The sequence below is a fragment of the Streptomyces sp. NPDC056296 genome (assembly GCF_042268605.1).
In the GTDB taxonomy this organism is placed as follows: Bacteria; Actinomycetota; Actinomycetes; order Streptomycetales; family Streptomycetaceae; genus Streptomyces.
The window spans coordinates 2,497-59,329 of record NZ_JBHJRX010000052.1 but is presented as its reverse complement, the minus strand read 5'-3'; the positions used below and the strand labels follow the sequence as shown (position 1 = coordinate 59,329).

General features: G+C 72.0%; 49 protein-coding genes and 1 pseudogene (1 of these 50 cut by a window edge). 22 read left to right on the top strand and 28 right to left on the bottom strand.

Going from position 1 to position 56,833, the window contains the following annotated elements; genetic code table 11:
• A protein-coding gene (locus ACFCZF_RS31455) for a helix-turn-helix domain-containing protein (protein ID WP_376674508.1) crosses the window boundary here: on the bottom strand, positions 1–394 show its start. 449 nt of this gene lie to the left of the window's left edge; 394 of the gene's 843 nt are visible here — the first part of the coding sequence; the start codon lies at positions 392–394; its stop codon lies off the left edge, out of view.
• A gap of 95 nt (positions 395–489) precedes the next feature.
• On the opposite strand from ACFCZF_RS31455, the gene ACFCZF_RS31450 reads away from it, so the two are divergent.
• The gene (locus ACFCZF_RS31450; protein WP_376674507.1) at positions 490–930 is read left to right on the top strand and encodes an ATP-binding protein; all 441 of its coding nucleotides are present in this window, start codon (positions 490–492) and stop codon (positions 928–930) included.
• Positions 931–1,085: 155 nt separating this feature from the next.
• On the opposite strand, the gene ACFCZF_RS31445 is transcribed toward ACFCZF_RS31450, so the two are convergent.
• A complete protein-coding gene (locus ACFCZF_RS31445) occupies positions 1,086–1,469 on the bottom strand; it encodes a hypothetical protein (protein WP_376674506.1) in 384 nt (127 codons plus the stop codon).
• A 195-nt stretch (positions 1,470–1,664) separates the two neighbouring features.
• Here ACFCZF_RS31445 and ACFCZF_RS31440 point away from each other — a divergent pair, with 195 nt between their 5' ends.
• Positions 1,665–2,432 (top strand): methyltransferase domain-containing protein, encoded by a 768-nt coding sequence (locus ACFCZF_RS31440; protein WP_376674515.1) that lies wholly within the window; start codon positions 1,665–1,667, stop codon positions 2,430–2,432.
• Positions 2,433–2,510: 78 nt separating this feature from the next.
• Here the strand turns inward: ACFCZF_RS31440 and ACFCZF_RS31435 are convergent.
• A pseudogene (locus tag ACFCZF_RS31435) lies at positions 2,511–4,129 on the bottom strand (MDR family MFS transporter).
• A gap of 148 nt (positions 4,130–4,277) precedes the next feature.
• Here ACFCZF_RS31435 and ACFCZF_RS31430 point away from each other — a divergent pair.
• On the top strand, positions 4,278–4,877 hold the full coding sequence (locus tag ACFCZF_RS31430) for a TetR/AcrR family transcriptional regulator (protein WP_375917935.1): 600 nt from the start codon (positions 4,278–4,280) through the stop codon (positions 4,875–4,877).
• 9 nt (positions 4,878–4,886) lie between these two features.
• On the opposite strand, the gene ACFCZF_RS31425 is transcribed toward ACFCZF_RS31430, so the two are convergent.
• A complete protein-coding gene (locus ACFCZF_RS31425; protein WP_345633481.1) occupies positions 4,887–5,564 on the bottom strand; it encodes a M23 family metallopeptidase in 678 nt (225 codons plus the stop codon).
• Between the two features lie 398 nt (positions 5,565–5,962).
• Between ACFCZF_RS31425 and ACFCZF_RS31420 the strand changes: the two genes are divergently transcribed.
• The 4 genes from ACFCZF_RS31420 to ACFCZF_RS31405 all read left to right on the top strand — a co-directional run bounded on the left by ACFCZF_RS31420 (position 5,963) and on the right by ACFCZF_RS31405 (position 15,069).
• The gene (locus ACFCZF_RS31420; protein WP_376674505.1) at positions 5,963–8,557 is read left to right on the top strand and encodes an NACHT domain-containing protein; all 2,595 of its coding nucleotides are present in this window, start codon (positions 5,963–5,965) and stop codon (positions 8,555–8,557) included.
• A 9-nt stretch (positions 8,558–8,566) separates the two neighbouring features.
• Complete coding sequence (locus tag ACFCZF_RS31415) at positions 8,567–11,140, top strand: NACHT domain-containing protein (protein WP_376674504.1); 2,574 nt, start codon at positions 8,567–8,569, stop codon at positions 11,138–11,140.
• Between the two features lie 184 nt (positions 11,141–11,324).
• Positions 11,325–11,990 carry an HAD family acid phosphatase gene (locus ACFCZF_RS31410; protein WP_376674503.1) on the top strand — a complete coding sequence of 222 codons (666 nt, stop codon included), beginning with the start codon at positions 11,325–11,327 and terminating at the stop codon, positions 11,988–11,990.
• 43 nt (positions 11,991–12,033) lie between these two features.
• Positions 12,034–15,069: an NACHT domain-containing protein gene (locus ACFCZF_RS31405; protein ID WP_376674502.1), complete on the top strand. Its 3,036-nt coding sequence runs from the start codon at positions 12,034–12,036 to the stop codon at positions 15,067–15,069.
• A gap of 84 nt (positions 15,070–15,153) precedes the next feature.
• Here ACFCZF_RS31405 and ACFCZF_RS31400 read toward each other — a convergent pair whose 3' ends face one another.
• On the bottom strand, positions 15,154–17,679 hold the full coding sequence (locus ACFCZF_RS31400) for an ATP-dependent Clp protease ATP-binding subunit (RefSeq protein ID WP_375920566.1): 2,526 nt from the start codon (positions 17,677–17,679) through the stop codon (positions 15,154–15,156).
• Between the two features lie 532 nt (positions 17,680–18,211).
• Between ACFCZF_RS31400 and ACFCZF_RS31395 the strand changes: the two genes are divergently transcribed.
• Entirely contained in the window at positions 18,212–18,841 is a 630-nt protein-coding gene (locus ACFCZF_RS31395) for an SCO3374 family protein (protein ID WP_376674501.1), read from the top strand.
• On the opposite strand, the gene ACFCZF_RS31390 is transcribed toward ACFCZF_RS31395, so the two are convergent.
• The 10 genes from ACFCZF_RS31390 to ACFCZF_RS31345 all read right to left on the bottom strand — a co-directional run bounded on the left by ACFCZF_RS31390 (position 18,842) and on the right by ACFCZF_RS31345 (position 27,257).
• Positions 18,842–19,177, bottom strand: coding sequence for an Lsr2 family protein (locus ACFCZF_RS31390; protein ID WP_376674500.1), 336 nt, complete (start codon positions 19,175–19,177; stop codon positions 18,842–18,844). It lies immediately after the preceding gene.
• 276 nt (positions 19,178–19,453) lie between these two features.
• Positions 19,454–19,963, bottom strand: a complete 510-nt coding sequence (locus ACFCZF_RS31385) for an amino-acid N-acetyltransferase (protein ID WP_121748368.1) — start codon at positions 19,961–19,963, stop codon at positions 19,454–19,456.
• A 9-nt stretch (positions 19,964–19,972) separates the two neighbouring features.
• Positions 19,973–20,383: a BlaI/MecI/CopY family transcriptional regulator gene (locus ACFCZF_RS31380; RefSeq protein ID WP_375920559.1), complete on the bottom strand. Its 411-nt coding sequence runs from the start codon at positions 20,381–20,383 to the stop codon at positions 19,973–19,975.
• 170 nt (positions 20,384–20,553) lie between these two features.
• A complete protein-coding gene (locus ACFCZF_RS31375; protein WP_055418607.1) occupies positions 20,554–20,733 on the bottom strand; it encodes a hypothetical protein in 180 nt (59 codons plus the stop codon).
• A gap of 23 nt (positions 20,734–20,756) precedes the next feature.
• Positions 20,757–21,344 carry a hypothetical protein gene (locus ACFCZF_RS31370; RefSeq protein WP_376674514.1) on the bottom strand — a complete coding sequence of 196 codons (588 nt, stop codon included), beginning with the start codon at positions 21,342–21,344 and terminating at the stop codon, positions 20,757–20,759.
• A gap of 367 nt (positions 21,345–21,711) precedes the next feature.
• Entirely contained in the window at positions 21,712–22,509 is a 798-nt protein-coding gene (locus tag ACFCZF_RS31365; protein WP_375920553.1) for a type III pantothenate kinase, read from the bottom strand.
• 5 nt (positions 22,510–22,514) lie between these two features.
• A complete protein-coding gene (nadC, locus tag ACFCZF_RS31360) occupies positions 22,515–23,495 on the bottom strand; it encodes a carboxylating nicotinate-nucleotide diphosphorylase (RefSeq protein ID WP_375920579.1) in 981 nt (326 codons plus the stop codon).
• Positions 23,496–23,500: 5 nt separating this feature from the next.
• Positions 23,501–25,234, bottom strand: a complete 1,734-nt coding sequence (locus ACFCZF_RS31355; RefSeq protein ID WP_376674499.1) for an L-aspartate oxidase — start codon at positions 25,232–25,234, stop codon at positions 23,501–23,503.
• Positions 25,231–26,241 (bottom strand): pantoate--beta-alanine ligase, encoded by a 1,011-nt coding sequence (gene panC, locus ACFCZF_RS31350; RefSeq protein ID WP_376674498.1) that lies wholly within the window; start codon positions 26,239–26,241, stop codon positions 25,231–25,233. Before panC ends, ACFCZF_RS31355 begins: the two co-directional genes overlap by 4 nt.
• The gene (locus tag ACFCZF_RS31345) at positions 26,238–27,257 is read right to left on the bottom strand and encodes a Rossmann-like and DUF2520 domain-containing protein (protein ID WP_376674497.1); all 1,020 of its coding nucleotides are present in this window, start codon (positions 27,255–27,257) and stop codon (positions 26,238–26,240) included. Before ACFCZF_RS31345 ends, panC begins: the two co-directional genes overlap by 4 nt.
• 283 nt (positions 27,258–27,540) lie before the next feature.
• On the opposite strand from ACFCZF_RS31345, the gene ACFCZF_RS31340 reads away from it, so the two are divergent.
• On the top strand, positions 27,541–28,743 hold the full coding sequence (locus ACFCZF_RS31340) for a threonine aldolase family protein (RefSeq protein ID WP_376674496.1): 1,203 nt from the start codon (positions 27,541–27,543) through the stop codon (positions 28,741–28,743).
• A 24-nt stretch (positions 28,744–28,767) separates the two neighbouring features.
• On the opposite strand, the gene ACFCZF_RS31335 is transcribed toward ACFCZF_RS31340, so the two are convergent.
• On the bottom strand, positions 28,768–28,983 hold the full coding sequence (locus ACFCZF_RS31335; RefSeq protein WP_376674495.1) for a hypothetical protein: 216 nt from the start codon (positions 28,981–28,983) through the stop codon (positions 28,768–28,770).
• A 161-nt stretch (positions 28,984–29,144) separates the two neighbouring features.
• On the opposite strand from ACFCZF_RS31335, the gene ACFCZF_RS31330 reads away from it, so the two are divergent.
• A complete protein-coding gene (locus ACFCZF_RS31330; RefSeq protein WP_376674494.1) occupies positions 29,145–30,251 on the top strand; it encodes a DUF5937 family protein in 1,107 nt (368 codons plus the stop codon).
• 206 nt (positions 30,252–30,457) lie between these two features.
• On the opposite strand, the gene ACFCZF_RS31325 is transcribed toward ACFCZF_RS31330, so the two are convergent.
• Positions 30,458–31,132, bottom strand: coding sequence for a response regulator (locus ACFCZF_RS31325; protein ID WP_376674493.1), 675 nt, complete (start codon positions 31,130–31,132; stop codon positions 30,458–30,460).
• Between the two features lie 53 nt (positions 31,133–31,185).
• On the bottom strand, positions 31,186–32,388 hold the full coding sequence (locus tag ACFCZF_RS31320) for a sensor histidine kinase (protein ID WP_376674492.1): 1,203 nt from the start codon (positions 32,386–32,388) through the stop codon (positions 31,186–31,188).
• Between the two features lie 304 nt (positions 32,389–32,692).
• Between ACFCZF_RS31320 and ACFCZF_RS31315 the strand changes: the two genes are divergently transcribed.
• Positions 32,693–33,853: an SAM-dependent methyltransferase gene (locus tag ACFCZF_RS31315; RefSeq protein ID WP_376674491.1), complete on the top strand. Its 1,161-nt coding sequence runs from the start codon at positions 32,693–32,695 to the stop codon at positions 33,851–33,853.
• On the opposite strand, the gene ACFCZF_RS31310 is transcribed toward ACFCZF_RS31315, so the two are convergent.
• Positions 33,818–34,969, bottom strand: coding sequence for an NADH-quinone oxidoreductase subunit D (locus ACFCZF_RS31310; protein ID WP_375920528.1), 1,152 nt, complete (start codon positions 34,967–34,969; stop codon positions 33,818–33,820). The two genes, ACFCZF_RS31315 and ACFCZF_RS31310, sit on opposite strands and share 36 nt — an antisense overlap.
• A gap of 31 nt (positions 34,970–35,000) precedes the next feature.
• Here ACFCZF_RS31310 and ACFCZF_RS31305 point away from each other — a divergent pair, with 31 nt between their 5' ends.
• Together ACFCZF_RS31305 and ACFCZF_RS31300 are read left to right on the top strand one after the other, a co-directional pair.
• Positions 35,001–35,531, top strand: a complete 531-nt coding sequence (locus ACFCZF_RS31305; RefSeq protein ID WP_376674490.1) for a PH domain-containing protein — start codon at positions 35,001–35,003, stop codon at positions 35,529–35,531.
• Positions 35,532–36,049: 518 nt separating this feature from the next.
• The gene (locus ACFCZF_RS31300; RefSeq protein ID WP_376674513.1) at positions 36,050–37,360 is read left to right on the top strand and encodes a PH domain-containing protein; all 1,311 of its coding nucleotides are present in this window, start codon (positions 36,050–36,052) and stop codon (positions 37,358–37,360) included.
• A 36-nt stretch (positions 37,361–37,396) separates the two neighbouring features.
• Here the strand turns inward: ACFCZF_RS31300 and ACFCZF_RS31295 are convergent, their stop codons facing one another.
• Both ACFCZF_RS31295 and ACFCZF_RS31290 read right to left on the bottom strand, forming a co-directional pair.
• Positions 37,397–38,710: a hypothetical protein gene (locus tag ACFCZF_RS31295; protein WP_376674489.1), complete on the bottom strand. Its 1,314-nt coding sequence runs from the start codon at positions 38,708–38,710 to the stop codon at positions 37,397–37,399.
• Positions 38,711–38,887: 177 nt separating this feature from the next.
• Positions 38,888–40,012 carry an alpha/beta hydrolase gene (locus ACFCZF_RS31290; RefSeq protein WP_376674488.1) on the bottom strand — a complete coding sequence of 375 codons (1,125 nt, stop codon included), beginning with the start codon at positions 40,010–40,012 and terminating at the stop codon, positions 38,888–38,890.
• Positions 40,013–40,230: 218 nt separating this feature from the next.
• Here ACFCZF_RS31290 and ACFCZF_RS31285 point away from each other — a divergent pair, with 218 nt between their 5' ends.
• From ACFCZF_RS31285 to ACFCZF_RS31260, 6 genes are all read left to right on the top strand, one after another.
• Entirely contained in the window at positions 40,231–42,042 is a 1,812-nt protein-coding gene (locus ACFCZF_RS31285; RefSeq protein ID WP_376674487.1) for a phosphatidylglycerol lysyltransferase domain-containing protein, read from the top strand.
• A 63-nt stretch (positions 42,043–42,105) separates the two neighbouring features.
• Complete coding sequence (gene folP, locus ACFCZF_RS31280; protein WP_376674486.1) at positions 42,106–42,996, top strand: dihydropteroate synthase; 891 nt, start codon at positions 42,106–42,108, stop codon at positions 42,994–42,996.
• Positions 42,993–43,496, top strand: a complete 504-nt coding sequence (locus ACFCZF_RS31275; protein WP_376674485.1) for a nuclear transport factor 2 family protein — start codon at positions 42,993–42,995, stop codon at positions 43,494–43,496. The genes folP and ACFCZF_RS31275 overlap by 4 nt, the downstream gene beginning before the upstream one ends.
• A 236-nt stretch (positions 43,497–43,732) precedes the next feature.
• A complete protein-coding gene (gene folB, locus ACFCZF_RS31270) occupies positions 43,733–44,092 on the top strand; it encodes a dihydroneopterin aldolase (RefSeq protein WP_376674484.1) in 360 nt (119 codons plus the stop codon).
• Positions 44,089–44,700, top strand: coding sequence for a 2-amino-4-hydroxy-6-hydroxymethyldihydropteridine diphosphokinase (folK, locus tag ACFCZF_RS31265; RefSeq protein WP_375920508.1), 612 nt, complete (start codon positions 44,089–44,091; stop codon positions 44,698–44,700). Before folB ends, folK begins: the two co-directional genes overlap by 4 nt.
• Before the next feature lie 60 nt (positions 44,701–44,760).
• Positions 44,761–45,249 (top strand): DUF3180 domain-containing protein, encoded by a 489-nt coding sequence (locus ACFCZF_RS31260; RefSeq protein ID WP_376674483.1) that lies wholly within the window; start codon positions 44,761–44,763, stop codon positions 45,247–45,249.
• 14 nt (positions 45,250–45,263) lie between these two features.
• On the opposite strand, the gene folE is transcribed toward ACFCZF_RS31260, so the two are convergent.
• The 6 genes from folE to dacB all read right to left on the bottom strand — a co-directional run bounded on the left by folE (position 45,264) and on the right by dacB (position 53,012).
• Complete coding sequence (gene folE, locus ACFCZF_RS31255) at positions 45,264–45,869, bottom strand: GTP cyclohydrolase I FolE (protein WP_310871992.1); 606 nt, start codon at positions 45,867–45,869, stop codon at positions 45,264–45,266.
• Positions 45,870–45,991: 122 nt separating this feature from the next.
• Positions 45,992–48,031, bottom strand: a complete 2,040-nt coding sequence (gene ftsH / locus ACFCZF_RS31250) for an ATP-dependent zinc metalloprotease FtsH (protein WP_376674512.1) — start codon at positions 48,029–48,031, stop codon at positions 45,992–45,994.
• Between the two features lie 193 nt (positions 48,032–48,224).
• On the bottom strand, positions 48,225–48,764 hold the full coding sequence (gene hpt / locus ACFCZF_RS31245) for a hypoxanthine phosphoribosyltransferase (RefSeq protein WP_226027733.1): 540 nt from the start codon (positions 48,762–48,764) through the stop codon (positions 48,225–48,227).
• A 95-nt stretch (positions 48,765–48,859) separates the two neighbouring features.
• Positions 48,860–49,918 carry a tRNA lysidine(34) synthetase TilS gene (gene tilS / locus ACFCZF_RS31240; protein WP_376674482.1) on the bottom strand — a complete coding sequence of 353 codons (1,059 nt, stop codon included), beginning with the start codon at positions 49,916–49,918 and terminating at the stop codon, positions 48,860–48,862.
• Positions 49,919–50,110: 192 nt separating this feature from the next.
• Entirely contained in the window at positions 50,111–51,238 is a 1,128-nt protein-coding gene (locus ACFCZF_RS31235) for a zinc-dependent metalloprotease (protein ID WP_376674481.1), read from the bottom strand.
• 178 nt (positions 51,239–51,416) lie between these two features.
• Positions 51,417–53,012, bottom strand: coding sequence for a D-alanyl-D-alanine carboxypeptidase/D-alanyl-D-alanine-endopeptidase (gene dacB / locus ACFCZF_RS31230; RefSeq protein ID WP_376674480.1), 1,596 nt, complete (start codon positions 53,010–53,012; stop codon positions 51,417–51,419).
• 79 nt (positions 53,013–53,091) lie between these two features.
• On the opposite strand from dacB, the gene ACFCZF_RS31225 reads away from it, so the two are divergent.
• Both ACFCZF_RS31225 and ACFCZF_RS31220 read left to right on the top strand, forming a co-directional pair.
• On the top strand, positions 53,092–53,583 hold the full coding sequence (locus ACFCZF_RS31225) for an inorganic diphosphatase (RefSeq protein WP_003975424.1): 492 nt from the start codon (positions 53,092–53,094) through the stop codon (positions 53,581–53,583).
• A gap of 123 nt (positions 53,584–53,706) precedes the next feature.
• The gene (locus ACFCZF_RS31220) at positions 53,707–55,416 is read left to right on the top strand and encodes a threonine/serine exporter ThrE family protein (RefSeq protein WP_376674479.1); all 1,710 of its coding nucleotides are present in this window, start codon (positions 53,707–53,709) and stop codon (positions 55,414–55,416) included.
• Positions 55,417–55,442: 26 nt separating this feature from the next.
• On the opposite strand, the gene ACFCZF_RS31215 is transcribed toward ACFCZF_RS31220, so the two are convergent.
• Positions 55,443–56,327 (bottom strand): DedA family protein, encoded by an 885-nt coding sequence (locus ACFCZF_RS31215; protein ID WP_376674478.1) that lies wholly within the window; start codon positions 56,325–56,327, stop codon positions 55,443–55,445.
• A gap of 136 nt (positions 56,328–56,463) precedes the next feature.
• Between ACFCZF_RS31215 and ACFCZF_RS31210 the strand changes: the two genes are divergently transcribed.
• The gene (locus tag ACFCZF_RS31210; protein ID WP_376674477.1) at positions 56,464–56,829 is read left to right on the top strand and encodes a YbjQ family protein; all 366 of its coding nucleotides are present in this window, start codon (positions 56,464–56,466) and stop codon (positions 56,827–56,829) included.
• Positions 56,830–56,833 lie beyond the last annotated feature (4 nt).

The window sequence follows — 56,833 nt, the reverse complement described above, 5'->3', positions numbered from 1 at the left end:
GTTCCGGCTTACCTGTGGCCAGTACCGCCCGCGCGTATTCCTCGGTCTGCAACAGCCCATAAACCAACTGCGCCTGATACGTCGAGATGTACGCCGCCTTCGCCTCCATCTCCGCGTACGGCTGAAACCACGTGGGGAGTTGGCTCCGCAGGACCAGCCCGACCAGCCGGGAGAACAAACCGTCCGTACCCAGCGCGGCGTCCACCCGCTCGGAGAAGTCCCGTGTCGGGACCTTCTTCGTGGTCTCGATCTGGCCGACCAGTGAGCCGGTGCAGAAGATGATGTCGCCGAGCTGGCCCTGCTTGAGGCCGTGCGCCTCGCGCTGGCGGCGCAGTTCCCAGCCGTAGTAGTCGAGCGGGGACGCGGTCGGGTCGAGGGACTGGATGTTGGCCACTGCGGCACCTCACTCCGGGACTGCGGACGGCAACACCTCACGGCGTTCGTTTCTGTGCGTAGTCGAGCGTACGCACCGCGTCGCAGGGTTGTGGCGTGAATCACGTAACCGGTCCGCAGGCGGCGGACGTTGAGAGCCAGTACCACGCCGAGTTCGCCATGGGCGCGCACTCGGCCCGGCACCTGCGCCGCGTCCTGCGGCTCTACCTCGTCCGCTCCGGCCTGTCCGACGTGGCCGACGCCGCCGAGCTGGCGCTCACGGAGCTGGTCGCCAACGTCGTGCGGCACGTGCCCGGCCGTCGCTGCCGCGTGTGCTTCCTGCTCCTGCCCGGCGCGGTGCGGGTGGAGGTCGCCGACGACTGCCCGGAGCTGCCGGTTGCGGCGGTTGCGGCGGTTGCCGACACGCTGGGCGACGGCGGGCGCGGACTCGTGATCGTCGCGGCGGTGGCCGACCGGTGGGGTGTCGCACCGTATGCCGACGGGCGGGGCAAGACGGTGTGGTTCGAGTGCGTCAGCGGAGCGGCTTCGTCGGCGTAGCGTCCGCGACCGAGCCCTCAGCCCGCCGCGTGGCGTGCGGCGACGAGGCGTACCTCCTGGGCGGCACCCGCCGGTTCCAGCAGCATGTTCCCGGCCTCGCGTCCCTCCTGGTGGACGCGCAGGCGCGGGCCGTCGACGAGGACGCGCAGCTCCGGTCAGGGGTGGCGCCACAGCAGTGCGGAACGCTCCCACAGTTGCAGTCCGTGGCTGGTCACCAGGAGCTGGTACTGCGGACTCTCGTGCGCCGATGGCGGCGTGTGCTCGCGATAGGGAGGCCGGACCGTGTAGGTGCCGAGGACCTTCTCGCCCGGTTCCAGTGCCTCGCCGCGCACGGCGCGCCGCCGGCCGATCCGCACCCCGGCCCAGCCCGCGAGTCCGGCCGTCAGCACGGCCGGGCCTGCCACCGCCCACCAGGGCAACGAGGCTTCCACGCCCGCCAAGACGACCGCGACGACCGGAAGGACCGCGACCCCGGCGGCGCCGGTCAGCTCCGCCCGTCGGATGGGCCTTCCGCTGTCTCTTCCGCTGTTGCCGTCCATGCCACGCCCCCGGTTTCCGCTCGCCCTCCCGGCGTCTTCGCAGCCACCACCCTGCGGCTGTGGCCGGGACGTTCGCCGGGCCGGCTGGGGCTTCATCTGTCACCTGCCAATGATTTCCGAGCAGTCCGGCAACCAGCCCACGCCCTGGCCGAAACCGGTTGTACCCGGGAGGGCGATGCGCTTGGGTCCATGATCGTGACTGCCTTGAGTGATCTCATACGCCCCGACCGCTATCCGCGCTCCTCCCGCTACGACCCCGCCTGGCTGCTCGACCTCGACATGGGTCCCAACCCCCTGTGGCTGTTGGAGGACCTCGCCCGGGATCTCGACCTGCGACCGGGGATGCGGATTCTCGACCTCGGTTCCGGCAAGGGCGCCACGTCTGTGTTCCTGGCCCGTGAGTACGGCGCCGAGGTCGTCGCGGCCGACTGGTGGATCGCCCCGGAGAAGGCCACGGCCGTCTTCGCCGGCGCGGGAGTCGGCGACCGGGTGACGGCCGTGCGGGTGGAGGCGCACGCGCTGCCGTTCGAGGAGGAGAGCTTCGACGCCGTCGTAAGCGTCGACGCGTTCGAGTACTTCGGTACGGCGGACAGTTACCTGCCGTATCTCGTACGGTTCCTGCGTCCCGGCGGGCAGTTGGGCATGGCGACGCCCGCCCTGACGCGGGAGGTGCGCGAGCTGGGGGCGATCCCGCCGCACATCAAGGACGTGGTCGGCTGGGAGGCGATGGCCTGGCACACCGCCGATTGGTGGCGCTTCCAGTGGGGGGTCACCGAGCTGGTGGACGTCACCTCCGCGCGGTTGCAGCAGGACGCCTGGCGGAACTGGCTGCTGTGGGCGCGGGCGGGGGCCGGGTACCGGGCGGACAGCCGGAACGCGGACGACCGGGCCGTCATCGACATGCTCACCACCGACGGCGGGGAGTTCCTCTCCTTCGCCCTGGTCACCGCGCGCCGGAACTGACCGGACCGACGACAAAGGGCCTCCGGGTGGCCGGAACCACCCGGAGGCCCTTGTGGCAGGCAGGCAGGCAGGCAGGCGTCACACCGCCTCGGTCACCGGCGCCTTCGCCGCGGTCGTGTCGCCGTCGCCGTCGGCCGGGGCGTCGGCCGCCTTCGGGCCCGCCCCCTTCAGCGGCACCTCCTTGACGAAGACCGCCGCGACCAGGGCGACCACCGCCACCACGGCGCCGAGCAGGAACGCGCCGTGGGTACCGGAGGACACCGCCTCCTGGTACGCCACGCGTGCCGCCTCCGGCAGCTTGGCCAGGCTCGCCGCGTCCAGCTGCGCCGACTGCTCGGTGACCTTGGAGCCCAGTGCCCCGGCCTTCTCCGCCATGACGTCCTGGACCCGGTGGTTGAACAGCGCGCCCATGATCGCCACGCCGAAGGAGGAGCCGAGGGTGCGGAAGAGGGTGGCGGAGGAGGACGCGACGCCCATGTCCTTCATCTCCACGCTGTTCTGCGCCACCAGCATGGTGATCTGCATCAGGCAGCCCATGCCGAGGCCGACGACTGCCATGTACACCCCGGAGGTGAAACGGCTGGTGTCGGTGTCCATGAGCGAGAGCAGGTACAGGCCGAGGGTCATCAGGGCGCCGCCCACCACCGGGAAGATCTTGTAGCGCCCGGTGCCCGTGGTGACCCGCCCGGAGACGATCGACGTGACGAGCATCGCGCCCAGCATCGGCAGGAGCAGCAGCCCGGAGTTGGTGGCGGACGCGCCCTGCACCGCCTGCTGGTACAGCGGCAGGAAGAGGGTGGCGCCGAACATGACGAAGCCGACGATGAAGCCGATGAGGGACATCAGCGTGAAGTTCCGGCTGCGGAAGATGTGCAGCGGCATGATCGGCTCGGCGGCCCGGGTCTGCCAGAACACGAACCCGACCAGCGCGGCGACGCCGATGCCGATCAGCTCCATGATGCGCGCGGAGGTCCAGGCGTACTCGGTGCCGCCCCAGGTGGTGACGAGCACGACGGCGGTGATGCCGACGGTCAGCAGCGCGGCGCCCAGGTAGTCGATGCGGGCCTCGCTGCGCTTCTTCGGCAGGTGCAGTACGGCGCTGACGGCGATCAGCGCGACCGCGCCGAGCGGGAGGTTGATGTAGAAGGACCAGCGCCAGCCCCAGTGGTCGGTGATGGTGCCGCCGACCAGCGGTCCGCCGATCATCGCCAGCGCCATGACGCCGGCCATCATGCCCTGGTACTTGCCGCGCTCCCGCGGCGGTATGAGGTCGCCGATGATGGCCATGACGCCGACCATCAGACCGCCGGCGCCGAGGCCCTGGACGGCGCGGAAGCCGATGAGCTGGCCCATGTCCTGGGCCATGCCGCTGAGCGCCGAGCCGATCAGGAAGATCACGATCGACGTCATGAACGAGCCCTTGCGCCCGTACATGTCACCGATCTTGCCCCAGAGGGGGGTGGAGGCCGCGGTCGCGAGGGTGTAGGCGGTGACCACCCAGGAGAGGTGTTCCAGGCCGCCCAGCTCACCCACGATCGTCGGCATCGCGGTGCCGATGATCATGTTGGCATCGCGAGCATCATCGCGATCATGAGCGCGAGCAGGACCACCCGCACGCTCTTCGGCTGCTTGGCACCGCCGCCGTCGCCGGATCGCACCCCCGACGCCTCCGCTCGTACTCCCGGTGTGTCCGCCATCACTTCCCACTCCCCCAGCTACCGCTGCTCCACCGACCTACTTACTTGCCGCCCGGCAAGTTGACTACACTCGGGAAGCTAGACGCGTAACTAGCCGGTCGTCAAGTAAGTTTTCGGAAAGTGCGCGGAACAGGAGGTGCGTAGGAGGATGGGCGGCACGATGGACGGCACCAAGCAGCAGCGACGCCGCGGGAACACCCGCCAGCGCATCCAGGACGTGGCGCTCGAACTCTTCGCCGAGCAGGGGTACGAGAAGACCTCGCTGCGCGAGATCGCCGAGCGCCTGGACGTCACCAAGGCCGCGCTCTACTACCACTTCAAGACCAAGGAAGAGATCCTCGTCAGCATCTTCGAGGATCTCTCACGGCCCATGGAGGACCTGATCGCGTGGGCGCGGGAGCAGCCGCACACGCTGGAGACCAAACAGGAGATCATCCGCCGTTACAGCGAGGCGCTGGCGGGCGCGGCGCCGCTGTTCCGCTTCATGCAGGAGAACCAGGCGACGGTGCGGGACCTGCGCATCGGCGAGATGTTCAAGACCCGCACGCTCGGTCTGCGCGACAGCCTCATCGACCCGGAAGCGGACCTGGTCGACCAGGTCCGCTGTGTCAGTGCGCTGTTCACGCTGCACGCCGGGATGTTCGTCCTGAAGGACCTCGAAGGCGACCCCGAGGAACAGCGCGCGGCTGTTCTCGAGGTCGCCACCGATCTGGTCACCCAGGCGCACCGGGGCTCATCAGGCGCGTAGCCCTGCTCCTCAGACGGTCACGCCCTTGGCGCGCAGGAAGGAGACCGGGTCGACGGCCGAGCCGTAGTTCGGGGTCGTACGGATCTCGAAGTGCAGGTGCGGGCCGCTGGAGTTACCGGTGTTGCCGGACTTGGCGATGGACTGGCCGGTCTTCACGATCTGGCCGGCCTTCACGTTGATCTTGGACAGGTGCGCGTACTGGGAGTACGTGCCGTTGCCGTGCTTGATCACGATCGCGTTGCCGTAGGCGGGGCCGTCACCGGCGCCGTTGCCGCCGGCCTTGACGACGGTGCCGCCGTGCGCGGCGACGACGTTGGTGCCGATCGGCACGGCGAAGTCCTGGCCGCTGTGCTTGGAGGCCCACATGCCGCCGTTCTGGGCGAAGCTGGCGGTGAGCTTGTACTTCTTGACCGGGTCCACCCAGGAGGCGGCCTTCTTCTTGGTGGCCGTCTTCTTGGCGGCGACGGTCTTCGCGCCGGCCTTCTCGGCCTTCGCCGCCTTGGCCTGCGCCGCGGCCTGGGCCTCGACGGCGCTCGCGGCGGTGGAGGTGCTGGAAGCCGCCGTGGTGCCGGTGGCGGCCGCGACCCCGGCTCCCAGTGCGACCGAGGCTCCGAGGCCTGCGGCCATCACCGCGGCGCGGGTGCGGATGGTCGTACGGGAAGAACGGGACGTGACACGCGGAAACATTCGAACCTCATGGGGACGGGTGCAGAGGAAAGCCCCTCCGGCAGGACGCGAAGGCGCTCACCGGGCGGGCTCCACATTGGTAACCCGGGGGGCCCGAACCGCACAAAGGTGTGACCTACGACCCTATTTAGTACTTCAGCGCGAAACTTCCCGACTCTTGACAGAGCACCCATTCCGGACAGAACCAGCTCAGACGCCCGCCAATCGACCATCCCGCCGCACTGATATGTCCGTTTTCGTAGTTCTTGCGGCTTCCACTATTCCCCGTAGTACAGCCCGGAAGGCCTGTGCGGCACGTCACCGGTGACCATGATCGAAGGGCCGGTGAATGTGACGGGGGCTACTCCTGTCCCGGCTAACCCACCCCCCGCTCAAGGGCGTTCACCTAGGCTCGGAACATGGTCGACGTCACAGCACTCGGGGCCCGTGTCGCGTCCAGCGCGGTCGCGCCCCTCGTCCGCAGGCTCTTCGTCCGGGACGGGCCGGGGGCCGGGCTCGTCGACCGGCCGGTGCGGATATCGGCGCTGGTGTCCTTCCGGAGCGAGAAGCGGAGCGTCACGCCCAGGGACGTCGACAGGATCGCCGCGGAGCTGGTCCGCAGGGCGCTGGCGTCGGCCGGCCCGCGGGAGCGGCCCGTCGACGCCACCGAGGCGACGGCCGTCAAGGAAGCCCTGGCCCACACCCTCGCCCGGCTCGGCGAGATCACCGTCGAGGACTACGAGGCCGTCGGGCTCGGGCCGGACCGCTTCGCCCGCGAGCTGCGTGCGAACGTGCCGCTGTCCCCGTACGGCCTGAGCGGGGACGGCGTGCTGCTGTACGAGCGGCTGCTGCACACCGCCTCGCTGCACATCCTGAACTTCCTCACCCAGCGCTCCACCTACGTGGCCCGCCGGCAGACCGTCCAGACCCAGCAGCTGGCGCGGCTGGTCCAGGCCGTCGACGTACTCCTGGAACGGCTGCCGTCCCAGTCGGCCGAGGACGCCGGGTTCGAGGAGCGTTACGCCGATCACATCGCCGACCGGTACGGCACGCTCACCATCTACGGGTTGGACGCCGGGACCCGTGAGTGGCCGCTGGACACGGCGTATCTGAGCCTGGAGGCGACCCGGCCGCAGGCGGCGGGACGGGCGGGCCGCCGGGACGCCGAGTACCTGACCGTGGCCGCCGAGCAGGTGCTCGCCGGCCAGGACCAGGTGTTCCTGCGCGGCGTCGCCGGCTCCGGCAAGACCACCCTGGTGCAGTGGCTCGCGGTGACGGCGGCCGGACGCGCCTACGACCACGGGCTGACCCACCTCATCGGACGGGTGCCGTTCGTGCTGCCGATGCGCCGGATCGTCCGGCCGGGGGCCGAGCTGCCCTTTCCCGGCGACTTCCTGCGGGCGGTCGGCTGTCCCGTCGCCGGGGAGCAGCCGCCGGGGTGGGTGGAGCGCGTCCTGCGGGCCCGGCGCGGGGTGCTGCTGGTCGACGGCATCGACGAGATCGCCGGCGAGCGCCGCGCCGCCGCCCGGCGCTGGCTGCGCGAGCTGGTGCGGGCCTTCCCCGGGAACCTGTGGCTGGTCACCTCCCGCCCCTCGGCCGTACCGGAGGACTGGCTGGCCGCGGAGGGGTTCGGTGAGCGCGTGCTCGCCCGGATGTCCCAGGACGACATCGCCACCTTCGTGCGGCGCTGGCACCGCGCGGCCGGGGTGGAGGAGTCGGTCGGGGAGTCGCTGCTGGCGTCCGTGCGGGGCACCTCCGAACTGAACCAGCTCGCCACCAACCCCCTCATGTGCGGCATGCTGTGCGCCCTGCACCGCGACCGGCGCGGCTTCCTGCCGCAGGACCGCAGGTCCCTGTACGAGGCCGCCCTGACCATGCTCCTGGAGCGCCGGGACCGGGAGCGGGAGCTGCACGGTCCCGACGGGGTGCGGTTGGCGTACGCCACGCAGGTGCAGCTGTTGCAGAAGCTGGCGTGGTGGCTGATCCGCAACGGCCGCCAGGAGATGGACCGGGCCGAGGCCCTCCAGATCACCGGCCGGGCGCTGCCCGCGCTGAACCTGGCGGACACGGGCGACGAGGAGGTCTACCGCGCGCTGCTGCTGCGCTCCGGACTGCTGCGCGAGCCGGCCGAGGGGCGGGTGGACTTCCTCCACCGCACCTTCCGGGACTATCTCGGTGCCCGGCTGGCCGTGCAGGAGATGGACTTCGACCTGCTGGTCAACCACGCCGAGCTGGACGACTGGGAGGACGTCATCCTGCTCGCCCTCGCGCACGCCAGGCCCAGGGAGGCGGAGTACGTTCTGCGCCGGCTCGCGGACTCGGGCCACGCGCGCGGCACCCTGCTGGCGGCCGCCGGGCTGCGGTACGTGGCGGAAGCCGAACCCGGGACGCGCAAGCGGGTGGAGGACGGACTGCGGACGCACATACCGCCGGCCACCTTCGACGCGGCGAAGGAGCTGGCGCACGCCGGGGGCGACCTGGTGCTGGGCCTGCTGCCGGGGCCGGAGGAGGTCGATCCCCGTACGGCGGCCCTTGTGGTGCACACGGCGGTCGGCGTGGGCAGCGAGGCGGCGCTCCGGTTCCTGTGCCGTTTCCGCGATCATCACGGCTCCGGCGTGCAGCAGTCCCTCGCCGGCGCCTGGCACCTGTTCGACCGGGACCGGTACGCCCGCGAGATCCTCGCCCACCTGCCCCGCCAGTGGGCCGTCGGCGTGTCCACGGCCGACGACCTGCGCACGCTGCGCTCGCTCGGCGGCTGGGAACACGTCCACGTCCGCGGCGCGTACCGCGTCGACGACCTGACCGACCTGATCGTCGCGGAGCGCCTCGCCCATCTGACGCTGGACTTCGCGCATCCGGTGGAGGGGCTGGCCTGGCTCTCGGCCTTCCCCGGTCTGCGCTCCGTGACCGTGCTGACGGACACGGACACGGACCCGGCCGTGGCCCGGCAGGTGCCGGACGGAGTGAAGGTCCAGCTCCCCGCACCCGACTCGTTCTCCCGACCCCAGGGGTAAGCCGTATCCATGGATCCCGCCGTCCGCACCCCCTCCCATCTCGCCGCCCCTCTCGTCCGCGGACTCTTCCGCGAGCCCGTCCGGCCGCCCGTGTTCTCCGAGCCGGTCCCCGGCCTCGTCGGCTGGCACGGCCGGGACGCGTCCGCCACCCCGGACGACGTCCACCGCACCGCCGCCGACCTGGTCCACCTCGCCGCCGAACGGCACGCCGCGCCCACCGCCGAACTGGCCCCGGTCGTCGACGTCCTGGCCCGCACCCTGCTCGCGATCGCCGAGGTCGACGTCACCGACGCCGACGCCGTACGGCTCGGCCCGCAGGACTACGCGCGGCGGCTGCGGGGCGCGGTGCAGGGCGCGGACCGGGAACTGTCGCCGGACGCCGCCTGGTTCCACGACGCGCTGCTGGTCTCCGTGTGCCTGCACGTCCTGCACCACCTGGTGCGGCGCTCCCCCTATCTCCAGCGCCATCTGGCGGGGCGGGCCGGCCGGATCGCCCAGCTGGTCGACCTGGGCGACGCGGAGGCGGCGGCCCGGCAGCCCGAACGGTCCGAGGAGGACGCGGCGTTCGAGGCCGAGTACGCCCAGTGGGTGGCCCGGCGGCACGGCTGGCTGACCATCGTCGGCGTGGACTTCCCCAACGCACCGGACCGTTGGCCGCTGGAGGAGACGTACCTGAGCCTGGAGGCGGAGGAGCGCAGCGGCGGTGTGGGCGGCGCGGAGGACGAGCAGCGCACCGTCCTGCTCGCGGACCGCGCCCTGGAGGACCACGAACGCGTGCTGCTGCGCGGCGGCGCGGGCTCCGGCAAGACGACCCTGGTCCAGTGGCTGGCCGTGGCCGCCGCCCGCCAGGGCTCCCGGGTCCCCTTCGTCCTGCCCGTACGCCGCTTCGCCCGCGAGGGCTTCCCGGCGCCGGACGACTTCCTGCACGCGGTCCGGCACCCGCTGGCCGGCCGGGCGCCGGAGGGGTGGGTGGTGCGCACCCTGCTCTCGGGCCGTGCCCTGCTGCTGGTCGACGGCATCGACGAAGCCCCGGAGAAGACGCGCGGCGAACTGCGCGACCGGCTCCGCCGACTGCTGCGGGTCTTCTCCGGCAACGGCTGCCTGGTCACCTCCCGGCCCTCCGCCGTGTCGGACGGCTGGCTCTCGGGGGGCGGGCTGGCCGAGGAGGACTTCGTCGAGCTGTCCCTGGCGCCCATGTCGCGGGACCAGGTGACGCGGTTCATCCGGGACTGGCACTCGGCGGCCCGCCTCGACGAGCAGAGCCGCTCGACCGGGCCGCGGGAGCGGGGTGCGCTCGACGAGTACGAGCAACGGCTGCTGCACTCCGTACGGATCTACCGCGAGCTGCGCCAGCTCGCCACCAACCCCCTGATGTGCGGCCTGATATGCGCCCTGAACCGGGACCGCGCCGGCTCCCTCCCCAGCGGCCGCAAGGAGCTCTACGACGCCGCCCTGGAGATGCTGCTGCAGCGCCGCGACCCCGAGCGGGACGTGCTGTACGCCGACGACGTGCGGCTCCAGCAGAGCACCCGGGAGCGGCTGCTGCAGAAGCTGGCCCACGCGATGCTGGAGGAGGACGCCTCCGAGCTGACCCGCGAGCGGGCGGTCGGCATCCTGGACGCCGCGCTGCCCGCCATGCCCGCCGCCCGTGCGCAGGGGGACGGCGCGAAGATCTTCCGCCACCTGCTGCACCGCACCGGTCTGCTGCGCGAACGGTCGGGAGAGTCGGTCGACTTCGTCCACCGCACCTTCCAGGACTATCTGGCCGCCAAGGAGATCGTGGCGCGCGGCCGGTTCCCCACGCTGGTGGACCACGCCCACCAGTCCGAGTGGGAGGAGGTCATCCGCATGGCCGCCGCGCACGCCCGCCCCGAGGAGTGCTCCCAGTTCCTGGAGCGGCTGCTCGCGGCGGCGCCCGGACTGCGCCGCCCGCAGATCAACCACCGGCGGCTGATGGCCGCGGCCTGCCTGGACCACGTCACCGAACTCGATCCGGCCGTCCAGCGGCTGGTCCACGACCGTACGAAGAACCTGGTGCGCCCCAGCACGGAGCCGGCCGCCCGCGGGCTGGGCTGGGTCGGCCCCATCGTCCTGGAGCTGCTGCCCGACCCGGGTCAGGTCCCCGACGACCGGCAGGCGCTGCTGCTCGCCATCACCGCCACCCGCGTCCAGGACGACGCCGCCATCGACTACCTGGTCCGCCTCCGGTCCCGCTCCGCCCTGCCGGTCCGCACCGAACTCGTCCGGGGCTGGCGGCACTTCGACACCGAGCGGTACGCCCACGAGATCATCGCCCATCTGGATCCGGACGGCCTCTACTTCCCCGTCGCCGACACCACCGAACTGGCGGCGCTGCGTGAACTCGGCGGGCGCCCGCGCATCCAGGTGGCCGGGGTGATGCGCGCCGAGGAACTGCTGGCGGGCCTGGCCCCCGACCAGCTGACCCACCTCTGGCTCAACGCGGAGCTCCCCGACACGGACGTCTCCTGGCTGTCCGGGTTCCCCCGGCTGCGGGTGCTGCGGGTCAACCCCCGCCTGCCGCGGGTGCGGAACGTGCCGAACGGGGTGGAGATCACAGCGTGACGAGGGCGCGGCCCCCCAGGGGGGCGGTGGCGGCGGTGGCGGGCCGGTGTCGGCCCCGCCGCCTCGGCTGACTACTGCTCAGTAACCCAATCGTTGCCGTCCGGCCACTTGTTCGGGCAAGCATGCACGCGACAACTTTGTTGCCGTCAGGCATCCGCGCAGGCATGAGAGGACCCAACCCCCCATGACCGAACAGACCGGACAGACCAGACATACCCGGCGCACCTGGAAGCGGGCCGCGGGCACGGCCGCCGTCACCGCGGCGGCGCTCACCGCGACGGTCACGCCGGCCGTCGCCGCCCCGGCCGAGACGCCGCGCGCCACGGTGACCGCGGCATCGGCGGCGGCGGCCGCGGACGTCGACTACGCCACCTGGCAGCGGGACTGTCAGGCCGTGATGGACGGAGCGCTGCCCTACCTGAAGGAGCGGATCGCCGACGCCGGCCCCGGCGAGAAGCAGGCGATCGTCCTCGACATCGACAACACCTCCCTGGAGACCGACTTCGGCTTCAGCTACCCGCAGCCCGCCAACCGGCCGGTCCTGGAGGCCGCGCAGTACGCCCAGGAGCACGGCGTCGCCCTGTTCTTCGTGACCGCCCGCCCGGGCATCATCGAGGCGCCCACCGAGTGGAACCTCGACCACGCCGGCTACGACTCCTCCGGCCTGTACGTCCGCGGCTTCCTCGACCTGTTCCGGGACGTCGCCGAGTACAAGACGGAACAGCGCGCCAAGATCGAGTCGCAGGGCTACACGATCACCGCGAACATCGGCAACAGCGCCACCGACCTGTCGGGCGGCCACGCCGAGAAGACGTTCAAACTCCCGGACTACGACGGCCAGCTGTCCTGACGCTCGATAGGCTCCCCCCGTCGAACGACCACGGGGGTGGCGCATGGAACCAGCGGTACTCGGCGGGAAGTTGGCGTCCAGCCTGGTCGCCCCGCTGGTGAAGAAGCTCTTCGCGACGAACGGCCCCGGCGCCGGACTGGTCGACAGGCCGGTCCGGCTGACCCACCTCGTGGCATTCCGGGGCGAGCAGCGCACGCTCGGCGAGAAGGAGGTGCGCCGTCTCGCGGGGCGGCTGGTCGGGGACTCCCTGGACTCCCCCGGCGAGCCGCCCTTCCCGCGCGACGAGACGGAGGCCGTCACCGACGCCCTGACGGCCCGCCTGCTGGCCCTCGGCGACCTGGACATGGACGACGTGCAGGCGGTCGGGCTGGGCCACGGTGAGCTGGCCGCCCGGTTGCGGCGGCAGGCCTCCGCCGTCGGGGCGGGTGTCGGCCTGTCCGCCGACGCGGGCTACTTCCTCGACTCCGCGACGGAGTGGGCCTGCCTGCACATCCTGGAGTTCTTCACCCGACGCTCCACCTTCGTCGCCCGGACCCTGGTGGCCCAGACCCGCGGCCAGGCCGAGCTGATCGCGAAGGTGGACGAGCTGATCACGAGGGTGCCCCGCCCGGACGCGCGGGACACGGCCTTCGAACGCCGGTACCTGCCGTACGTGGCCGAGCAGCACAACCGCATCACCATCTACGGCATCGACCTGCGCGACTCCCCGGACAGGTGGCCCCTGGAAGTCGCCTACCTGAGCCTGGAGGCGACCGGCGACGGGGAACGCGCCGCCCTCCCGGGGGAGTACGCGGAGACGGAACGCACCGTGCGCCTCCCCGCCGAGGACGCCCTCCTCACCCACGACCGTGTGCTGCTGCGCGGCGACGCGGGTTCCGGCAAGACGACCCTCGTGCAGTGGCTGGCGGTCACCGCCGCCCGGGAGGGCGACCGGGTCCCGTACGTCCTGCCGCTGCGCACCCTCGTCCGGGCGGGCACGCTCCCCGCACCCGCCGCCTTCCTCACGGCGGTGGGCTGCCCGCTCACCCCGGCCGAGGGCTGGGCGGAACGGGTGCTGAGCGCCGGCCGGGGCCTGGTCCTCGTCGACGGCCTGGACGAGATCCCCGCCGCCGAGCGGCACCGCACCCGCGACTGGCTCCTCGCCCTCATCCGCGCCTTCCCCGGCAACCGCTGGCTGCTCACCTCCCGCCCCACCGCCGTACGCCCCGACTGGCTGGCCCCCGAGGGCTTCCGGGAACTGGCCCTCACCCCGATGCGCCGGCCCGACGTCACCACCTTCGTCCGGCGCTGGCACGCGGCGGCCGACGCCCCCGCATACGAGGCGAAGCTGCTCGACGCCCTGCGCACCAAGCGGGATCTGGCCCGCCTCGCCACCAACCCGCTGATGTGCGGCCTGATCTGCGCCCTGCACCGGGAGCGGCGGGGCTACCTCCCCACGGGACGCAAGGAGTTGTACGACGCCGCCCTCACGATGCTGCTGGCCCGCCGGGACCGGGAGCGTGGCATGGAGGCGGTCGAGCTGAGCGAGGAGGCCCAACTGGAGCTGCTCCAGCGGCTGGCGTACGCGCTGGTGCTGAGCGGGCGCACGGAGATGGAGGTCGAGACGGCCGAGGGCATCGTGGAGCGCTCGCTGCCGTCGGTCGCCTCGGCGGCGGGGCAGGGGGACGCGGCGACGGTCCTGCGGGCGCTGGTCCTGCGCAGTGGGCTGCTCCGACGGCCCGCGGAAGGGGTCCTGGAGTTCGTCCACCGCACCTTCCAGGACTACCTGGGCGCGCGGTACGCGGTCGAGGAGGGCCACCTCGACGTCATCGCCGGCCGTGCGGACGACACCCAGTGGGAGGACGTGATCCGCATGGCCGTGGCGCACGCCCGGCCCGGGGAGCGTGCGGTCCTGCTGCGCCGGCTGCTGGCGGAGGACACCCCGCGGCTGACCTTGCTGGCACTGGCGTGCCTGGAGCACGCGACCGCCCTCGATCCGGCGGTGCGGGCGGAGGTGGAGGCGCGGGCGGGGGAGCTGATTCCGCCGCGGTCCAAGGAGGACGCCAAGGCGCTGGTGGAGGCGGGACCGCTGGTCCTGGAGCTGCTGCCAGGGCCGGAAGGACTGACGGACGCGGAGGCGCACGGGATCACGGTGACGGCTTCGCTGCCGGCACGGCAGGAGCCGAGCGGGGCGCTCGCGGTGCTCCGCCGGTTCCGGGAACACGCGGATCTCGATGTGCGACGGCAGCTGGTCGGGACGTGGGACCGGTTCGACGCGCACGAGTACGCCGTCGAAGTCCTGGATCACCTGGACCGGACGGGGCTGTTCCTGACGTGCGCGACCGTGGCCCAGCGCGAGGCGGTCGCCGTGATGGGGCCGTGGGCTCGCCTCGGGTTCCGCGGACCACACCGGACGAGCGAGATGCTCGGCTGCGTGGCGGACCCGGGGACTGTCGAGCAGTTGCACATCGTCGCCAACCCCGAGGTGACCGAGCTGGGTGAGCTGTCGGCCTTCGACTCGCTGAAGCTGCTGCTGATCCACTGCTCATCGGCGCGCGGCCTGGGGCAGCTCGCGGCCTTGTCGCTCACCGACCTCCTGGTCATGGAGACCGCCGATCTCGCCGGTCTGCCGGACCTGACCTCGGTCGTCCAGCTGTCCGTGGACCAACGGCTCCCGGGCACGCGGCTGACCGACTCGCTTCCCACGGAGGCGCCCTTGGCGTACCTCTACCTCGGCGACGACGCCACCGCCGGTACCGGGCTTCGCGGCCTCTCCCACTGGGAGACGTTGGGGGCCGTGTACCTGGCCCCGACCACGCCGCTCACCGCTGAGGACTGGGCAGAGGTCCGGAGTCTGCGGCAGCTCGTCCTCCTGTACCTGGACGGGCGCCTCTTCCCGGACAACCTCGGCCCGATGCCCGCTCTCCCCGGCGTCGCCAGCCTCAATCTCATGGCTCTGGAGGGCGACGAGGACATCTCGGTCCTCCGGCCCCTCCTGCCCGACCTGCGCACCGTCACTCTCAGCGCCGCCCACGGTGCCACCCTGGACACCGACCGCCTCGCCGCCCTCTTCCCCGACGCGGAAGTCGTCCTGGAGTGACGCCGCCACCCACCGCGGCAAGAGAAAGGGGCTGCCCGGGACCGAAGTCCCGGGCAGCCCCTTTCCAGGCTCACCCCCGGAGGGCTACGCCTCCTTGCTCAGATTCGGCCCGGCACCGCCGGCCGCCTGCTCGATCGGCGGGACGTCGGGGAGCGCCGACTTCTCCTCACCCCGGAAGGTGAAGGTCGCCGCGTCGCCCTCGCCCTCGGTGTCCACGACCACGATGTGGCCGGGACGCAGCTCGCCGAAGAGGATCTTCTCCGACAGCGTGTCCTCGACCTCGCGCTGGATCGTGCGGCGCAGCGGACGCGCGCCCAGCACCGGGTCGTAGCCCTTCTTGGACAGCAGCTCCTTGGCGGACTGGGAGAGCTCGATGCCCATGTCCCGGTCCTTGAGGCGCTCGTCGACCTTGTCGATCATCAGGTCGACGATCCGCAGGATGTCGTCCTGGCTGAGCTGCGGGAAGACGACCACGTCGTCGACGCGGTTGAGGAACTCGGGCCGGAAGTGCTGCTTGAGCTCGTCCTGGACCTTGTTCTTCATGCGCTCGTAGTTGGACTTCTTGTCACCCGCGGCGGCGAAGCCGAGGTTGAAGCCCTTGGAGATGTCCCGGGTGCCGAGGTTGGTCGTCATGATGATGACCGTGTTCTTGAAGTCCACGACCCGGCCCTGGGAGTCGGTCAGGCGACCGTCCTCCAGGATCTGCAGCAGCGAGTTGAAGATGTCCGGGTGGGCCTTCTCGACCTCGTCGAAGAGAACGACGGAGAACGGCTTGCGGCGGACCTTCTCGGTCAGCTGGCCGCCCTCTTCGTAACCCACGTATCCGGGCGGGGAACCGAAGAGACGCGACACCGTGTGCTTCTCGCTGAACTCCGACATGTCGAGGGAGATCAGCGCGTCCTCGTCACCGAAGAGGAACTCCGCGAGCGCCTTGGACAGCTCGGTCTTACCGACACCGGACGGACCGGCGAAGATGAACGAGCCACCGGGACGCTTCGGGTCCTTCAGGCCGGCACGGGTACGGCGGATCGCCTTGGACAGCGCCTTGACGGCGTCGACCTGGCCGATGACCCGCTTGTGGAGCTCGTCCTCCATGCGCAGCAGGCGGGACGACTCCTCCTCCGTGAGCTTGAAGACCGGGATGCCGGTCGCCGTGGCGAGGACCTCGGCGATCAGCTCGCCGTCGACCTCGGCGACGACGTCCATGTCGCCGGCCTTCCACTCCTTCTCCCGCTTGGCCTTGGCGGCCAGGAGCTGCTTCTCCTTGTCGCGGAGGGAGGCGGCCTTCTCGAAGTCCTGCGAGTCGATCGCGGACTCCTTGTCACGGCGGACGCCGGCGATCTTCTCGTCGAACTCGCGCAGGTCCGGCGGCGCGGTCATCCGGCGGATGCGCATCCGGGAACCGGCCTCGTCGATCAGGTCGATCGCCTTGTCCGGCAGGAAGCGGTCCGAGATGTAGCGGTCGGCGAGGGTGGCCGCCTGGACCAGGGCCTCGTCCGTGATGGAGACGCGGTGGTGGGCCTCGTACCGGTCACGGAGACCCTTGAGGATCTCGATCGTGTGCGGCAGCGACGGCTCCGCGACCTGGATCGGCTGGAAGCGGCGCTCGAGGGCCGCGTCCTTCTCCAGGTGCTTGCGGTACTCGTCCAGCGTGGTCGCACCGATGGTCTGCAGCTCACCACGGGCCAGCATCGGCTTGAGGATCGACGCGGCGTCGATGGCGCCCTCGGCGGCACCCGCACCGACCAGCGTGTGCAGCTCGTCGATGAACAGGATGATGTCGCCGCGGGTGCGGATCTCCTTGAGCACCTTCTTCAGGCGCTCCTCGAAGTCACCGCGGTAGCGGGAGCCGGCGACCAGCGCGCCGAGGTCCAGGGTGTAGAGGTGCTTGTCCTTGAGGGTCTCGGGCACCTCGCCCTTGACGATGGCCTGCGCGAGGCCCTCGACGACGGCGGTCTTGCCGACGCCGGGCTCACCGATCAGCACCGGGTTGTTCTTGGTACGGCGGGACAGCACCTGCATGACCCGCTCGATCTCCTTCTCGCGCCCGATGACCGGGTCGAGCTTGGACTCACGAGCGGCCTGGGTGAGGTTCCGGCCGAACTGGTCGAGGACCAGGGACGTGGAAGGCGTGCCCTCCGCAGGACCGCCGGCGGTGGCGGTCTCCTTGCCCTGGTAACCGGAGAGCAGCTGGATGACCTGCTGCCGCACCCGGTTGAGATCGGCGCCCAGCTTGACCAGGACCTGGGCGGCGACGCCCTCGCCCTCACGGATCAGGCCGAGCAGGATGTGCTCCGTGCCGATGTAGTTGTGGCCCAGCTGGAGGGCCTCGCGCAGCGAGAGCTCCAGAACCTTCTTGGCACGGGGGGTGAAGGGGATATGGCCGGAAGGGGCCTGCTGGCCCTGGCCGATGATCTCCTCCACCTGCTGGCGGACCGCCTCGAGCGAAATCCCGAGGCTCTCAAGGGCCTTGGCGGCGACACCCTCACCCTCGTGGATCAGGCCCAGGAGGATGTGCTCGGTGCCGATGTAGTTGTGGTTGAGCATCCGGGCTTCTTCCTGAGCCAGGACGACAACCCGCCGCGCGCGGTCGGTGAACCTCTCGAACATCGTTAATCGCTCCTCAGAGCGGTCAGGCAGTAAGGGGAACTTCCCCTCCCTGTCCTTCCGCAGCTTAGTCCCGCAAGCGGGGACCGCTCATTCCAACTGCCGACACCGTCGATGGCCTCCTGACCCCTGACGCCGACATCTGCCACAACCCGATGGTGCGAGACGATGTTCCCGCAGGCCAGGCACTTACCCCACTCGCCAGTACGCCGATGGCGAACGTAAGACGGCCCGATCTGCGTGTCGCCCCCTCCCACTAGGGATGTCTTACCCGCTGGGACTGACACTCCATGCCGCGCGCCCCGGTTCCCTCCGCTACGGGCGAACAACCTTGCGCCTCGCCGCACCCCCGCACGCCCCCTCTTTCGATACCCAGCGCATTCACCGCACCACCCAGCGTAACCTGAGCGCTCTTCCGGCTGTTGCACTTGGCATGGTCGGCGCCCAGCCCTCGGTTCCTCCGGTTCCCCCGGTCCCCTCGGCCCGGACAGCCCCTCCCCGACCCCCTGCCCCGGCGGCATCCGCCGACCCCTCGGTGCCGTCCCCCCGTCGGCCGCTCGAAGCGGGCGGCACGTGGGAGCGGGTGCGGTGGTGGTACGAGAGCGTGCTCGGCTGGCCGACGGTTCCCGGGGCCCCGGTGCGGCTGCGCGCGGGCGTCCGTTTCGACGTACTGGACGTCCCGGCCGAGGCCGGCCACGCGGCACTGGAGCGGCTCGGGCCGACGCGGCGACCCGGTCCGGCCCCGCGGCGGCCCTGCTTTCCGGTGGCCGTCCGGGGCGAGCGGATGCTGCTGCTCGTGGCGGCGGGCGGCGCGGAGGAGATGCCCGGGCTGCTGGAGTGGCTGGAGTGGGGCTCGCTGCCGCTCGACCTGACGGCGATCGGCGCGGGCGGCCTCATGGAGGCGCCCCTGGCTCCCGAACCGGGCTCGACCGGCCTGCCGCCGCGTCCCCCGGGTCGCGACGGCCTGCAGGGCGCCGCCGTCTGGCTGCGCGCCCCGGAGCCGGGGTGCGAGGTCGAGGCCTCGCTGCCGACACTGTCGGCCATGGGGGGCACTGGAACCGCCCCCGATCTCGCGCGACTGGTCCGGACGCTGGCGACTCAGTGCCACCGGGTCCGGCTCTCCCTGCCCCAGCCGTCCTCCCCGTTCGTGGCGCGGGTCGGGTGATCAGCCGTTGGCCGTCTCGTACGCCTCGCGGATCATCGCGGGAACACGGCCGCGGTCGTTGACCTCGTAGCCGTTCTCCTTGGCCCACGCGCGGATGGCCGCGGTGTCCTGGCTGCCGCCGGAAGAAGCGCGCGCCTTGCCGCGTCCGCCCGAAGCGCGGCCCCCGGTACGACGACCGCCCTTCAGGTAAGGATCGAGAAGCCCACGGAGCTTGTCCGCATTGGCGGTGGTGAGATCGATCTCGTACGTCTTGCCGTCCAGCGCGAACGTCACGGTCTCGTCTGCCTCGCCACCGTCGAGGTCGTCGACAAGAAGGACCTGAACCTTCTGTGCCACCGGATTTCCTTTCATCGATAACTTGAGGGCCGGAGGTCCGTCGGCGTCCGCCGTATCGCCGTCCCTTGTTATATGCAGTACTGCAGTACGTCGGAAAGCAAACCGCTTTTGCCGGAAAAACACAAACCCTCGGTGGAGACCGGTAGCCCGCCCCCGGGCCGGAAAGATGCGCGTTTCGGACATAGGGAACCCGCGAACGGTCCGCCGGTGGAATAAACCTGGCGAAGGTCTGCGAAGGTCTGCGAAGAGCTACGGATGCGTGTCGTTGCCCGACGATCACAGATGCAGAAGCATCCGGCTGTTGCCCAAGGTGTTCGGTTTCACTCGTTCGAGACCCAGGAACTCCGCTACGCCCTCGTCATAGGAACGCAGCAGCTCCGCGTAGACATCGGTGTCGACGGGTGTCTCCCCGATCTCCACGAAGCCGTGCTTGCCGAAGAAGTCCACTTCGAAGGTCAGGCAGAATACGCGGCGAACACCGAGCCAGCGTGCCGTCTCCACCAGCTTCTCCAGCAGTCGGTGGCCGACACCGTAGCCCTTCAGGCCCGGCTTCACCGCGAGAGTGCGTACTTCCGCCAGGTCTTCCCACATCACGTGCAGGGCACCGCAGCCGACCACCTCGGCGTTGTCGTCCCGTTCCGCGACCCAGAACTCCTGGATGCTCTCGTAAAGCGTCACCATCGCTTTGTCGAGCAGGATGCGGTCACGGACGTACGTGTCGAGGAGCCGGCGTACGTCGGGGACATCGCTGGTGCGGGCCCGCCGGACGGTGATGGCTTTTGACATGTGGGGACGCTATCGCTCGCCCGCGTCCGGTACCGAGCCGGGGTTGGGCGCGGGGGTTTCCGGTCCCTGCACGATGCGGATGGCGTCTCTGAGTGCCTCGCGCTGTTCCTCGCTCATCATGCCGAAGAAGGCGATGAGGGCGGCGGCGGGGTTGTCGCTCTGAGACCATGCGTCGTTCATCAGCGCGGCGGCGTAGGCGGCACGGGTGGAGACCGCCTCATATCGATAGGCCCGGCCTTCCGACTCGCGGCGCACCCAGCCCTTCTGATGGAGATTGTCCAAAACGGTCATCACCGTGGTGTACGCGATGGACCGTTCCTGTTGCAGATCTTCCAGGACTTCTCGAACGGTCACGGGGCGGTTCCACTTCCACACCCTCGTCATGACCGCGTCTTCGAGTTCTCCCAATGGGCGAGGCACGCTCTGAACGATAGTGGGAGATCCAGGCGATGGCGTGCCGGACGTGCGATTTTGCGAGCGAATGGGCACAAAAAGGGCGTACGACTCCTCGCGGTGGGTGCGGGGAGTCGTACGCGGTGTCCGTGCGCGGCGTCGTGCGCGGAGTCGTGCGCGGAGTCGTACGCGGCCGGTCAGGCCTCGGGGTGGGCGGGCGTCTGGCGGGCGCCCTCCGCTCGCGCGAGGGCGGCGTCGACGGCCGCGTCCTCCTTGGCCTTGTTGGCGCCGCCCTGGGTCTTCACGATCACCCTGATCACGCCGATGAAGAACACGGCCATGACGGCCGGGGGCAGGAGCGCGGAGACGTAGTCCATGGAACCAGGGTAGCCAGGCCGTGTCAGCCGGCCGCGAGGTGGTGCCGGGAGCCGGGGGCGGGCGGGGCCGGCCTGCGGGGCGGGAAGACCTCGCCCGGGGTGGGGACGGGGCGCTTCGGGGTGGCCGGGGCGGGGTGGGGGGCCGGGCGGGGGGCCGGTTTCTGGGCGGGCTTCTGTGCGGGTTTCTTGTCGGACTGCTGGCCGCCGGGGAGGGCGTGGAGGCGGGTACGCGCGGCGGGGAGGACGACTGTGGGCGCGGGGGCCGCCGTGGGCGCCGGCGGCCTGCAGCGGGCCAGGAGGGTGGCCGCGGCGGGGTTGCCGCGCAGGGCTCCGAGGGCGGCGAGGTCGTCCGCGTCCGGGCGGTGCCCGGCGCCCAGCGCCTCGTCCAGGAGCGCGAGGTAGCCGGTGACGGTGCCGGGGAGCGCGGCGCGGTACCGGGCGAGGTCGGCCACCAGGAAGGCGCGCAGCCGGGCGCTCTCCCGCATCGTCTCGTCGAGCGACTCTGCGAGGCGGAGACAGTCGTGGGCCTCCTCCGCCGAGACGGGGCTGGGGTTCAGGGCGAGGGCGAGGGCGCGCCGGAGCACACGCAGCTCCTGAGCACCGAACGCCATGCCGCCGCAGGATCCGTAGGGCGTGGGCATGCGGCGACGATACGCGCTAATCAGACAAACTCGGCATAGGGGGCGGGTGTGGCGTGGGGGGCCACTCGTATGCGGGTGTCTGCGGGTGCCTGCAAGTGCCTGCGGCGGCCTGTGCGGGTTCGGGTGGGGGCGCGGGTAGCGCGGTGCGTTGTGTTGTGGGTCGGGGCCGCGCCGCGCAGCTGCGGGCAGTCGTGCCTCCCCCAGTGCCTGAACGGCCTGGGAGGTGCCCCCAGGGGCGGCACGGGTGGGCGGTGGGGGCACCTCCCGCTCGAGCGAAGCCGAGAGTGGGGGAGGCACCCCGGTAGCGCCGGGCCGCGCGACCCACCCCCGGCGCCCGCTACATGCGGGACACGTTCCGCTCGTACACCAGGCGGAGCCCCATCAGCGTCAGCCACGGCTCGTGTTCGTCGATGACCGAGGACTCGCCGAGGACCATCGGCGCCAGTCCGCCCGTCGCGATGACCGTGACCTCGTCGGGGTCGTCGGCCAGCTCGCGGGCCATGCGGTTGACGACCCCGTCGACCTGGCCGGCGAAGCCGTAGATGATCCCGGACTGCATCGCCTCGACCGTGTTCTTGCCGATCACGCTGCGGGGACGCGCCACCTCGATCTTGCGGAGCTGGGCGCCCTTGACGCCCAGCGCCTCGACCGAGATCTCGATACCGGGGGCGATGACGCCGCCGATGTACTCCCCGCGCGCGCTCACCGCGTCGAACGTCGTCGCCGTGCCGAAGTCCACGACGATCGCCGGGCCGCCGTAGAGCTCGACGGCCGCGACCGCGTTGATGATGCGGTCGGCGCCGACCTCCTTGGGGTGGTCGGTGAGGATCGGGACGCCCGTCTTGACGCCCGGTTCGACCAGGACCGCGGGGACGTCGCCGTAGTAGCGGCGGGTGACCTCGCGGAGTTCGTGCAGGACCGAGGGGACCGTCGCGCAGATGGCGATGCCGTCGATGCCGTCGCCCAGCTCGTCGCCGAGGAGCGGGTGCATGCCCATCAGGCCCTGGAGGAGGACCGCCAGCTCGTCGGCCGTGCGGCGCGAGTCGGTGGAGATGCGCCAGTGCTCGACGATGTCCTCGCCGTCGAAGAGGCCCAGGACGGTGTGTGTGTTGCCTACGTCGATCGTCAGCAGCATGGGGTCTACTCCGCCGCTCGCAGGTCCAGGCCGATGTCCAGGATCGGGGAGCTGTGGGTGAGGGCGCCCACGGCCAGGTAGTCGACGCCCGTGGCCGCGTACGCCTTGGCGTTGGTGAGGGTCAGGCGGCCCGAGGCCTCCAGGGCGGCCCGGCCGGCGACCAGGGCCACCGCTTCCTCGCACTCGTCCGGCGTGAAGTTGTCCAGGAGGATCAGGTCCGCGCCCGCGTCCACCACCTCGCGGAGCTGGTGCAGGGTGTCGACCTCGACCTCGATGGGGACGTCGGGGAAGCGCTCGCGGACGGCCTGGAAGGCCGCTGCCACGCCGCCGGCGGCCACCACGTGGTTGTCCTTGACCAGGGCGGCGTCCGAGAGGGACATGCGGTGGTTGACGCCGCCGCCGCAGCGGACGGCGAACTTCTCGAGGGAGCGCAGACCCGGGGTCGTCTTGCGGGTGTCGCGGACCTTGGCCTTCGTGCCCTCCAGGACGTCCGCCCACGCGCGCGTGGCCGTCGCGATGCCCGACAGGCGGCACAGGAGGTTCAGCGCGCTGCGTTCGGCGGTGAGGATGTCGCGGGTGCGGGTGGTGACGGAGAGGAGCTTCTGGCCCGCTTCGACGCGGTCGCCGTCCTCGACGTGGCGTTCCACCTCGAACTCGTCCGTGCAGACGACCGACATCACCGCCTCGGCGACCCTGAGACCGGCCACCACGCCCGCCTCGCGCGCGGTGAAGTCGGCGGTGGCCACGGCGTCCTCGGGGATGGTCGCGACCGTCGTCACGTCCACGCCGCCCGCCAGGTCCTCCTGGATGGCGAGGTTCGCGAGGTCCTCGACCTCCACGGGGTCGAGGCCGGAGTCCAGCATCAGTGCCGCGAGTGCGGGGTCGAGGCCGCACTCCATGAAGGCGTCTTCGTCGGTGTCCGCGCCGCAGGCGCAGCCGTCGCCGCAGCCTCCGGTGGAGGCGAGGGGAAGGTCGGGGGTGTTCACTGCTGTCACTGCTCCTGGGGAGGCTGCGCCGGCTGGGGGCCGTGGGTGGTCGGGGGGAATTCTGGCGTGTCCGTGGTGTGCACGGCGAGGGATCGGTCCGGGTTCAGGCGTACGACGATGTGGCGGCGCCACGTCGTGTCGTCGCGGTCCGCGTGGTCCTCGCGCCAGTGGCAGCCGCGGGTCTCCTCGCGCTGTGCCGCCGCGGCCACCAGGACGCGGGCCACGCAGAGGAGATTCGTGGCCTCCCAGGTGTCCACGCCCGGCTCGGACGTCTTGCCGTTCTCGTGCAGGGCTTCGCGGGCCTCGGTGTGGAGGTGGGACAGCCGGTCCGCCGCCCGCGTGAGGGAGTCGGCCGAGCGCAGGACGCCGGCGCCCTCGGTCATGATCCGCTGGATGGTGAGGCGGGACTCGGGCGGGAGGAGGGGGTGCGTCGGGTGCTCGGGGTGCGGGACGGGCTCGGGCACGCGCGCGTGGAGGGTGTCGTCCGCGTGGCCGGTGGCTATGTCCGCGGCGATGCGCTCGGCGTAGACCAGGCCCTCCAGGAGAGAGTTGGACGCCAGGCGGTTGGCGCCGTGCACACCGGTGCAGGCGACCTCGCCGCACGCGTACAGGCCGGGGACCGTCGTACGGCCGCGGGCGTCGGTGCGGACGCCGCCGGAGGCGTAGTGGGCGGCCGGGGCGACCGGGATCGGCTCGGTGACCGGATCGATGCCGTGGGCGCGGCAGGCGGCGAGGATCGTGGGGAAGCGGTTCTCCCACATCGCCGCGCCGAAGTGGCGCGCGTCCAGGTACATGTGCTCGGCGTCCCGCTCCTGCATGCGGCGCGTGATGCCCTTGGCGACGATGTCCCGGGGGGCCAGTTCGGCCAGTTCGTGCTGTCCCCGCATGAAGCGCACGCCGTCGGCGTCCACCAGGTGGGCGCCCTCGCCGCGTACCGCCTCCGAGACCAGGGGCTGCTGGCCCTCGGCGTCCGGACCGAGGAAGAGGACCGTGGGGTGGAACTGGACGAACTCCAGGTCGCTCACCTCGGCGCCCGCGCGGAGGGCGAGTGCCACGCCGTCGCCCGTGGAGACGGCGGGGTTCGTCGTGGCCGAGAAGACCTGGCCCATGCCGCCGGTGGCGAGGACGACGGCGGGGGCGTGCACCGCCCCGACGCCGTCGTGCTGGCCCTCGCCCATGACGTGCAGGGTGACGCCGGCGGTGCGGCCCTCGGTGTCTGTGAGGAGGTCGAGGACGAGGGCGTTCTCGACGGTGCGGATGCCGCGTGCGCGTACCGCCTCGACCAGGGCGCGGGAGATCTCCGCGCCCGTGGCGTCGCCGCCGGCGTGGGCGATGCGGCGGCGGTGGTGGCCGCCCTCGCGGGTGAGGGCCAGGCCGCCCTCGGTGGACTCGTCGAAGTGCGCGCCGGTGGCGATGAGGCGGCGTACGGCGTCGGGGCCCTCGGTGACCAGGATGCGGACCGCCTCCTCGTCGCACAGGCCCGCGCCGGCGACCAGGGTGTCGTCCAGGTGCTGCTCGGGGGTGTCGCCCTCGCCGAGGGCCGCCGCGATGCCGCCCTGGGCCCAGCGGGTGGATCCGTCGTCGAGACGGGCCTTGGTGACGACGACCGTGCGCAGGCCCGCCGCCTCGCAGCGCAGGGCGGCGGTGAGGCCGGCGACGCCGGAGCCGACGACCACCACGTCCGCGGCAATGGCCCAGCCGGGTGCGGGTGCGTGCAGTCGTATGCCTGTGCTGGTCACGAGGCGGCTCCGAGGGTTCCGAAGGTGAGGGGGACGTTGTCGATCAGCCGGGTCGCGCCGACCCGGGCGGCGACGGCGAGGACGGCCTCGCCGGTGTGGTCGTCGCCGATCTCGGTGAAGTCGGACGGGTCGACCAGGGCGAGGTAGTCCAGCTCCAGCGGCGGATTGGCGCGGGCCGCGTCGTCCAGCACCAGGTGGGCGGCGGACCGGACGGCCGTGGCGCTGCCCGGGGCGGAGGTGGCGACGGCGTGGGCGTCGGCCGCCGCGCGGGACTCGCCCAGGGCGCTGAGCGCCTCGGCACGCGCGTGTGTGGCGGGCACTTCGCGGGCCCGCGCGCGCAGCGCCTCCTGGGCGGCGTGCCGGTCCTGGCCGGCGAACAGGGCCTGGGAGAGCGCGAGGGCGGTGCGGCGCTCCCGGGTCGAGAGGTAGCGGTTGCGGCTGGACAGGGCCAGGCCGTCCTCCTCGCGCACGGTGGGGACGCCGACGATCTCCACGCCGAAGTTCAGGTCGCGGACCATGCGGCGGATCAGGGCGAGCTGCTGTGCGTCCTTCTGGCCGTAGAGGGCGAGGTCGGGGCGGGTGAGGTGGAGCAGCTTGGCGACGACGGTGAGCATGCCGTCGAAGTGGCCGGGGCGACAGGCGCCCTCCAGGCGTTCGCCCATGGGGCCCGCCGTGACGCGCACCTGGGGTTCGCCGCCCGGGTAGACCTCGTCGACGGCGGGGGCGAAGACGACGTCCGCGCCCGCCTGCCCGGCGATCCTCAGGTCGGCGTCCAGGGTGCGCGGGTAGCGGTCGAGGTCCTCGCCGGCACCGAACTGCAGCGGGTTGACGAAGACGGTGACGACGACCTCGGCGTCCGGGCCGGCGAGGTCACGCGCGGCACGGACCAGGGTGGCGTGACCCTCGTGCAGGGCGCCCATGGTCATCACGACGGCCCGGCGGCCGTGACGCACGCGCGCGTGCAGCTCGTCGGCGGTGCGCAGCAGGGCGGGCGGGGCGGTGGTCATCGGGCGTCTCCCTCGGTGCCGTCCGTTCCGTCGGTGCCGTCCGTGCGGTCGGTGCCGCCCGTCCCGTCGGTGCCGTCCGTGCGGTCGGTGCCGCCCGTCCCGTTGGTGCCGGCCGTACCGTCGGCGAGCACTCCGAGCAGGTCCTCGGCCAGTTCGGCTTTCAGCAGCCCGTGGTCCAGTGCCCGGTCGGCGGTCGCGCGGGCCATGGCCAGGTAGCCGGCGACGGCCTGCGGGGCGTGTGCGCGCAGTTCCACGATGTGCGCGGCGACCGTGCCCGCGTCCCCGCGCGCGACGGGGCCGGTGAGGGCCGCGTCGCCGGAGCGCAGGGCGTTGTCGAGGGAGGCGCCCAGCAGCGGCCCGAGCATCCGGTCGGGGGCCTCGACGCCGGCCGTGCGCAGCAGCTCCATGGACTGGGCGACCAGGGTGACCAGGTGGTTGGCGCCGAGGGCGAGCGCGGCGTGGTATAGCGGGCGCTTGTCCTCGGCGATCCACTCCGGTTCGCCGCCCATCTCGATGACCAGGGCCTCGGCGGCCAGCCGCAGCTCCTCGGGCGCGGTGACGCCGAAGGAACAGCCGGCCAGGCGCTGGACGTCCACGGGGGTGCCGGTGAAGGTCATCGCCGGGTGCAGGGCCAGTGGCAGGGCGCCGGCCCGCAGCGCGGGGTCCAGGACCCTCGCGCCGTACCGGCCGGAGGTGTGCACGAGCAGCTGGCCCGGTCGCACCGCGCCGGTCTCGGCGAGCCCGGTCACCAGGCCGGGCAGGGCGTCGTCGGGGACCGTCAGCAGGACCAGCTCGGCGCGTTCGAGGACCTCGGCGGGCCGCATGAGCGGCACGTCGGGCAGCAGCGCCGCGGCACGCCGTCTGGAGGCGTCGGAGACACCGGAGACGGCCACCGGGCGGTGCCCGGCGAGCTGGAGGGACGCGGCGAGCGCGGGGCCCACGCGTCCGGCGCCGACGACGCCTACGGTGAGACGCGCGGGGCGGTCCCTGGGATCTGGTTGTGGGGTTGTGTTCACGCGACGGCGGCCTTCCCGTTCCAGTCCGCTCGGGGTACCGGACGATTTCTCGTCATGTTAACGCGATCGGTTCGGGGGGCGTCCGGTTGTCCACAGGCTGTGGGTTTCCGTGCGACGGCGGGGCACACCTCACGCGCGCGTGGGAAGAGCGCGTGGGAAGAGCAGGTGGCACACTCCCGCGCGTGCGACGGCGGGCACACCCCCGCCCGCGCGTAGGAACGCGTGACGGAATCCGCGGGGAACCCGGATGCCCGCGCCGACGTCCGCGCGGCATGATCCCGGCATGAGCGATACGGCGGAACAGGCGCAACAGACGGAACAGACGGATCAAGCGCACCAGAGGGAATCGGCGGAGGAGCGCGGCGCGCGGCTCCGGGAACGGCGCGTGGCCGCCCATCGCGACGCCCGGCGCGTGCTCGTCGGCCCGGGGTTCTCGACCACCCTGCGCGAGCGGCTCGCCCTGCTGGACGGGGCAGCCGAGCTGTACGACCTCGACGAGCCGTCCGACGTATACGGCAACGGCATCGTGGAGGCCCTGGAGGAGAAGGTCGCCGCCCTGCTCGGCACCGAGGCCGCCGCCTTCTTCCCGACCGGCACCATGGCCCAGCAGGTGGCCCTGCGCTGCTGGGCGGGCCGCACCGGCAACCCGGTCGTCGCCCTGCACGGGCTCAGCCATCCCGAGATGCACGAGCGCAACGCCTTCAGCCGGGTCAGCGGGCTGCGCCCGGTACGGGTGACCAGTGAGCCCCGGCTGCCGACCGCCGACGAGGTGCGCGACTTCGAGGAGCCGTTCGGGGCGCTGATGCTGGAGCTGCCGCTCAGGGAGGCCGGTTTCGTCCTGCCCACCTGGGAGGAGCTCACCGAGGTTGTCGAGGCCGCGCGGGAGCGCGACGCGGTGGTCCACTTCGACGGGGCCCGCCTGTGGGAGTCCACCGTCCACTTCGGCCGTCCGCTGGCCGAGATCGCGGGCCTTGCGGACAGCGTGTACGTCTCGTTCTACAAGTCCCTCAAGGGCTACGGCGGCGCCGCCCTGGCCGGCCCCCGGACGCTGATCGAGGAGGCGAGGGCCTGGCGGCACCGGTACGGCGGCGCGGTGTTCCAGCAGTTCCCCACGGTGCTGTCGGCCCTGGCCGGCCTGGAGCGCGAGCTGCCCCTGCTGCCGGAGTACGTGGCCCGCGCGCGCGTGGTGGCCGCCGCGCTGCGGGAGGGCTTCGCGGCGGCCGGACTGCCGTGGGCGCGGGTGCACCCCGAGGAGCCGCACACCCACGAGTTCCAGGTCTGGCTGCCGTACGACGCCGATGTCGTCGGCGAGGCCGCGGTCCGGCAGGGCGAGGAGACGGGGACCCTGCTCTTCTCCCGCGGGTGGGACACTCCCGGGCCGGGGCTCGCCGTCACCGAGGTCGGGGTGGACGCGGCGGGCCTGGACTGGACGGCCGACGAGGTGAAGGCGGCGGTCGCCGACTTCGCGGCCCGGCTGGAGGACTGACCGGCGGGGCGTCGGCTGCCCGGGTCAGCCGAGAGCGCGCGGCCACAGGGACCACCACCGGCGCAGGGCCCGCCGTACCCGGCGCCGCGCCGGGCGGCCGGCGACGACGGCCTGGAACTGGCGGCGGTCGTGCCACTCGCGCACGACCTGCCAGTCGTGGGTGCCGGGCGCGGGCGGCGCGGGCTCGCCGAGCTGCCGGGCACGGTAGGTGTCGAGGAGGTACTGCTGCGTGATGCTCATGGGGATCGCCTTCTCAGGAGACGTAGAGATCGAAGTGGGAACGGGCTCCGCGGCTGCCCCGGTGACTCCAGACTGCTCCGGTACGGCTCCGCGGTCGCGCCGATTGACGGCGGCAGTCAATCGACGGCGGCGTTGTCAGTGGCGGGGTGCACCATGAGGGCATGAGCGTGCGCATCGACATCGCGGGGCTGCGGCCGGAGAGGATCGCCGTCGTGCCCTCACCCCTGGCCGAGCTGGGCATGGCGCTGCACGCGCTGTCCGAGCCGGGGCACCATCCGGGCCTGCAGGGCTGGGCGACGGGGGTGACCGCCCGGCTCGACTCGCATCTGGCCGACCGGATGTGCGAGGCCGACTTCCTGTGGCGGACGACCTTCTCGGACCTGTTCATGCCGTTCGCCGGCGTGCCGGGCCGCAACACGCTGCCCGGCGCCACCCTCGCCGAGGACCTGGACCTGCTCGACAAGCTGTCCGACGATCAGTTCGTGGACGCGGCACTGGAGTTCACCTGCGCCCTGCCGTACAGCACCGGTGGGGCCTCCGCGCTCGCGGACGCAGAGGTGCGCCGGCGCGCGCTGGATCTGGCCGCCGCACGCGGACCGCAACAGCTGCGCTTCAGCGAGCGGCTGCTGGCGGATCCGCCGCTGATCCGCGGCTGGCTGCGGCAGTTCGCGCAGGACTGCGACGAGGCGTTCTTCGCGGAGGCCTGGTCGCGGCTGCGCCACCAGCTCGCGGCGGACGCCCGGCACAAGACGGACCTGCTGCACCGCAAGGGCCTCGCCGAGGCGCTGGCCGCCGTGTCCCCGGCGGTCACGCTGGACGAGAGCGCCGCGCGGATCACGGTCGACAAGCTGGGCGACGGCCGTTCGGCGACGGCGGACGGCGGGCTCCTGCTCGTCCCGACGAGCCTGGGCTGGCCGCATCTGATGGTCCTGCACCGGCACGACTGGCAGCCCGTGCTGCACTACCCCGTCGGCTCCCCCGAGCTGGCCTCGCCGCCGTCGGTCGAGCAGCTCACGCTGCGGATGACCGCGCTGTCCCACCCGGTCCGGATGCGGATCTGCCGCCATCTGGCCCGCAGCGCGTACACCACGAGCGAGCTGGCGCAGGCGCACGGCATGACGGCCCCGGAGATATCCCGGCACCTGGGCGTGCTGAAGAAGGCCGGCCTGATCACCACCCGCCGCCGCGGGCGGTACGTCCTGCACCAGCTGGACGTGACGGTGGTGTCCCGGCTGGGCAGCGACTTCCTGGAGGGGATACTCCGGTAGCGGCCGTGCGGCCGGTACGTCGGCGGGTCAGCCGGCTGGTCGGTCAGTCGGCGCCGGTCGGTCGGCGGTCTGGTCGGCGGGTCAGCCGGCTGGTCGGGGGGGGCAGTCTGGTCGGCCGGTCTGGTCGGCGGGTCAGTCGGCCGGTCTGGTCGGCCGGTCGGTCGAACCGGATGTGGCGGATTCCGGCCCCCGCCCGCCAGGAACCGTCAGCCCTGTCCGCCGCCCGCCCGCACCAGCCCGGTCTCGTAGGCGAGGACCACCACCTGCACCCGGTCCCGTAGGCCCAGCTTGGTCAGGATGCGGCCCACGTGCGTCTTCACGGTGGCCTCCGACAGCACGAGCCGGGCCGCGATCTCCCCGTTGGACAGGCCCTGCGCCACCAGCACCATCACCTCGCGCTCCCGCTCGGTGAGCCGCTGGAGCTCCTTGTGCCGGGGCTCCTGACCGGTGGCCGGCAGCATCGGCGCGAACCGGTCCAGGAGCCGGCGCGTGGTCGAGGGGGCGACCACCGCGTCGCCGCTGTGCACGGAGCGGATCGCGGCGAGCAGCTCGCCCGGCGGCACGTCCTTGAGCATGAAGCCGGAGGCGCCCGCCTTCAGCGCCGAGAAGGCGTACTCGTCGAGGTCGAAGGTAGTCAGGATCAGCACCTTCGGCGCGGCGGGGTCCACACAGATCCGGCCGGTGGTCTCGACGCCGTCGAGCTTGGGCATGCGGACGTCCATCAGGACGACGTCCACGGCCGTCGAACGCAGCACCTGGAGGGCCTCGACGCCGTCGCCCGCCTCCGCGACGACCTCCATGTCCGGCTGGGCCGCCAGCACCATCCGGAACCCGGTGCGCAGCAGCACCTGGTCGTCGACGAGCATTACGCGGATCGCCATCGTGGCCTCTTCCTTACAGGTGTCAACGCGGTACGCGCGTACAGGGGCGGTTGTCAGTGTGCGGGTTTCAGCGGCAGCAGCACACTGATGCGGAATCCTCCGCCCTGCCGCGGCCCGGCGTCCAGGGTGCCGCCGACCATGCCGACACGCTCCCGCATGCCGATCAGTCCGTGGCCCTGGCCGTCGAAGCCGCCCTCCTCGTACAGCTCGTGCGGGGCGCCCTTGCCGTCGTCCTCGATGAGCAGTCCGAGCCCGTCGTCGAAGTAGACCAGGCGCACGCTCGCGCCCGCGTTGGGGCCGCCGTGCTTGCGCGTGTTGGTCAGCGCCTCCTGCACGATGCGGTACGCGGTCAGCTCGACGCCGCTGGGCAGCTGACGCGGGGTGCCCTCGACCTTGAAGTCGACGGGCAGCCCGGAGCTCCGGCACTGTTCGACGAGGTCCTCGATCTGCTGGACGTCGGGCTGCGGGACGTACTCGCCGGCCTCCTGGTGCTCGCCGGTGCGCAGCACGCCGAGCAGGCGGCGCATCTCCGCGAGCGCCTGGCGGCCGGTGGAGGAGATGGTCTCCAGGGCGTTCTTCGCCTGGTCGGGGGCGGCGTCCAGGACGTAGGCGGCGCCGTCGGCCTGCACCACCATCACGGAGACGTTGTGCGCGACGACGTCGTGCAGCTCGCGCGCGATCCGGGCGCGTTCGGCGGCGACCGCGACCTTGGCCTGCGCCTCGCGCTCCTTCTCCAGCCGTGCGGCCCGTTCCTCCAGCTGCGCGAAGTAGGCGCGGCGGGTGCGGATGGAGTCGCCGAGCACCCAGGCGAGGGCGAAGGGCACCGTCTGGAAGACCGTTATGGCGATGTTGCTCGCTAGGCCCGCGTCCTCCATGGGCCAGCGGAGCTGGGCCACGGGGGCGGCGCACAGCCCCATGGCCAGCGCGGTCCGGGAGGCCCAGCGGGCGCCGGTCGCGGCCACCGTGTAAACGATCACCAGGAGGGCGAAGTCGGCCGGCATGGTCGACACGTCCAGCACCAGCTGGCCCAGGCCCAGTGCGGCGGCCAGCAGCAGCATCTTCTCCGGCATCAGCCTGCGCAGCGCGATCACCACGCACAGCAGCAGGACGCAGGGGACGATCAGCGCCGTCATGTCCGTCCCCCGGGCCTCCTCCTGCGGAGCCACGGACATGACGGAGATCCCGAGCAGGACGAGGGCCCAGAAACAGTCGACCCCGGTCGGGTGTCTGCGGAGGAAATCGTAAAGGCGCTGCACGTGACCCAGCGTAGGGAAGGGTGATAGGTGCAGGGGTCAACCGGAGGGCCGATCCGCATCGCCCGCGCATACTCCGCAAGGTGGAGGCTCCGTTCTCCTGTGCGCCTATGGGGTGTCGTTTGGATCTTGCCGGGGTCGCGGGGCCTGGCACGCACATCTGCGGCGTTGTCGTCGGTTGCCAGGGCTCCGCCCTGTCGCCCTCCTCCGCCTTGCAGCTGCACGCACCAGACCCCGCTCGGGTCAGCCGCAAGGCGGCGTTGCCTGGAGTCGGCCTGATCCAAACGACACCCCCTAGCCTGGCCCTGTGACGCGAGGGACAACAGGGATCAGAGGGGCTTCAGGGGCGCATCAGGGCTGGCGGGGCTGGCGGGAAGCGATGCAGGATGCCCTCTACGGACCGGCCGGTTTCTACCGCGGGTCCGAGGAGGGGCCCGCCGGGCACTTCCGAACGTCCGTGCACGCGTCGCCGCTGTTCGCCGGGGCCGTGGCGCGGCTGCTGTGCCGGGTCGACGAGGCGCTGGGGCGGCCCGCGTCGCTGGACTTCGTCGACATGGCGGCCGGACGGGGCGAGCTGGTCACCGGGGTGCTGGCCGCGCTGCCCGCCGACGTGGCCGCCCGCACGCGCGCGTACGCCGTCGAGGTGGCCGGCCGCCCCGAGGGGCTGGACCACCGGATCGAGTGGCTCGCCGAGCCGCCGGGCAGCGGGGTGACGGGACTGCTGTTCGCCAACGAGTGGCTGGACAACGTCCCGGTGGAGGTGGCGGAGGTGGACTCCGCGGGCGAGGCGCGGCGGGTGCTCGTACGGGACGACGGGGCCGAACGGCTCGGCGAGCCGGTGGACGGGGCGGAGGCCGAGTGGCTGGCGCGGTGGTGGCCGCTGGCCGGTGAGGAAGGGATGCGGGAGGGGCTGCGGGCCGAGATCGGGCTCCCCAGGGACGCCGCCTGGGCGTCCGCCGTGGCGGCCCTGGACGGCGGGCTGGGAGGACTGGCCGTGGCCGCCGACTACGCGCACACCGTGGACGCCCGCCCGCCGTTCGGGACGCTCACCGGCTTCCGGGAGGGGCGAGAGACGCCGCCGGTGCCGGACGGGTCGTGCGACATCACCGCGCATGTAGCGCTGGACGCGTGCGCGACGGCCTACGCGGAGAGGTGCGCGGCGGCCCATGCGGAGAGGTGCGCGGCGGCCCACACGGCGAAGTGCGCTCCGGAGCGCACGCCCCCGGGTGCTCTTCTGCGCCCCCAGCGCGATGCCCTGCACGCCCTGGGTGTCACGGGCGCACGCCCCCCGCTCGCGTTGGCCTCCACCGACCCGGCGGCGTATGTACGCGCCCTCGCGGGCGCCTCGGAGGCCGCGGAGCTGCTCGCGCGCGGCGGGCTGGGCGACTTCGTGTGGCTGCTCCAGCCGGTGGGGTCCGTCGACGCCGCCGCACTACTTGTCGATGTCCCCGACCACGAAGAAGAGTGACCCGAGGATCGCCACCATGTCCGCGACCAGCGTCCCGGGCAGCAGTTCCGCGAGCGCCTGGATGTTGTTGTACGAGGCCGAGCGCAGCTTCAGCCGGTACGGGGTCTTCTCGCCCTTGCTGACCAGGTAGTAGCCGTTGATGCCGAGCGGGTTCTCGGTCCAGGCGTAGGTGTGGCCCTCGGGTGCCTTCAGCACCTTCGGGAGCCGCTGGTTGATCGGCCCGGGCGGCAGCTCGGCCAGGCGGTCCAGGCAGGCGTCGGCGAGGTCGAGGGCGTTGTGCGTCTGCTCCAGGAGGCACTCGAAGCGGGCGAGGCAGTCGCCGTCGGTACGGGTGACGACCTTCAGGGTGTCCTGGAGTTCGCCGTAGGCGAGGTACGGCTCGTCGCGGCGCAGGTCGAAGTCGACGCCGGAGGCGCGGGCGATCGGACCGCTGACGCCGTAGGCGTGCACGGCCTCCGGCGACAGGGCGCCCACCCCGCGCGTACGCCCCCGGAAGATCTCGTTGCCGAGCACGAGGTCGTCGAAGACGCCCATGCGTGAGCGCACGGCGGCGACGGCGGCACGCGCGCGCGTGTGCCAGCCCGCCGGCAGGTCCTCCTTGAGACCGCCGACGCGGTTGAACATGTAGTGCATGCGCCCGCCGGAGACCTCCTCCATGACGTTCTGGAGGACCTCACGCTCCCGGAAGGCGTAGAAGACCGGGGTGATGCCGCCCAGCTCCAGCGGGTACGACCCCAGGAACATCAGGTGGTTGAGCACGCGGTTCAGCTCCGCGAGCAGCGTCCGTGTCCACACCGCGCGCGTGGGGACCTCCATGCCGAGCATCCGCTCCACGGCGAGGACCACGCCCAGCTCGTTGGAGAACGCCGACAGCCAGTCGTGGCGGTTGGCGAGCACGATGATCTGACGGTAGTCACGGGCCTCGAACAGCTTCTCCGCGCCGCGGTGCATGTAGCCGATCACGGGTTCCGCGCTGGTGATGCGCTCGCCGTCCAGGACGAGCCGCAGCCGCAGCACGCCGTGCGTGGACGGATGCTGGGGCCCGATGTTGAGCACCATGTCGGTGCTCTCCGCGGCACCGCCGATACCGACCGTGGTCTCCGTCGTAGGAGTCATGCGCACAGTCTCCCCTACGTACGCTGGCCCCATGGAGACGGGGAGCCCTGACGACACGGGCACGGCGGGGGCGACGGAGCCGACGGAGCCGGTGCGGGACCGGCCGGTGTGGACCGGCCTGCCGCCGGGGCTGCTACGCATGCGGCGGTTGTTGCTGGTGGTGTGGCTGGGACTGCTGACGCTCGCCGCGGGTCTGCTGCCCGGGCTGTTCCTGGGCCCCTTCTGGGCGGCCCTGGCGCTGCTGCCGCTGGCCCTGCTGGTGTGGGGCTGGGTGATGCTGGAACGCAACTGGCGTTCCTGGCGGTACGCCGAGCGCGCCGACGACCTGCTGATCAACAGGGGCGTGCTGTGGTGGGAGGAGACCGTCGTCCCGTACGGGCGGATGCAGTTGGTCGAGGTGACCTCGGGCCCGGTCGAGCGGCACTTCGGCCTGGCCAGTGTGCAGCTCCACACGGCCGCCGCGGCGACCGACGCGACCATCCCGGGCCTCGACCCGGCCGAGGCGGAACGCCTCCGCGACCGGCTCACCGAGCTGGGCGAGGCCCGATCGGCGGGGCTGTGACCACGCCCGGGGCGGCGGACGGCGCGACGGGGGCCGGAGACGGCACGGCCGGGGCCGGAGACGGCCCGACGGGTGCGGAGGGCCGCACGACGGAGGCGGAGGACCGCCCGACAGAGGCGGAGGACCGCCCGACAGAGGCGGAGAGCCGCCCGACGGAGGCGGAGAGCCAGGCGGCCGAGCGGAGGGCGCAGGGCCGCGCGACCGGTGGCAGGTCGGAGGACCGGGCGGCCGAGGCCGGGGCGGAGAGCCACGCGACCAGCGGCAGCGCGGAGGACCACACCGCCGGAGCCAGGGCGGAGAGCCACGCGACCAGCGGCAGCGCGGAGGACCACACCGCTGAGGCGAGGGCGGAGAGCCTCGCGACCAGCGGCAGCGCGGAGGACCACACCGCCGGAGCCAGGGCGCAGGAGCACACCACCAGCGGCAAGGCGGACGACCGCACCGCCGACGGCAAGGCGGAGAGCCCCGCCACCAGCGACAAGGCAGAGGACCGCACGGCCGCCGGGCCCGGAGACGGCGTGGCCGCACCCGGAATCGGTGTCGTCGAGCGGCGTCTGCACCCCGTCACTCCGTTGCGGCGGGCCTGGGCGCCGGTTGCCGTGATCGTCGGGTGGGCCGTGCACGATCCCGACCAGGCGCAGCGCCAGCTGTCGCGGCTGACCACGACCACGCTGCTGATCGGGCTCGCCGTACTGATCCCGGCCGCCGCCCTGTACGGCTTCCTGACCTGGTGGTTCACGCACTTCGCGGTGACCGACACCGAGCTGCGCATCCGTACCGGACTGCTGTTCCGGCGCACCGCCCACATCCGGCTCGAACGCGTCCAGGCCATCGACGTCACCCAGCCGCTGCTCGCCCGCGTCGCGGGGGTCGCCAAGCTCAAACTCGACGTCATAGGCACCGGCAAGAAGGACGAACTGGCCTTCCTGGGCGCCGACGAGGCACGCGCGCTGCGGGCCGAACTGCTCGCGCGCGCGGCCGGTCTCGCGCCCGAGACCGCGCACGAGGTCGGCGAGGCACCCTCCCGGCAGCTGCTGCGCGTGCCGCCCCGCGTCCTCGCCGTCTCGCTGCTGCTGACCGGCGCGACCTGGGGCACGCTGATCGCCGCCGTCGTCGTACCGACGCTGCTGTGGCTGGCCACCCACAACCTGTGGACGGTGTTGGCGACCGCCCTGCCCCTGCTGGGCGCCGCGGGCGCGAGCAGCGCGGGCCGGTTCGTCGGGGAGTACGACTGGACGGTGGCCGAGTCCCCGGACGGGCTCCGCCTCGACCACGGGCTGCTGGACCGCGCCCACGAGACCGTGCCGCCCGGCCGGGTGCAGACAGTGCGGATCGTGGAACCGGTGCTGTGGCGGCGGCGCGGGTGGGTACGGGTGGAGCTGGACGTGGCCGGGTCGTCGAACTCCGTGCTGGTGCCGGTCGCCCCGCGCGAGATCGCCGAGTCGGTCGTCGCGCGCGTGCTGCCCGGTGTGACCGTGCCGGCGGACGCGGTGCTGTCCCGCCCGCCGCGGCGGGCCGCGCGTTGCCGGCCGCTGTGGTGGCGCGGCTACGGACTCGCCGTCACCGACGCGGTCTTCGCCGCCCGGTACGGACTGCTGCGCCGCAGCCTGGCGCTGGTTCCGCACGCCAAGGTGCAGAGCGTCCGGCTCACGCAGGGTCCGTGGCAGCGGGCGCTGCGGCTGGCCGACGTACGCGTGGACACGGGCGCGAACAAGACCGTGACCGCGCGGCTGCGCGACGCCGACGAGGCGGCACGGCTGCTGCGGGCGCAGGCGGAGCGCTCCCGTACCGGACGGCGGGACGCGCTGCCGGACCGGTGGATGGCCTGAGACCCCGCCGACCGCGCCGACCGGTGCCGGCCGGTGTCAGGACACCGCGCTGCGCAGCCGCTGTACGTCGATCTGCTCCGTCTCGTCGTGGGCCGTCAGGTCGATCACCTGGCCCACACCCCGGGACTCCTCGCCGGCCGGCTTGAAGGCGGCCTCCGTCTCGGCCTTGTGCAGGGCGAGGGCCTCCTGGCCGACCACGTCGGCGAGGTCCTCGTTCTGGACGGCCGCCAGGGCGTCGGACGACGACGTCCCGTCCTCGGACTCGGACTCGGACTCGGACTCGGCGTTCTTCGTGCCGAAGAAGTCGAAGCCGCCCTCGACCGTCGGACGCCGCGCGGGAGCCGTCGGTGCGACGGCGACCGCGGTCGGCACCGTGAAGTGACCGGCCGTCTGCCGGGTGGCCTGGGTGGGCTGCGCGGGCCGCTCGTCGGACTGCTCGGACTGCTCGGACTGCTCGGTCTGAGTCGTCGGGGAGGCGGCGACGGTGCGCTCGTGCCCGTCGGCCGCCTCGGGCTGCCCCTGTGCCTCGTCCTCCCGCGCGGCCTCGGCCGCCTCCGCGCTCTCGCCGCCGCCGTTGCCGCCGCCGTCCCCGTCGTCGTCGCCGCCGTCGGAGTCACGGCCGTCGGAGCCACCGCCGCCGTCGTGGTCGCCACCGTCCGGGGCGGCGGGCCGATCCCCGTCGAAGCGCGCCAGTGCCGCGTTCGCCCGCAGGAACAGCCGGGAGCCCTCGGGAGAGAACACGGCGGGGGCTTCCTCGACGGCCTCGCTGGTCTCGGAGGCCTCCTCGGCGGTCCCGTCGGTGATCCCGTCGGTGATCTCGCCGGTGATCTCCTCGGTGGCCTCGGTGGCCTCGGTGGCCTCGGTATCCTCGGCGGGCGTCTCCTCCACCGGCGCCGACCGTGCCGCCGGCAGCGCGGGCGCCTGCGGCACCGCCTCTATCTCCAGCAGGCGGCGGCCCTCCAGCGCGGTGGCCCGCTCGGTCTCCGCCGTGGCGTAGCGCCGCAGCAGGGCGGCGTGCTCGTTGCGCAGTCCCGCCAGCTCCGTGCGCTTCGCCCGCAGCCGGTGCTCCAGCTTCACGCGCAGCTCGCGCGACTCCTCCAGGTCGGACTCCAGTTCGGCGACCCGTTCCTCGTAACGCCACTCGTCACTCGCACGCGCGCGCGTGAGGTCGGCGACGCGCCTGCCCGCCTGCGCGTCCCAGTTACGCATGACGACCGCGCCGACGACGGCCGTCACCGCGGCGGCCGCGGCCAGTGAGCGCAGGATCATCGCTTCGCTGAACACCCAGGGGCCGACGGCACAGACGACGGAGACGCCTGCGATCGCCGACGGAGGAAGCAGCCTGTGCAAGGGCGGGGAATGGCGGTGACGTCCACGTGGCATGGCCAGAAACTTACCGCGCGTAGGCGAATCTTGGCGCCCCGCCCCGTAAAAACACAGCCATCTCCGACGCTTTCACACGGCATCAGGAATCCACATGCCCAGTGGTGGGCGAATTACTTCAAGATCATTTCCTGTGGCTACCCGTCACCGCCCGTCGAGCCGCTCGCTGAGCCACTCCAGGGTCGCGGGAATCTCGCGCCGCCACGTATTGAAGTTGTGCCCGCCGCTTTCCAGGATGATCGACGAGATGCGCGTCGGCTTCCTGTCCTTCACCCGCTCGATGAACTTCAGCGTGTCCTTGTAGTTCGTCTCGCCGGACCTGCTGCTGGTGACGAGCAGTGAAGTGTCGGGCGCGGGCATGTTCTTGAGACACCACCACAGATCGGCCCGGTTCTTCCGCCCCTCGTCGCCCTGGAAGAGGTCGCCCGTGGTGGGATCGCTGGGCGCGTCGTAGTAGGCGGAGAGCCCGGCCCCCGCGCCGTACACCTCGGGGTGGTGCATGGCGAGCTTCAGGGCGCAGTAACCGCCGGTCGAGTTGCCGACGACGCCCCAGCTGCCCGGCCCGCGGTCCACCCGGTAGTGGGCGCTCACGGCGTCGGGCAGGTCCTTGGCGAAGAACGACTCGGTCTGCGAGCCGCCCGGGACGTCCACGCACTCCGTGTCGCGCGGCGGCGCCACCGTGGGCCGCAGCATCACCAGGATCATCGGCCGCATCCGGCCCGCCTTGGCCAGTTCGAGCGCCGTACGCGGGTAGTGGAGCTTGTCCACCAGGGCCGAAGCCGTCCCCGGATAGCCGGTCAGGACGACGGCCGCGGGGAACGTACGGGCGCGGTGCCGCGCCTGGAAGTACTCCGGCGGCAGATACACGTACGCGGGCGACGCGATCCGCGTCGTAGGGCCGACGACCTGTATCTCCTGGATCCGGCCGCCGACCTCCGGCCGCGCCCCGCCCGTCCGGCCGACCCGCCGGTCGCCGACGACCTGGAGCGGACCGCCGGCCTCGTCGGCCGAGTGGTCGACGACCACGCCCTGGCCGTTCTCCCGGCCGAACAGGTCGGCCCAGCTGCCGTAGAACCCGAAGGACTGGTTGGCCACCAGTCCCACCGCGGCGAAGACCGCCACCTGGGTGGCGAACAGCAGGCCCACCCGCCCGAGGACGGCCCGCACGCTCCGCCGGGCCAGCCGCGGCCACAGCCACACCGTGCCGGCGAACAGCAGCACGCCGGACAGGACCGCCAGCGCCAGCACCTTGTTGCTCGTGAGACCCATGCCTTGCTACCTGCCTGCGCTTTCCATGCGTCCGTTCGGGCCATCCGCCCGGACCACCGTCCCGTCGCACCGGTCGGGGTTTCCGACGAGGGGGAGTGAACCTCTCCCGCCAAGACGCCGTCCTAGAGGGCGCAATGTCGCCGGATGCCCGAAACGGGCCCGGATCCACGGTCTCTCGCAGAACTACGGGTGCGATGTCTGTCAGGACAGATGAGGAAATGTCGGGTGGGGTTCCGACGAAGCCCACGAGCGTACGCCGGGTGCTGCGCGGTCCTCGCCCGGAGGCCGTGCCCCTCCTCGTCGGCCGCGCCTGCGCGCTCGTGGGCCTGCTGGACATCGCCGCCGGCGTCTTCCCGCGGTTCCGGCACAGCCGTATGCACGCCCTCGCCGAGGTACTGCCCGGCGCGTTCGGCCCGTTCGCGGCGGCACTCTCGCTCAGTGCCGGGGTGCTGTTGCTGCTGCTCGCGCACGGACTCAAGCGCCGCAAGCGCCGGGCGTGGCGGGCGGCCGTGGCCCTGCTGCCGCTCGGCGCCGTCGCGCAGTTCACCTACCGGCACTCCCTCGCCGGGGTGCTGATCTCCCTCGCGCTGCTCCTGCCCCTGCTGCGGCACCGGGACCAGTTCGCGGCGCTGCCCGACCCGCGCAGCCGGTGGCGGGCGCTCGCCAACTTCGTGCTCATGGGCGCCGGTTCCCTCGCCCTCGGTCTCGTCGTCGTCAACGCCCACCCGCACCGCATGGTCGGCGACCCGAGCCTGGCCGACCGCCTCACCCACGTGCTGTACGGCCTGTTCGGCGTCGAGGGCCCGGTCGACTACTGGGGCAACACCTCCTGGACGGTCGCGTTCTCGCTCGGCGCCCTCGGCCTGCTCACCGCCGTCACCACCATCTATCTGGCCTTCCGCCCCGAACACCCGGCCGCCCGCCTCACCGAGGACGACGAGGCCCGCCTGCGCGCCCTGCTGGCCAGACACGGCGGCCGGGACTCCCTCGGCCACTTCGCGCTGCGCCGGGACAAGGCCGTCGTCTTCTCCCCCAGCGGCAAGGCGGCGGTGACGTACCGCGTCGTCTCCGGCGTGATGCTGGCCAGCGGCGACCCGATCGGCGACGTCGAGGCCTGGCCCGGCGCCATCGAACGCTTCATGGACGAGGCCCGCGCCCACTCCTGGACGCCCGCCGTCATGGGCTGCTCCGAGACCGGCGGCGAGGTGTGGACCCGCGAGACCGGGCTCGACGCCCTCGAACTGGGCGACGAGGCGGTGGTGGACGTCGCGGATTTCTCCCTCGCCGGCCGCGCGATGCGCAACGTGCGCCAGATGGTCAAGCGCATCGAGCGCGCCGGTTACGAGACCCGGGTACGGCGCGTGACTGACCTCGGCGACGCCGAACTGGACCGCGTACGCCGGGCCGCCGACGACTGGCGCGGCACCGACACCGAGCGGGGCTTCTCCATGGCTCTGGGCCGCATCGGCGACCCCTCCGACGGGGACTGCCTGATAGCCACCGCGCACAAGCAGGACGCCGAGCCCGGCGAGTACGGGGACCTGAAGGCGATCCTGCACTTCGTGCCGTGGGGCACCGACGGGGTGTCGCTCGACCTGATGCGCCGCGACCGCTCGGCCGACCCCGGCATGAACGAGCTGCTGATCGTGGCCGCGCTCCAGGCAGCCCCGAAGCTCGGCATCGCGCGCGTCTCGCTGAACTTCGCCATGTTCCGCGCGGCGCTCGCGCGGGGCGAGAAGATCGGCGCGGGGCCGGTGCTGCGGGCCTGGCGCGGACTGCTGGTGTTCCTCTCCCGGTGGTTCCAGATCGAGTCCCTGTACAAGTTCAACGCCAAGTTCCGTCCCCGGTGGGAACCCCGTTTCGTGGTCTACCGCGCCTCCGCCGACCTACCTCGCATCGGCTTCGCCGCCATGCAGGCCGAGGGCTTCGTCACCCTGGCCCCGCCCCTCCCCCGCTTCCCGCGCCGCCGCACCACCGCGCGCCGCCCGTGCACCCACCGCGTGGTGGAGCAGGACGCCCGGGCGGCATGACCGGACCGGGGCTTTGCCGGGCCGCGCGGGAAGGCCGCCACCAGCGGGGCCTACGCTGAACACATGAGCAAGCAGACCGGCCGCCGCCACCTGGCGGGACTGACCGCATGGGACCGCTGCGCGGTCATGGGTGTCGTCAACGTGACCCCCGACTCCTTCTCCGACGGCGGCCGCTTCTTCGACACCACGGCCGCCATCAAGCACGGCCTCGACCTGGTCGCCGAGGGCGCCGACCTGGTGGACGTCGGCGGCGAGTCCACCCGTCCCGGCGCGACCCGCGTGGACGAGGACGAGGAGCTCAGGCGCGTGGTGCCGGTCGTGCGCGGCCTGGCCTCCGAAGGCGTCACGATCTCCGTCGACACCATGCGCGCCTCGGTCGCCGAGCAGGCCCTCGCCGCGGGCGCCGCCCTGGTCAACGACGTCAGCGGCGGCCTCGCCGACCCGCGGATGATCCCGGTCGTCGCCGACGCCGACGCCCCCTTCGTCGTCATGCACTGGCGCGGCCTCCTGGAGGGCGGCAACGTCAGGGGCACCTACGAGGACGTCGTCACCGAGGTCGTGGACGAGCTGCACGCGCGCGTGGAGGCGGTCGTCGAGGGCGGCGTCGCACCCGACCGCGTCGTCGTCGACCCCGGCCTCGGCTTCTCCAAGGACGCCGAGCACGACCTGGTGCTGCTGGCCCACCTGGACCGCCTGCACGGCCTCGGCCACCCGCTGCTCGTCGCCGCCTCCCGCAAGCGGTTCCTCGGCCGGGTACTCGCCGGTCCGGAAGCGTCCCCGCCGCCCGCACGCGAGCGCGACGCGGCCACCGCCGCCGTCTCCGCACTCGCGGCGCACGCCGGCGCGTGGGCGGTACGCGTGCACGAGGTACGCGCCACCGCCGACGCCGTACGGGTCGCGCGCGCCGTCGAAGGGGCGCGGACGGCGGACAGCGGCCCGGAAGGAGCCCGGTGAACGCGCCGCACATCGACGTGGAGCAGGTCGAGGCCGCCAACACCGCCTTCTACGAGGCACTGGAGCAGGGCGATTTCGAGAAGGTGTCCGATTTCTGGCTCACCCCGTCCGACCTGGGCGTCGACGAGTCGTACCACGACCCGGCCGACGCCGGCGTGGTCTCCTGTGTGCACCCCGGCTGGCCGGTGCTCACCGGCCGCGGCGAGGTCCTCCGCTCCTACGCGCTGATCATGGCGAACACCGACTACATCCAGTTCTTCCTCACCGACGTGCACGTCTCCGTGACCGGCGACACCGCCCTGGTGACCTGCACCGAGAACATCCTCAGCGGCGGCCCCGCCCCCGACGGCGGCGACGAGCTCGGCCCGCTCGTGGGCCAGCTCGTGGTCGCCACCAACGCGTTCCGGCGCACGCCCTCCGGCTGGAAACTCTGGTCGCACCACGCCTCCCCCGTGATGGCCGAGACGGAGGACGAGGAGGGCGAGGACACGCCTTCCTGACCCGGGGGAACCAAGAAGTGGTTGGAATCACGGACCGCCGGGTATGGGCGGCTACCAACCCGTGATCCACCGGGACCGCCAGGGAAAACACATGGTGAAACCTTCTGGCCTCCGCCCGGCCCCACACCCCCCACGGCCCGGCACTGTCGGTGCCCGCGGGTAGATTCGACTGAGGCCGACGTACCACCCGCACGTGGTGCGACCGGCCGAGACCGACGACTGCAGGAGTGATTCGCGTGGATCGTGTCGCGCTGCGCGGCCTGAGGGCCCGCGGGCACCACGGTGTGTTCCCCAGGGAACGCGAGGACGGCCAGACCTTCCTCGTGGACATCGTCCTTGGCCTGGACACCCGACCGGCCGCGGCCGACGACGACCTGGCGAAGACCGTGCACTACGGCATCGTGGCCGAGGAGGTCGTGGCCGTGGTCGAGGGCGAGCCCGTCAACCTGGTCGAGACGCTCGCCGAGCGCATCGCCCAGGTCTGCCTGAAACACGAAGGGGTCGAGGAAGTCGAGGTCCGCGTCCACAAGCCGGACGCTCCGATCACCGTCCCCTTCGACGACGTGACCGTCACCATCATCCGGAGCCGTGCATGAGCGCCCCCTTCACCAGGGGTCCAAGCGACCCGACCGTACAGCCGGTGCCCGCCTCCGTCATCGAGCAGGTCGACGCCGCCGACACCACGCTGTCCAACCCCAAGCGCGCGGTGATCGCCCTCGGCGCCAACCTCGGCAACCGCCTGGAGACCCTCCAGGGCGCCATCGACGCTCTGGAGGACACCCCGGGCGTGCGGGTCAAGGGGGTCTCGCCGGTGTACGAGACGGAGCCGTGGGGCGTCGACCCCGACAGCCAGCCGTCGTACTTCAACGCGGTCGTGATCCTCAAGACCACCCTGCCCCCGTCCTCCCTGCTGGAGCGGGCGCACGCCGTGGAGGAGGCCTTCCACCGCGTCCGCGACGAGCGCTGGGGGCCGCGCACCCTCGACGTCGACATCGTCGCCTACGCCGAGGTCGTCTCCGACGACCCGCAGCTCACCCTGCCCCACCCGCGCGCCCACGAACGCGCCTTCGTGCTCGCCCCCTGGCACGACGTGGACCCCGGGGCCCGGCTGCCGGGACACGGCCCGGTCGCCGACCTCCTGGACTCCGTCACCAGGGACGGCATCGCGCCCCGCGCCGACCTGGAACTCCGGCTGCCCGAGTAGTCGTTAAGGTCGACAGGGTCGGACGACCACGCTGGGGAACCGAAGGGACACCGGGACACCGTGAAAGAGTTGCGCATCAGGGTGCTGGCCAGCGTGTTCGTCGTGGCCGGGATCCTGTCCTGGGCGGGCGCCCGTCTGTGGAACTCGATCGGGACTCTCCCGAGCGTCCCCCTGGCCGCCCCCGTCGTGCTCGCGCTGATCGCCGTGATCCTGCTGGCGACGGCCCTGTCGATCCGCGCCCGCCTGAAGGCCCAGCGGGACCGCGTCCCGGACGCCAAGGGCGTCGACCCGATGATGGCGGCCCGTGCGGTCGTCTTCGGCCAGGCCAGCGCCCTGGTGGCCGCCCTCGTCGCCGGTATGTACGGCGGCATGGGCGCCTTCCTGCTGGAGTACCTCGACATCCCGGCCCGCCGCGACCAGGCCGTCTACGCCGGCTTCTCGGTCGTGGCGGGCATCGGCGTGATAGCGGCCGCGATCTTCCTGGAGCGGGTCTGCAAGCTTCCGGAGGACGAGGACGACGACCACCCGGGCGCGGCCACGGCGGCCTGACCCGCCGTCGGGCGTCAGCGCGCCATTATCAGGCTCATCGCCTCGTTGCGCGTGGCGACGTCACGCAGCTGTCCGCGCACCGCCGACGTCAGGGTCTTCGCGCCGGGCTTGCGGATGCCGCGCATCGACATGCACATGTGCTCGCACTCCACGACGACGATCACGCCGCGCGGCTCCAGGATCTCCATCAGGGAGTCCGCGATCTGCGTGGTGAGACGTTCCTGTACCTGCGGGCGGCGGGCGTAGACGTCCACGAGACGCGCCAGCTTGGACAGGCCGGTGATCTTGCCGTTGGTGGACGGGATGTAGCCGACGTGCGCCACGCCGCGGAACGGCACCAGGTGATGCTCACAGGTCGAGAACACCTCGATGTCCTTCACCAGGACCATCTCGTCGTGCCCGAGGTCGAACGTCGTCGTCAGCACGTCCCCGGGCTCCTGCCACAGCCCCGCGAATATCTCCTTGTACGCCCGCGCCACGCGCGCCGGCGTCTCCCTCAGGCCCTCGCGGTCCGGGTCCTCGCCGACCGCGATCAGCAGTTCGCGTACGGCGTTCTCGGCCCGCTTCTCGTCGAACTCGCCGATCTGGCCCTCGCCGTCCAGCGTCACGGGGTCGGTCATCTGGTGCCTCGTTCCTGTCCTGTCCTGCGGTCGGCATACGGAAACGCCGCGCCCCCCAAGGCTAGAACCTGGGGGGCGCGGCATACATTCCGGGCCTGGTGGGGCCGCCGGGAGTGGCTGGGTCAGCTCTCCGGGCGGTCCTCCGGGGCTCGTTCCGGAGCCGGGGCCGGCTCCGGCGTGGTGCTCTTGGCGGTGGAGATCGCCGCCGGCGCGCCGTTCGCTCCGTTCGTCAGGGCGAGCTCCTTCGGGGAGAGCACCGGCGGACGGGTCGAGGGCGTGCGGCGGGAGGAGCCGGTCCAGGCGGGCCGGGCCGGACGCCTGACGATCTGGGAGAAGACCTCGGCGATCTCCTCCTTGCCGAGCGTCTCCTTCTCCAGCAGGGCGAGGACCAGGTTGTCGAGGACGTCGCGGTTCTCGACCAGGATCTCCCAGGCCTCGTTGTGCGCCGTCTCGATGAGCTTCTTGACCTCTTCGTCGACCAGCGCGGCGACCTCTTCCGAGTAGTCGCGCTGGTGCCCCATCTCGCGGCCCAGGAACGGCTCGGAGTTGTCGCCACCGAACTTGATCGCACCGAGGCGCTCGGTCATGCCGTACTGGGTGACCATCGCGCGGGCCACACTGGTGGCCTTCTCGATGTCGTTGGCGGCACCCGTCGTCGGGTCGTGGAAGACCAGTTCCTCGGCCGCGCGGCCGCCCAGCATGTAGGCGAGCTGGTCGAGCATCTCGTTGCGCGTGGTCGAGTACTTGTCCTCGTCCGGGAGCACCATCGTGTAACCGAGGGCCCGGCCTCTCGACAGGATGGTGATCTTGTGGACCGGATCGGAGTTCGGTGAGGCCGCCGCGACCAGGGCGTGACCGCCCTCGTGGTACGCGGTGATCTTCTTCTCCTTGTCCGACATGATCCGGGTCCGCTTCTGCGGGCCCGCGACCACACGGTCGATCGCCTCGTCCAGCATGTGGTTGTCGATCAGCTTCTGGTCGCTGCGGGCCGTCAGCAGGGCGGCCTCGTTCAGCACGTTGGCCAGATCGGCACCGGTCATGCCGGGCGTACGGCGGGCGACGGCCGACAGGTCGACGTCGGGAGCGACCGGCTTGCCCTTCTGGTGAACCTTGAGGATCTCCAGACGGCCCTGCATGTCCGGGCGGTCGACGGCGATCTGCCGGTCGAAGCGGCCGGGGCGCAGCAGCGCCGGGTCGAGGATGTCCGGACGGTTCGTCGCGGCGATGAGGATCACGCCGCCCTTGACGTCGAAGCCGTCCATCTCGACGAGCAGCTGGTTCAGGGTCTGCTCGCGCTCGTCGTGACCGCCGCCGAGGCCGGCGCCGCGGTGGCGGCCGACCGCGTCGATCTCGTCGACGAAGACGATCGCCGGGGCGTTCGCCTTGGCCTGCTCGAACAGGTCACGCACTCGGGAGGCACCGACACCGACGAACATCTCGACGAAGTCGGAACCGGAGATCGAGTAGAACGGCACGCCCGCCTCGCCCGCGACGGCACGCGCGAGCAGGGTCTTGCCGGTGCCGGGCGGGCCGTACAGCAGCACGCCCTTGGGAATCTTGGCGCCGACGGCCTGGAACTTGGCCGGCTCCTGGAGGAACTCCTTGATCTCGTGGAGCTCCTCGACGGCCTCGTCCGAGCCCGCGACGTCCGAGAACGTCGTCTTCGGGGTGTCCTTCGTGATGAGCTTCGCCTTGGACTTGCCGAAGTTCATGACGCGGGAGCCGCCGCCCTGCATCTGGTTCATCAGGAACAGGAAGATGACCACGATGAGGACGAACGGAAGCAGGGTGATCAGAAGCCCGACGAACGGGTTCTGCTTCGACGGCGACACCGTGTAGCCGTCGGGGATCTGCTTGTCCTGGTACTTGTTCTGCAGCGTGCCGGCGAGGGTCTCGCCCTGGTCGCCGATGTAGCTCGCCTGGATCTTCGAGCTGCCCTCGACCTTTTCGCCGTCCTTGAGCTGAACCTTGATGTTCTGCTCGTCGCCGGTGGTCAGCTTGGCCGACTCGACCCTGTTGTCGTTGATCGCCTGGACGACCTGGCCCGTGTCCACCGTCTTGTAGCCGCCGGACGAGCCGACGACCTGCATCAACACGACCACGGCAAGGACGGCCAGCACGATCCACATGATTGGCCCACGGAAGTATCGCTTCACGTCCATCCACACGGAGCGGTGGCGCCCCGTCCCTCCTGCCATAGTGAGTTTGATAAGACAGTTCTTCTGACGGTACCCCAGCCCGGCGGCCCTCAGCCGCACGGGACGGTCGGCGTCCCGTCTGCATGCTCAACGGCGCGGGGGCCTCAGGGGTTCCCGGCCGCCCCCGAAACGCCGTGGAGCAGGCTACGAGGCCGTGTCAGCCGCCGTAGACGTGGGGCGCGAGCGTACCGACGAACGGGAGGTTGCGGTACTTCTCGGCGTAGTCGAGGCCGTAGCCGACGACGAACTCGTTGGGGATGTCGAAACCGACCCACTCCACGTCGATGGCGACCTTCGCGGCGTCGGGCTTGCGCAGCAGGGTGCACACCTTGAGCGAGGCGGGCTCGCGCGAGCCGAGGTTGGAGATCAGCCAGGACAGGGTCAGGCCGGAGTCGATGATGTCCTCGACGATCAGGACGTGCCTGCCCTTGATGTCGGTGTCGAGGTCCTTGAGGATCCGCACCACGCCGGAGGACTGGGTGCCCGCGCCGTACGAGGACACCGCCATCCAGTCCATCGTGACGGGGGTGGACAGCGTGCGCGCGAGGTCGGCCATGACCATCACGGCGCCCTTGAGGACGCCGACGATGAGCAGGTCCTTGCCCGCGTACTCCGCGTCGATCTTCGCGGCCAGCTCGGCCAGCTTCGCGTCGATCTCTTCCTTGGTGATGAGTACCTTCTCGAGGTCGGCACCCATGTCGTTCGCGTCCACCCGCATCACTTTCGGTCGTCCCACCGGCCACTCCGGAGCGCCCCGGCGATCCGTACGCGGATCGGTGGGAGGGTCCGGATTCAGCCTTGCCGAATCACCAGTCTGCCACCCTGCCGCCGGGCGACGACTTTGCCGGGGAGGTTGATGGCCCCCTGACCGCGCCAGCCGGTGATCAGCCGGTCGATTTCCTCGATGTGGCGGGCGAACAGCGCACCCGCCGGGGCACCGGCCTCGATGGCGGCGCGGCGCAGGATCCGGCGGCGTACGGCGGGCGGGAGGGCGTAGAGCTTGGCGCACTCCAGCATGCCCCGCGCGTCGCGGACGCCGGCCTCGGCCTGGCGGGCCCAGGTGTCGAGGGCGTCGGCGTCGTCCCGGGAGAGTTGCGCTGTACGGGCGAGGGCCTCGACGACGCCCTTGCCGAGCGCCTTCTCCAGGGCGGGCAGGCCCTCGTGGCGCAGCCGGGAACGGGTGTACGCGGGGTCGGCGTTGTGCGGGTCGTCCCAGACGGGCAGGGACTGGACCATGCAGGCCTTGCGGGCGGTCTGCCGGTCGACCTGGAGGAAGGGGCGGCGGTAACGGCCGCCGGCCCCCGAGACCGCGGCCATGCCCGACAGGGAGCGGATGCCGGAGCCGCGGGCGAGGCCCAGCAGGACGGTCTCGGCCTGGTCGTCGCGGGTGTGGCCGAGCAGGACGGCGGCGGCGCCGTGGCGGGCGGCGGCGGCGTCCAGGGCGGCGTAGCGGGCGTCGCGGGCGGCGGCTTCGGGCCCGCCCGCGCGGCCGACGGTGACGGCGGCGGCCTCGACGGGGTCCAGGCCGAGTTCGCGCAGGCGCAGGACGACTTCTTCGGCGCGCAGGTCGGAGCCGTTCTGCAGGCCGTGGTCGACGGTGACGCCGCCGGCGCGGACGCCGAGCCGGGGGGCCTCGAAGGCGAGGGCGGAGGCGAGTGCCATGGAGTCGGCGCCGCCGGAGCAGGCCACGAGCACGAGCGGTGCCGTCGGGAGCCCGGGCGCGCGATCGGGCGCGCGCTCGGCGGCCGTCGCGGCGGGGACGCCGGCCGTGGTGTTCAGTTCGGTGAGGATGTCGTGGAGGACGCGGCGGACCGCCAGGCGTATCGCCGCGACCGCAGGATGGGGACCCATGTCCGGTGCCCTTCATGAAGTTGTCGGGGGTGAGCCCGAGGTTCGGTCACTCAGAGTGTGTAGATGGTGACAGAAACGGGCCGTTCCCCGAGCATCGCACGCCTGTCGAGGGCTCACGGTCCCTCGGACGGGTGATTGGAGGGGCGTTCGACTGCCGTCGGCCGGATTCGTTTCACGCCCCCTCCGCGGGGCTCACGCCTCCGGCTTGCGGTGCACCCGCGCGATCCAGTCCGCCGGTTTGGCGATCTCCGACTTGGTGGGGAGGGTGTTGGGCGAGGTCCAGACGCGGTTGAAGCCGTCCATGCCGCACTCGTCGACGACGGCCCGTACGAAGCGTTCGCCGTCCCGGTACTGGCGGAGCTTGGCGTCCAGGCCGAGCAGCTTGCGCAGCGCCAGGTCGAGGCGGGAGGCGCCCTTGGCGCGGCGCTGCTGGAACTTCTCGCGGATCTCCCCGACGCTCGGCACGACCGCCGGTCCGACGCCGTCCATCACGAAGTCGGCGTGCCCCTCCAGCAGCGACATGACCGAGGTGAGACGGCCGAGGACCTCCCGCTGGGCCGGGGTCTGCACCAGCTCCACCAGCGAGCGGCCGCCGTCGTCCTCCTCGGCCTCGGGGCGACCCCCGGCGAGCGTCTGGGCGGCCTCGCGGACGCGCTCCAGGACGGTCATGGGGTCGACGTCGGTCTCCGCGAGGAACGACTGGATTTCGCCCTCCAGGTGGTCGCGCAGCCAGGGCACCGCCGTGAACTGCGTGCGGTGCGTCTCCTCGTGCAGACAGACCCAAAGGCGGAAGTCGTAGGGGTCGACGTCGAGTTCGCGCTCCACGTGCACGATGTTCGGCGCGACGAGCAGCAGCCGGCCGCCGCCGTTCGCACCGGCGGGGAGTTCGCGGGTGGCCGGGGCGAAGGTCTCGTACTGGCCGAGGACGCGCGAGGACAGGAACGACAGCAGCATGCCCAGCTCCACGCCGGTGACCTTGCCCCCGACGGCGCCGAGGACCGCGTTGCCCGCGCCGTTGCCGCGCCGCTCCTGCAGCTTCTCCAGCAGGGGCTTGAGGATCTCCCGGAACCCGGCGACGTTCGCCCGGACCCAGCCGGGGCGGTCGACGACGAGGACAGGGGTGTCGTGGATCTCGTCGGTGGCCATACGGGTGAAGCCTCGGACGTGTTCCTCCGAGACCTTGGCATGGCGGCGGAGTTCCGCGACGACGGCCCGGGCCTCGTCGCGGCTCACCTCGGGGCCCGGCCGTACGAGCCGGGTCGCGGTAGCCACCGCGAGGTTCCAGTCGACCATGCCGGAATTTGCGCCGATGCTCGTCATGCGTCAACGGTACGTGAGCGCTGCCGCTGGGGGCAGGCTGTGCGGGGCGCCGGGGTGGGCGGTGGGGTTGGCAAGGGCCGGAGTCCGTTGGAAGCGCACCCGGCGTTGTGGGCCGTGCCCACCCGTTCCGCCCTGCGGAACGACTGCCCACGGCGGTGCGGCGCGCGACCGCCCGCAGTTAGGCGGAGCCGGACGCCAGGGTCGTCGCCAAGTGGTCCAAGGCGCTCTGGGCCGCCCACGCGTCCGTCGTGTCGGAGGCCAGGAAGGCGAAGGCCAGGAGGCGGCCCTCGTCGGTGACCATGGTGCCGGCGAGGGTGTTGACGCCCGTCAGGGTGCCCGTCTTGGCGCGGACCAGGCCGGCCGCACCGTCCGTGTAGCGGCTGGTCAGCGTGCCGGTGAAGCCGGCGACGGGGAGGCCGGTGAGGACGGGGCGGAGCTCGGGCCGGTCCGGGTCGGCGGCCTTGGCCAGCAGGGCGGTGAGCAGGTCGGCGGTGATCAGGTCGGTGCGGTCCAGGCCGCTGCCGTCGTGGAAGCGGGCGCCGCGCACGGGCAGGCCCAGCTGCTTCAGGCGGGCCGGGACCGCGGCGGAGACCCCGTCGAAGTCGGCGGCCTCGCCGGTCGCCAGGGCGGTGTGGCGGGCCAGGGCCTCGGCGATGTCGTTGTCGCTGTTGGTCAGCATCCGCTCGACCAGGGACGCCAGCGGGGGCGAGGAGACGGTGGCGAGGGTGTCGGCGCGGTCGGTCGCCTTGGAGGGGCCGGGGGGCGACGCGGTGATGCCGTGCCGCTTCAGGAAGCCGGCGAAGGTGCGGGCGGCGTCGGCGGCCGGGTCGGGCACGCGCGGGGCGGGACCGCTGGTGGAGTCGTCCGTGCGGGCCTCGTCGGCCATCAGGGCGGTGACGCGGGCGAGGTTCTCGTTGACCCCGATCGGGTGCATTTCCGTACCGGCGTAGAGCGTCGTGTCGTACGACAGCGTCACCTCGCGCACGTCCCGCTTCTTCAGGGCGGCGGCGGTCTTCGCGGCGAGGGTGCGCAGGCTCGCGAGGCCGCGGGTGTCCTTGCGCGCGGTGAGGGTGGGATCGCCGCCGCCGACCAGGACGAGTTCGCCGGTGTCGGCCTCCAGGGCGGTGCGGGTGGTGAGGCGGTGGTCGGGGCCGAGGGCGGTGAGGGCGGCGACGGCGGTGGCGATCTTGGTGGTGGAGGCCGGGGTGAGGGGTACGTCGGCGCCGAGGCCGTAGAGGCGCTTGCCGGTGGTGAGGTCGACGACGGCCGCCCCGCGGCGGGTACCGAGCGCGGGGTCTTCGAGGAGGGGGCCGAGGGCGTCCGCGAGGGCGTCCGTGCCCGGCGCCGCCTTGGCGCCGCCCGGTACTCCGCCGGAGGCGTCGCCGAGGCCCGCCAGGACGGAGTCGGCACTGGGCGCGGGGCGGGGCGCGCCGGGCGTCGTACCGGATCCCCCGGGTCCGCGGCCGTGATCTACGCCACCCGTGCGCTCCAGGGCGACGGCCCGGTCCCGCTCGGCCGTACGCTGACCCGTGGAGTCCCAGGGGCCGGCGGCGGTCACCACACCGGCGGCGAGAGCCAGCCCGGCGGTGGCGGCACCGGCGGTGTACTGCCAGGTCTTCGGCCTCGTGACCCGCGCGAGCTGCGGCGTCGTGGCCCGCGCGAACCGCGGTTTGGCGGCCCGTGCGGCGCGTGCCAGACGCGGACGTACGGCGCCCGCGGCGCGCACCACGTGCGGTCTCGCGGCCCGCCAAGGCCTCAGCTCTGGCACTATCACCAGCCCCTTTCGCGATCACACACCGGCGTGAGGGACACTTAATCACCAGAACTATGTGCTGATCATGGAGGAGCGTCCGGTGGAGTTCGACGTCACGATCGAGATCCCGAAGGGTTCGCGGAACAAGTACGAGGTGGACCACGAGACCGGTCGTATCCGCCTGGACCGCCGCCTGTTCACCTCGACCGCCTACCCGACCGACTACGGCTTCGTCGAGAACACCCTCGGCGAGGACGGCGACCCGCTGGACGCGCTGGTCATCCTGGACGAGCCGACCTTCCCGGGCTGCCTCATCCGCTGCCGCGCGATCGGCATGTTCCGGATGACGGACGAGGCCGGCGGCGACGACAAGCTGCTGTGCGTGCCGTCGACCGACCCGCGCGTGGAGCACCTGCGTGACATCCACCACGTGTCGGAGTTCGACCGCCTGGAGATCCAGCACTTCTTCGAGGTCTACAAGGACCTGGAGCCCGGCAAGTCCGTCGAGGGCGCCGACTGGGTGGGCCGCACCGAGGCCGAGGCCGAGATCGAGCGGTCCTACAAGCGCTTCAAGGACCAGGGCGGCCACTGATCACTGATCAGACCACTCGCGTAACGGGCCGCACGCATGACGCGTGCGGCCCGTTCACGTTTGGCTGCGCATACTGAGGGCTACAGGCAGGAGGGTGTGTACGGACCAGGGAGCGTTGCGCAGGTGACGGAGGCGGAGGACCGCAAGCCGCAGTCGGACGAGGCCCACAGTGCCTTCAGGCCGCCCGGCTCAGTGGCGGCGTCCATCGACGGCGAGTCGTCGACGACGTCCGAGTTCGAGATCCCGCAGGGGCTGGCCGTCCCGCGGCACGTCGGCACGGAGTCCGAGACGACCTCGGAGTTCTCGCTGCCGGAGGGGCTGGACTCGCTCCCGGCGGCGCCCGCGGAGGACGAGGGGTCGGCGTTCACCACGCCCAGCACGTACCACGCCTGGACCGCACCGGCCGCGTTCACTCCGGCGAGCGGCTTCCCGGCGGTGAACCTCACGGACGTGCCCTGGCAGGACCGGATGCGCGCGATGCTGCGCATGCCGGTGGCCGAGCGGCCCGCGCCCGAGACGGCGCAGCGGCACGACGACGACACCGGCCCCGCCGTCCCGCGCGTGCTCGACCTGACCCTGCGTATCGGGGAGCTGCTGCTGGCGGGCGGTGAGGGCGCCGAGGACGTGGAGGCGGCGATGTTCGCCGTCTGCCGGTCCTACGGCCTGGACCGCTGCGAGCCGAACGTCACCTTCACCCTGCTGTCGATCTCCCACCAGCCGTCCCTGGTCGAGGACCCGGTCACGGCCTCGCGGACGGTACGCCGCCGGGGCACCGACTACACGCGGCTCGCGGCCGTCTTCCATCTGGTGGACGACCTCAGCGACCCGGACACGAACATCTCCCTGGAGGAGGCCTACCGGCGTCTCGCGGAGATGCGCCGCAACCGGCACCCGTACCCGACCTGGGTGCTGACCACGGCGAGCGGGCTGCTCGCGGGCGCGGCATCCGTGCTCGTCGGCGGTGGGCTGACCGTGTTCGTCGCGGCCATGCTCGGCTCGATGCTCGGTGACCGGCTGGCCTGGCTGTGCGCCGGGCGCGGGCTGCCGGAGTTCTACCAGTTCGCGGTGGCCGCGATGCCGCCGGCCGCGATGGGTATCGCGCTGACGCTGGTCCACGTCGACGTGAAGGCGTCGGCGGTCATCACCGGTGGCCTGTTCGCGCTGCTGCCGGGGCGGGCGCTGGTCGCGGGGGTGCAGGACGGACTGACCGGCTTCTACATCACCGCCGCGGCGCGCCTGCTGGAGGTGATGTACTTCTTCGTGAGCATCGTCGCCGGGGTGCTGGTCGTGCTGTACTTCGGCGTCCAGCTGGGCGCCCAGCTCAATCCGGACGCCGAGCTGGGCACGGGCGACGAACCGTTCGTGCAGATCGGCGCGTCGATGCTGCTGTCTCTGGCCTTCGCGATCCTGCTCCAGCAGGAACGATCCACCGTGCTGGCGGTGACCCTCAACGGGGGCGTCGCCTGGAGCGTGTACGGCGCGATGCACATCGCCGGCGACATCTCGCCGGTGGCGTCCACGGCCGCCGCGGCGGGGCTGGTGGGCCTGTTCGGGCAGCTGATGTCCCGGTACCGGTTCGCTTCGGCGCTGCCGTACACGACCGCGGCGATCGGGCCGCTGCTGCCCGGTTCGGCGACGTACTTCGGGCTGCTGGCGATCGCGCAGAGCGAGGTCGACAAGGGGCTGGTGTCCCTGTCGACGGCCGTGGCGCTCGCCATGGCCATCGCCATCGGGGTGAACCTCGGTGGGGAGATCTCGCGGCTGTTCCTGAAGGTGCCCGGCGCCGCGAGTGCGGCGGGGCGCCGGGCGGCGAAGCGGACGCGAGGGTTCTAGCGCCGGGTGGCTACGGGCAGGGAATCTCAGTACCCCTGGTTGTAGGGGGACTGCCCGCCCTGCTGGTCGCCGTACGGCTGCTGGCCGTAGTTCTGCGGGTACTGCTGCGCGTACGGCTGCTGCTGGCCGTAGGGCTGGTCGTACGACTGCTGCTGCGGCTGCTGGTACTGCGGCTCGGGCGGGTAGGGGTCCACCCTGCGGAGCTGGGTCGTGGCGTCGTCCATGACCGGGTACTGGGGCTGCTGATACTGCTGCTGCACCGGGGCCGGCTGCGGCTCGGCGACGGCGGCGCGCTTCTTCTTGCCTCGCTCGCGGAAGTACTCGATGGCGATCGGAACGACGGAGAGCACGACGATCAGGACGAGGATCGGCTCGACGTTCGTCCGGATGAACTCGATCTGGCCGAGCCAGTAGCCCGCGAGGGTGACGCCCGAGCCCCAGGCCACGCCGCCGATGATGTTGTACGTGAGGAAGGTGCGGTACTTCATACGGCCGGCGCCCGCCACGATGGGGGCGAAGGTGCGCACGATCGGCACGAAGCGGGCCAGGACGATCGCCTTGGGCCCGTACTTCTCCATGAACTCGTGGGCCTTGTCCAGGTTCTCCTGTTTGAAGAGCTTGGAGCCCGGGCGGTTGAAGAGCTTGGGGCCGAGGAACTTGCCGATCATGTAGCCCACTTGGTCGCCGATGACGGCGGCCAGCACGATCAGGGTGCACACCAGCCACAGCGGCTGGCTGATGTACTCGCCCTGGGCGACGAAGAGGCCCGCGGTGAACAGCAGCGAGTCGCCGGGCAGGAACGCGAAGAGTCCGGACTCGGCGAAGACGATGAGCAGGATGCCCGGCAGAGCGAAGGTCTCGATCAGGTAGTCCGGGCTGAGCCACTCGGGGCCGAGCGCAAGGGTGGTCACGGGATTGTGGCTCCTGCTGCTGGGGGGAGGCGGGCTGGGACCTGGCTGCCCAAACGTATAACGCAGCCGTGGCGTTCCAGGTTCCACGGGAGTCCTGGGGGTGCACTGTGACGTTCCCCGGGGAAACCTGAGAACCATGGGTATTGAAGAATACGGCGGCGGACAGAGTTCTCAGCCCGAGGTGCTCGTCGTGACCACGAACGACCTGCCGGGCCATCGCGTGCAGGAGGTGCTCGGGGAGGTCTTCGGACTGACCGTGCGCTCCCGGCACCTGGGGAGCCAGATCGGCGCCGGGCTGAAGTCGATGGTCGGCGGTGAGCTGCGCGGGCTCACCAAGACGCTGGTCGAGACCCGCAACGAGGCGATGGAGCGGCTGGTCGAGCAGGCACGCGCGCGAGGGGCCAACGCGGTACTGGCATTCCGCTTCGACGTGACGGCGGCCGCGGACGTGGGCACCGAGGTGTGCGCGTACGGGACGGCGGTGGTCGTGGCCCGGGAGTGAGACC

What these genes read in the sequence shown, in the direction of transcription:
- ACFCZF_RS31400 (WP_375920566.1), bottom strand. Translation starts at nt 17,679, where the DNA reads ATGTTCGAGAGGTTCACCGACCGCGCGCGGCGGGTTGTCGTCCTGGCT.
- ACFCZF_RS31370 (WP_376674514.1), bottom strand. Translation starts at nt 21,344, where the DNA reads ATGGCGTTCGGTGCTCAGGAGCTGCGTGTGCTCCGGCGCGCCCTCGCC.
- tilS (WP_376674482.1), bottom strand. Translation starts at nt 49,918, where the DNA reads ATGGGTCCCCATCCTGCGGTCGCGGCGATACGCCTGGCGGTCCGCCGC.
- hpt (WP_226027733.1), bottom strand. Translation starts at nt 48,764, where the DNA reads ATGGGTGCCGACCTCGAGAAGGTACTCATCACCAAGGAAGAGATCGAC.
- ACFCZF_RS31425 (WP_345633481.1), bottom strand. Translation starts at nt 5,564, where the DNA reads ATGTTTCCGCGTGTCACGTCCCGTTCTTCCCGTACGACCATCCGCACC.
- ACFCZF_RS31330 (WP_376674494.1), top strand. Translation starts at nt 29,145, where the DNA reads ATGAGCGTGCGCATCGACATCGCGGGGCTGCGGCCGGAGAGGATCGCC.
- ACFCZF_RS31210 (WP_376674477.1), top strand. Translation starts at nt 56,464, where the DNA reads ATGGGTATTGAAGAATACGGCGGCGGACAGAGTTCTCAGCCCGAGGTG.
- ftsH (WP_376674512.1), bottom strand. Translation starts at nt 48,031, where the DNA reads ATGGACGTGAAGCGATACTTCCGTGGGCCAATCATGTGGATCGTGCTG.
- ACFCZF_RS31415 (WP_376674504.1), top strand. Translation starts at nt 8,567, where the DNA reads ATGGATCCCGCCGTCCGCACCCCCTCCCATCTCGCCGCCCCTCTCGTC.
- ACFCZF_RS31420 (WP_376674505.1), top strand. Translation starts at nt 5,963, where the DNA reads ATGGTCGACGTCACAGCACTCGGGGCCCGTGTCGCGTCCAGCGCGGTC.
- ACFCZF_RS31365 (WP_375920553.1), bottom strand. Translation starts at nt 22,509, where the DNA reads ATGCTGCTGACGATCGACGTAGGCAACACACACACCGTCCTGGGCCTC.
- ACFCZF_RS31430 (WP_375917935.1), top strand. Translation starts at nt 4,278, where the DNA reads ATGGGCGGCACGATGGACGGCACCAAGCAGCAGCGACGCCGCGGGAAC.
- ACFCZF_RS31335 (WP_376674495.1), bottom strand. Translation starts at nt 28,983, where the DNA reads ATGAGCATCACGCAGCAGTACCTCCTCGACACCTACCGTGCCCGGCAG.
- folE (WP_310871992.1), bottom strand. Translation starts at nt 45,869, where the DNA reads ATGACCGACCCCGTGACGCTGGACGGCGAGGGCCAGATCGGCGAGTTC.
- ACFCZF_RS31375 (WP_055418607.1), bottom strand. Translation starts at nt 20,733, where the DNA reads ATGGACTACGTCTCCGCGCTCCTGCCCCCGGCCGTCATGGCCGTGTTC.
- ACFCZF_RS31290 (WP_376674488.1), bottom strand. Translation starts at nt 40,012, where the DNA reads ATGGGTCTCACGAGCAACAAGGTGCTGGCGCTGGCGGTCCTGTCCGGC.
- ACFCZF_RS31325 (WP_376674493.1), bottom strand. Translation starts at nt 31,132, where the DNA reads ATGGCGATCCGCGTAATGCTCGTCGACGACCAGGTGCTGCTGCGCACC.
- ACFCZF_RS31405 (WP_376674502.1), top strand. Translation starts at nt 12,034, where the DNA reads ATGGAACCAGCGGTACTCGGCGGGAAGTTGGCGTCCAGCCTGGTCGCC.
- ACFCZF_RS31310 (WP_375920528.1), bottom strand. Translation starts at nt 34,969, where the DNA reads ATGACTCCTACGACGGAGACCACGGTCGGTATCGGCGGTGCCGCGGAG.
- ACFCZF_RS31235 (WP_376674481.1), bottom strand. Translation starts at nt 51,238, where the DNA reads ATGACGAGCATCGGCGCAAATTCCGGCATGGTCGACTGGAACCTCGCG.
- ACFCZF_RS31410 (WP_376674503.1), top strand. Translation starts at nt 11,325, where the DNA reads ATGACCGAACAGACCGGACAGACCAGACATACCCGGCGCACCTGGAAG.
- ACFCZF_RS31385 (WP_121748368.1), bottom strand. Translation starts at nt 19,963, where the DNA reads ATGTCAAAAGCCATCACCGTCCGGCGGGCCCGCACCAGCGATGTCCCC.
- ACFCZF_RS31285 (WP_376674487.1), top strand. Translation starts at nt 40,231, where the DNA reads ATGTCGGGTGGGGTTCCGACGAAGCCCACGAGCGTACGCCGGGTGCTG.
- ACFCZF_RS31340 (WP_376674496.1), top strand. Translation starts at nt 27,541, where the DNA reads ATGAGCGATACGGCGGAACAGGCGCAACAGACGGAACAGACGGATCAA.
- ACFCZF_RS31305 (WP_376674490.1), top strand. Translation starts at nt 35,001, where the DNA reads ATGGAGACGGGGAGCCCTGACGACACGGGCACGGCGGGGGCGACGGAG.
- folK (WP_375920508.1), top strand. Translation starts at nt 44,089, where the DNA reads ATGAGCGCCCCCTTCACCAGGGGTCCAAGCGACCCGACCGTACAGCCG.
- folP (WP_376674486.1), top strand. Translation starts at nt 42,106, where the DNA reads ATGAGCAAGCAGACCGGCCGCCGCCACCTGGCGGGACTGACCGCATGG.
- ACFCZF_RS31445 (WP_376674506.1), bottom strand. Translation starts at nt 1,469, where the DNA reads ATGGACGGCAACAGCGGAAGAGACAGCGGAAGGCCCATCCGACGGGCG.
- panC (WP_376674498.1), bottom strand. Translation starts at nt 26,241, where the DNA reads ATGACCACCGCCCCGCCCGCCCTGCTGCGCACCGCCGACGAGCTGCAC.